Raw genomic sequence first — 43,803 nt, 5'->3', positions numbered from 1 at the left:
GGTGGGAGCCGTCCACAGCATCAATAGCCGATCTTACCTCCAGGGTTTCACAAAGTGGCTAGAGCAGCGCATCGTGCGGAAAACCGGGTCCACTTTTCCGCACGATGCGCTAGGCGCTTTCGCGTATGTGCCGGGAGGCTCAGGACGAAAGAAAAATGGGCTGCCTTGATCAGCAGCCCAGAGTCGGGAGAATTCTGTCTAAGGCACCTGCCCGCTAGTCGTTGCTTGCAGGCAGGCCAACGGGAATTTCCGTTCTCGCGCGCCTTTTGTTGGTGCCTGTTCGCTTCTCATTCGAAAAGCTTAAGGGTCACATCTGCGACCACGACGGAGCCCATGTAGGTCCCGAACATGACACAGATTGCAACGATAACGATCTTCCAGCCCGAGGTGCGGGCAATGTGGAATTCGTTCTGCGTCAGCGCCAGGCCGCCGTATGCGAGCGCAGGTGTCGCCAAAGCCAGGAAGTTCAGCTTTCCAACCTGTTCAACGATAAAGGCGGAGCCCGGCACACCGGGAATTGTTGCCAGGATCGCGACAAGCGAGATCCAGGCGACGCTGGGGAGATAGAAGGGCACGAACCTTGCCAGGAGGAGTCCCACGATCGAAATCGCATACAGAAGGGCCATCCCGGGCAGTGCTGCCATGGGGTCGACCTTCGTTGCGACCCAGTTGCTGATCAAGCCGAGGATGCAGGCGACCAGTAGGAGCAACGCGTGATGAGCGAAGTCGATTCGACGTTCATCTTCCACGTTCAGGATATCCGCCGATGCAGCGGTGTTCTTGATGGCTTCAGTGGTCATGACCGTGCCTCTCGCGAAATGTTGGACGTCCGCTCGCCGCGACTGATCCGGTACAGCCATTCGGTCAGCGGCAGTGCGATGAACACACCGGCATAGAGGCCGGTCGCATAGGTGAGGATGTTGCTCGCTGCGGCCAGAGCCAGAATCGTATCCTTGTCCGAGGGAGTCGCCGACACGAGCGCGCCCGTGCAGGCCGCCAGCATGCTGCCGGATCCCACTCCGCACGACATTGCGAGTGATCTGATATCGAAGATTCCGAGGCTGTGAATCAGGGGCGGCATGATTGCGAAGACGAAGGTGCCGATGATCGTTCCGGTCGCGTAGACGCCCATCGCCCCGGCGCCCTCGGGACTGTTGAGCCCATACTTGTCCGCGATCAGGGCCAGGTTCGGTTCACGGTCGATGGAATAGGTGGCCCCGATTGCCTCACGCCCCATCTTGAGCAGGAAGACGGCCACCGGGAAGGCAACGAGGATGGTGCCCAGATTACCGATCTCCTGGAGCACCAGGGCCGGGCCGGTCTCGATCACCTTTTGGATCTGCGGTCCGACCGTCGTCCCGAATTTTGCAATGAATGGCATGATCGAGATGGCGATCATGGTGCCGGCGACCTTGGTGGCGTTGCCGGACAGGACGCGCCTGGTGCCTTTCATGATATTCGGGTTCAGAATGATACCCATCGCGAAGGCGTAAAGGATTGGCAAAAGGATCACGGCAGCGGTGCCAATGGGGATACGGATCAGCCCAATGGCCTCGGCTACCACCACGATTCCCAAAACGAAGAGGTGTAGCCCGACCCCTCCGTATCTCTCCAACGTTGTCTGTGCCATATTTCTGGTTCCCTCGAGCACATGCGGCTGGGCCGCTTTTCGTCTCAGCCCCCTTATGAGGCGGCTACGAAGTATGAAGGCGACGGAACGGGCGAATAGACCACTTATTCGTAACGAGGTGTTGCCGATTGGGCAACGCCATGGCCCCGCTGGCGTGGAATCGCCGTGCTGGATCCATCTCCCTGCAGAATGGCGATCCAAGCTGCACAGGGTGCCACGATGCGCCTCCGATGGGGACGCGAGCCCACAAGGTAAGGGCCTTTTGCGACGGCAGACGGGACCAGGTTTGCCTGAATCCCGTCAACCGGATTGTCGGGTCTCAATCGACCGGGTGATAACCGAACGTGATTGCCGGATCCTCGGCCGTTTCAACCCACACGCTCTTCGTCTGGGTATAGGCCATGAGAGCCTCCCTGCCGCTGGAACGGCCGTAGCCGCTGCGGCCGAAGCCACCAAACGGAGACATCACACTGATGGTCTTGTATCCGTTGATCCAGAAAGTCCCGGCGCGCACGTTGGCTGCCACGCGATGTGCACGCCCGACATTTTCGGTCCAGACCGCTCCCGCAAGACCATAGGGAGTGCGATTGGCGATGGAAATCGCCTCGGCCTCGTCATCGAACGGCGTCACGGCCAGAACGGGTCCGAAGACCTCTTCTCGGGCAATCTCCATCGCCGGGTCAACCCGATCGAGGATGGTCGGGGAATAGTAGAATCCGCCCGTAGCCGCGAGATGTGCGGGCTTGCGTCCCCCAGTCGCGAGCCGGGCGCCGTCCGATATGCCCTGCCGGACCATCTCGTCGATCTTCTTCCACTGACGCTCGTTGTTGATCGGGCCGATCTGGGTCTGGTCGTCGAGAGGGGCCCCGACGGGAATCCTCTCGGAGGCCTTCGCGAGCTTCTCGACGAACTCGGCATGCACGGCGCGCTGGACGAGCAGGCGCGATCCGGCCACGCAGCTCTGCCCCGCGGACGCGAAGATGGCCGACTGGGCACCGACGACAGCCCGGTCGATGTCGCCATCGGCGAAGACGATGTTGGCCGACTTGCCGCCAAGTTCCAGGATGCAGGGCACGACATTGCGGGCCGCCGTTGCCGCGATGGCAGAACCGGCCGCTGCCGAGCCGACGAACACCACCAGGGCGGTCTTCGGATGTGCGACCGCGTACTGGCCGGACGTCCGGCCAACGCCCGCAATGACGTTCACGAGGCCTTTTGGAGCTCCGGCGCGCTCGCAGAGGGCGCCGAGGACGAGGGATGTCAGCGGGGTCAGTTCAGAAGGCTTGAGCACGACGGCATTGCCAGCACAGATGGCCGGAGCGATCTGCCAGCCCGCCGTGAACAAGGGCGCATTCCAGGGAGTGATCTGCACCACGACGCCATAGGGTTCGTGGCGGGTATAGTTGAGATGAGTGGTCGGTACGGGGATGACATCACCGTACATCTTGTCGGACCATCCGGCATAGTATTCGAACATCTCGGCAACCTTGCCGATCAGGCCACGCGTGTCGCGGATCGGCTGGCCTGCCGTCCGGCTTTCCAGTTCGGCGATGGCTGGTGCATTTTCGCGCAGGAGCCTGCCGATCTCCCAGATCACCCTGCCACGCGCCGATGCGGTCAGCGCCATCCAGCGGCCCTGCGCCTCCCGGGCAGCCTCCATCGCTGCATCGACCACGGCCGATCCGGCGTCGGCATAGGTCAGGAAGACCTTGCCGGTTGCAGGATCGACCAACTCGACGGCCTCTCCATTTCCGGGAAGGATCTGACCGGCGACAAGGCTTCCGATCTCCTTCGACGGCAGGAGATCCTTGAGGAGTTCGAGAACGCGTGCGCTGCTGTCAGCATTAACAAGGGGCATGTTCATGTCAGGCAACCTTCTTGCTGGAGGAGGTGTGAGCGGACGAAATGGCGCCCATGCGCGTGAAGTCGTCGCTATCGGCCAAGTGTTCGCTGTCCGATTCCCATTCCTGCGAAACGGCCTGGGCAATGGGGAGATCGATTCCAGCCCGCTCCGCCAGCTCCCTGGCAAGCCGCACGTCCTTGCGCATCAGCCCCATCGAGAACCCGCTGTCGAAACGCTCCGACATGATCCATTTCGGGAAGTGAATTTCGCTGAGCGCCGATCGTCCGGTGGCGGCGTTCACGACCCGCAGGGCCGAGTCGGGATCCACGCCGGCAGCAGCCGCAAGCCGCAATCCCTCACTGGTGGTCAGCATATGAGCCGCCACGAGCATGTTGTTGACGAGCTTCGCCACGTTTCCGGCCCCGATCGGGCCGACATGCAGGATCTTGGAGGCCATCGCCTCGATAACGGGGCGAGCCAAGGCAACGTCCTCCTCGCTGCCGCCGATCATCATCGTGAGATTGCCCGAGCTGGCCCCCAGGGGACCTCCGCTGACAGGTGCATCGATGAAGCCGTGCCCGGCGGTGGCCAGCTCCGCAGCGAGGGTCCGGCTGACATCCGGCTCCGAGGTCGACGTATCGATGATGATGACCCGCTTTGCCCCTTTGCGCTCCAGCAGCCCTCCCGGAGCTTTCACGACCGCTTCCACCTCACGCGCGGAGGGCAGCGAGAACACGACGAAGCTCGCGTCGGCGAAGACATCCTCGATTGTCCGGGCGCGCTCTATCCCTGCCGCGGCGGCGGCATCGCAGCGGGCATCCGAGACGTCGTAGCCCAGGGTCCGGAAACCCTTGCCTGCAAGCGTCTGCGCCATTCCCAGGCCCATGCTTCCAAGGCCAATAACCCCGACCGTTTCACGATCCTGTTCGCTCATTCGATGTTCCTTCCTCCAGATCGGCGCCTTCCGGGCGATCCGATGTTCGGGCAACAGTCAGGGACGGAGTTGTTGCCAGCAAGACGAAAGGAAAGAACAAGGTGTTGCCGGGTCGGCAACACGCCATTTCAGTAGGGATGCTTCACCCGGAATGCGACCATTTCGCGTGCGATGTGACCGACCAGTTGTTCAACTGAGACTGGGAGGCGCCGCCGCGCCCGTACGATGATGTGGGCGCTTGCCTCGACCAGCAGCGGATCCGTAAGCCCGACGACACCGACCTCGCCGCGGGCCAACTCCGTATCGACAGCAAACGGAGGGAGATACGTGATCCCGAGACTGGCGCGGACAAACTGGCGGAGAACGTCGATCGAAGGGGTCTCCAGTGCAGGCGACAAGGCAAGCCCGCAATCGGCCGCCACGCGGCCGACGAGTTGGCGGACGCCGTGGCCCGGAATGAGCAGCGCACAGGGATATGCGAGGCTTTCAGCCAAACTGATGCTCGGCCGCGTCAGGAGCGGGTGGCCCGGTGGGGTTATGACCGCAAGGGGCTGCCTCGCGATGGCGATCGACCGGATGCCGGTGTCGATCACGGGATTATAGACGAGACCGACATCGGCATCGCCATCTGAGACAGCCGCAAGTACGCCTGCGGTTCCGGCAAGCTGGATCGTGAACCGGATATTCGGATATATCTTGGCAAACGTCCTGAGTCCGTTCGCCATCAGGTCGGCGACGAACCCGTCTCCGCAGCTGATCCTGACGAGCCCCTGCTTGATGCCTTTCAGGCGACCGAGTTGCTCCCGCAGGAGTTCCTCGTCCTCGACCATGCGCTTGGCGTGCTCGGCCAGGAGTTCACCCGCCTCGGTGAGGACGACGCCCCTGGCTGACCGTTCGAAGATAGGCAGGCCAAGGCGGTGCTCGATGTCGGCGATCTGGCGGCTCACCGCCGAGGGCGCAATGCTGATATGGTCCGCGGCGGCCCTGATCGAGCCGGTTCGGACCACGGCCAGGAAGTGACGAAGCGCGCGGGTGTCTAACGCATCCAAGGACATGATGCACAGTCAGCATCGGCGCGTGTTTTCGGCAAGCCCCTATTTCGAAGCTGTGCTATAATTCGGCTTCATTGTTCGCCCCGTTTACGGCTTCGTCCGAGCAGGCTCGGACCGCAGTCATGCGGTGGCCCATCCAACTCCCCTTAGGAGGAGAGCTTCGTCTCGACCACCCTGCGCCAAAGGTCCACGCCGAAGGGAATGACCTCGTCATTGAAGTCGAAGTACGGGGAATGGAGGCCAGGGTTCGCCCCGCCACGACCGCTTCCAAGCCACAGGTAGCACCCCGGTCGGGCCTCCATCATGAAGGCAAAATCCTCGGCGGCCATACTCGGTGGGGTGTCTTCGACCCTGATATTTGTCTGGGCGCCGACTACGGAGCGGATAAATGCCGCCTCGGCGGCATGATTGATGGTCGGAGGATAGCGCCGCTCGTAGCGGATTGTGGCCTTGCATCCGAAGCCGTTCGCGACCGAGTTGGCAAGGTCGGTCAGACGGCTCTCGATATGGGCGCCAACGGCGTTGTCGAACCATCGTGTCGTGCCGCGGATGACACAACTGGGCGGAATGACATTCCAGGCTTCACCGGCGTGAATCTGCGTAATCGAAAGAACGGCAGGCTCAAGAGGCGACACGTTCCGACTGACGATCGTTTGCAGGGAGGTTCCGAGCGCGCAGGTGGCCACGATTGGGTCGGCTCCCTCGTGCGGCATGGCTCCGTGAGATCCGGCTCCATCGATCACGATCTCGAACGTGCCGAAGGCGGCCATCATCGCGCCATCTCGGGCGACGCATGACCCCAGGGGCATCCCCGGCCAGTTGTGGAGCGCGTAGACGGCGTCGCACGGGAACTCCGTGAACAATCCCTCTTCGACCATGCGCCGTGCGCCGCCTTCATTCTCCTCCGCCGGTTGGAAAATGAAATGGACGGTACCATCGAAGCGCCCGGACTGGGCGCAGGCGCGAGCGGCAGCGAGCAGCATGGCAACATGGCCATCATGGCCGCAGGCATGCATCTTGCCCGGCCTGAGCGACCTGTACGGGACTTGGCCGAGTTCTTCGATCGGCAGGGCATCCATGTCGGCCCTGATCCCAATGGATCGGCCGGAAGTGCCCCGCGACAGCGTTCCGACCACACCAGTGCCTGCGAGCCCCGTGGAGACCTTCAAGCCAAACGAGTCGAGCATGCGGGCAACGAAGGTCGAAGTCTCATGCTCCTCGAAGGCGAGCTCCGGGTTGCGATGCAAATGATGTCGCCATGAGATTGTCTCGGCGATTTCGTCTGATTTCATTGGCATCCCCTGTGATCGACAGAGTCAATGATTCAGAAGCTGCACGGAAGGCGCTAGTGTCGTTTCAGGACGGCTGCGTTGCTCTAATCAGAACACTCTTGGATCCATCATAGTGATCTCATGAATCGTTTCTTCGTTCTTCCAGGCCGGATCGGCCCTGAGGAAGGCACCTCTTTGAGGCACCCCAGAGCTGAAGCAGAATACTCGCGCAATGAGCTGGTGTCTGAAGAGGGCGGCTAGGGGCAAACTTGGAAGTCCCTGCCATTCGAACGTCCGGCATTCGCACCTTAGCGGACTCCGGTTTCCTTCCGAGAAGTGCCCTTTTCGGACTCTTGGGAATAAATGACATCTAAGCCGATCGTAGGACGAAGGGTCGATCGCAACGCCCCAACGCAATTCGTACCCAACAGAGGCACTCCAGATTTGCGAGGAACCGAAGGCCAGATGTCGGGCGTTGAAGCTGTGCCATTCCACGCGAGGGAGATCCGCATGATCCGCTTCGTGTTCACTGTCGTGGCGTCTGCGTGCATCATGGCATTCACGGGCCCCGCCCAGGCGCAGACTGTCGCCTCCCTCGGTGGAGGGCCTGCCAGCTTCTTTGAGCGGCTGTTTGGCGGACCGACCTCCCCGACCGTCCGTCGGCTGGTCTCTTGGCCCGGCGATCATCGGCCCGGTACGATCGTCATCTCTACCAGTCAGCGCCGGCTCTATTTCGTGCTCGGCAGCGGGCAGGCCATCCAATACGGCGTTGGAGTCGGGCGCCCGGGTTTCACCTGGACGGGGACCAAGACGGTCAGCATGAAACGGGAATGGCCTGCCTGGAGCCCGCCGGCCGCGATGCTGCGGCGACGCCCCGATCTGCCGCGTTACATGCCCGGCGGTTTGGGGAACCCGCTGGGTGCCCGAGCACTTTACCTCGGCTCTTCCATGTACCGGATTCACGGTTCCAATGAGCCGGAGACGATCGGTTATGCTGTCTCGTCCGGGTGCATTCGAATGACCAATGCTGACGTCATCGACCTCTACAACCGAACCCGGATCGGCACCAAGGTCGTGGTGTTGCGCTGACGTGCGCCGAACATTGGCTCGATGAGTCGTCAGGGCGAGCCGTAATGCTCTGGACCAGCCGGTGCGGCGGTTTTCTTTTTGGCTTCGAAGTCTCTCGGCAATGGTCGGGAATTTTCCGTAACCCTTTGATTCAACACAGTAGGCTTTCTCCTTAGTCGGAGAAAAAACTTTGTAATTTCAATGAAGCTGGACGGACTCTGACTCTGATAGTCCTGGCCCGAATCCAAGTCCCCGCCAATATAAATCCTTGAACTTACTGGCCTTTCCCTCAGTGGAATCACCTGCGTGGCTTCGTGTCACCGCCATATCACCAACTGGAGATCGATTCTCCACCGGATGGCCTGTGGCAGAAGGATGCGCTCGGACGTGCCGCCCACCTGGATGGTGAGTGCAGGCGAGATGGCCCACGTCGAACGGCCTCTCGCAGCACGGCACGTCGGCGTACGTCTCCGGCAAAGCCCAGTGCTCAAGCCAGTTAGCAACATCATGAGAACGGATTGATGTGCTCCAGTGGCTTGGAGACCAAGGACTCGCCCCTTCTAGAGAATAGCAATATGGATCATTCTCTTTTCGACACCCGGGCCTTGGCATTCAGTGCGAGAGGATCTGCCCCAGGAAGTTGCGCGTGCGCTCGTGCCTTGGATTAGTGAAGAAGGTGTCTGGTGTCCCCTCCTCCACAATCTCTCCGCGATCCATGAAGATGATTCGATCCGCAACCTGACGCGCGAAACCCATCTCGTGCGTCACGCAGATCATGGTCATGCCCTCTTCCGCGAGGTTCACCATAGTGTCGAGCACCTCCTTCACCATTTCGGGGTCAAGCGCGGAGGTCGGTTCGTCGAACAACATGATTTTCGGGTTCATGCAGAGAGCGCGGGCAATCGCCACACGCTGCTGCTGGCCGCCCGAGAGCTGGGCCGGATACTTATCCGCTTGCTCAGGAATACGCACCCGCTCAAGGTACTTGCGGGCGGTCGCTTCCGCTTCGGACTTCGACGTGCCACGAACCTTCATGGGCGCCAGCATACAGTTTTGCAGCACCGTGAGATGCGGGAACAGATTAAACTGTTGGAAGACCATACCGACCTCGCGCCGGATGGCATCGAGATTACGGCTGCTGGCTCCGAGTTCGATCCTGTCGACGACGATGCGACCTTCCTGGGCATGCTCAAGATGGTTGATGCACCGGATAAGAGTCGATTTGCCGGACCCTGAAGGTCCGCAGATCACGATCCGCTCGCCGGTGCGGACCTCCAGATTGATGTCCTTCAACACGTGAAAGGAACCATACCACTTCTGCACGTTCTCCATGCGGATGATGATCTCGTCCCGCACGTGCTGAGCCTGCAACGCCGTCGACATGTCTCGAGTCCTTCCGTCAGGGCTTTTTCATCTCGGGCGCGTCCGTGCCCAGCCACTTCTTGTACGTTGCGTTGAGGGCTCCGCTTGCCTTCTGCTCCGCAAGAAACGCGTTGACTGCGCCCAACAGCTCGTCTTGTCCTGGCCGAAGCGCAATCCCATGCACCTGTTCCCGCAACGTCATCTTGCTGTCGAACTGACCTGGCGCGACCTTCTCGATCTCGGCGACAACGTTTGTCGCCACGCCGATCAGGTCCACCTGTCCAGAGAGCAGCGCCTGTACCGCCGAAGCATCGTCGTCGAAGCGCCGGATTTGGGTACCCTGCGGAGCAACCGCAGTGACCGATACGTCCTGCGTGCTGGCGCGCGCGACGCCGATCGCGAAGTTCTTCAGATCGGCAGGCTCCTTCACGCTGACAGCCTTCTTGCCGTAAACCACGATTCGGATGCCTGCATAAGGATCGGAAAACGTCACCTGCTTGGCCCGCTCGGGGGTGATGGCCAAAGAGGCAACCAGCATGTCGACCTTGCCCGTCAGGAGAAACGGGATCCGGTTCGGGCCGGTGACCGGGACGATGTTCGCCTTGACACCGAGATGCTTGGCCAATGCCTTTGCGATATCGGCGTCGTAGCCATCGGGCTGGCCTTCGGCGTTCGTGATGCCGAATGGTGGAAAGTCCACCAGCATGCCGATCGTGACCTGCCCCTTCTTCTTGATCTCATCGAGGGACTGGGCGGCAGCTGGAACTGTCGCCGCAAGTCCAGCGATGAGAACCGCTCCGATGGCAAGAGCCCTGCGAAAGTATTGGAAGCATAATGGTCGGTACATGAAATCCTCCCTAGGACATGGCACAGGTCGAGTGTTGATGTCCGCTACCTTGTGGTTGCGGCTGCGAAGCGGCGTTCGAGCCGCATGCTCAGGTGCGACAGCGGCCAGCACAGGATGAAGTAGATGGCTGCCACGATGCCGAAGACGACGAAGGGTCTGAACGTTGCGTTGTTGATGATCTGGCCAGCGCGTGTCACTTCGGTGAAGCCAATGATTGCGGCGAGCGAGGTCGCCTTGATGAGCTGCACCAGGAACCCAACGGTCGGCGGCAAGGCGATCTTGAAGGCCTGTGGCAGGATGATGTAGCGCATCGTGGCTGGGTAATGCAGGCCCAGCGCCCCCGCGGCCTCCCATTGTCCCTTGGGCACGGCCTGGATACAACCACGCCAGATCTCGCCCAGGAACGCACTGGCATTCAGGGTTAGCGCCACGGCGGCGGCGATCCACGGATTGGTGTCGAACCCGAGCGTGGTCGCTCCGAAGAACACCAGGAACAATTGCATCAGCAGAGGTGTACCTTGGAACACCTGGATGAACCCGCCCGCCGTGAGGGAGAGTGCCTTCAGGGATGAGACCCGCGAGAGTGCCACAATCAATCCGCCGATGGCGCCGCCCGCGAAGGCAATCAGCGACAGCAGCACCGTCCAGCGGGCCGCGGTGAGAATGAACAGGAACTCGTTCGTGCCGAACTGACGAAGCATCCTTTTCCTCCTCAACGCCGATCAGGGTACGCAAAGGCGAGCCGGTGGATCGCCGAGAACACGGCCGAGAAGGCCAGGGACATGGCGAGGTACATGAGTGTCACGACGAGGTAGACCTCGAAGCTCGTGAACGTCAGGGACTGGATATTGTTGGCCATGGAGGTCAGATCGTCGGCTGAGATGGCCGACACGACGCTTGATGTCAGCATGAGCAGAATGAACTGACTCGTCAGAGCTGGGTACACGGTCCGCAGTGCCGGCTTCAGCACGATGTAGCGAAAAACCTGCAGAGGCTTGAGACCCAGCGCCAAGCCGGCCTCCACCTGCCCCTTGTGGATCGACTCGATGCCGGCTCGGATGATCTCGGTCGCGTAAGCTCCGACATTGATCACCATCGCCAGCAGCGCCGCAGCATTCGGCGAGAGTCTCAAGCCGGCCGCCGGAAGCCCGAAGAATATGAAGAAGATCTGCACCAGGAATGGCGTGTTCCGGATGATCTCGATGTAGCAGTCGACCACCCACCGTAGTGGCTTGGGCCCCGAGGTCTTGGCCCAAGCGCAGGCGATCGCAACGACAAGCCCGAGCAGCATCGCCGACGCGGAGAGCTGTAAGGTGAGCCAAGCCCCCGCCAGCAGATCCCTGTAGGCTTCCAGCACAGGACCGAATCTGAAGGTGTACGTCACGGCAGTCCCTATGAAGCAAGAGTCCTAGGCATAGCGGGGCGAGCAGATGCCGGCGAAAGGGGTGTCCTGCCCAGAATGTGATCCGCCGCCTTCTCGCCGATCATGATCGTTGGCGCGTTGGTATTGGAAGACGTCACATAGGGCATGATCGAAGCGTCACAGACCCGCAATCCCTCAAGACCATGGACCTTCAGGTCGGGATCGACGACGGCTGTCTCATCGGTGCCCATCTTGCAGGTGCCGCAGGGATGATGGTCGGTCTTGCACGTGGCGAATGCGTACTGAACAAGATCCTCCTCGGAGATCTTGTCCGGCCCCGGCATCCGCTCAGCCAGAATGAACGGCTTAAGGGCAGGCTGGCGCATGATTTCGCGGGTCATGCGCAGGCCTTCCAGAGACATGGCTCGGTCGTAGGGATCTTCCCAGTAGTTCGGATCGATCAGGGGCATCTCGGTGAAGTTGGCGGTCTTGAGCCGAACAGTCCCTCTTGACCGGGGCCTCAGGAACGCGGAGTTCAGCGTCACGCCAGCGTTGCGCAGCTTCTCAACGCCCGCCTCAATCCCCGATCCCAGACCCAGGTGAAACTGGATGTCCGGCGAAGGGGCTGACTTATCCGCATACCAGAAGCCCCCTGTCTCGAAGAGCGTCGAGGCCACCGGTCCGCGACTGAAGAGGATGTATTGCAGGCCCGCCCACACCGTCTTGTGGAGTTTCGCATAGGAGTCGTACGTGTAGTCCCCCGTACACTCGCAGATCGTATAGAGGTCGAGGTGGTCCTGGAGATTGGAGCCGACGCCGGGAAGATCATGAAGCACCTCGATGCCGACCGACCTCAAGTGATCGGCAGGACCGATGCCGGACAGCATCAGGAGCCGCGGCGACCCAATCGCGCCAGAGGATAACACGAGCTCGCGGTCGCAGCGGACCTCGGAACTAGCGCCATCCGCCGATGCCAACTCCACTCCAACAGCACGGCGCCCTTCGAGGATGATCCGCTTGACGGCCGCACCCGTTCGAACGGTGAGGTTCGTCCGATCCCGAATGGACTTGAGGTAAGCGGAGGCGGCAGAGGATCTGCGGGCATTGCGGACGGTCACCTGATAATGCCCGATGCCGTCCTGCATGGCTCCGTTGAAATCCGGATTGTACGGGATCCCGTATTCCTGCGCGGCCCGAATGAACGCTTCGCTGATCGGGAGCGGGTTCACCGGAACGGATACCCCGAGCGGTCCCCCGGTTCCATGATACTCGTCGGAAAAGCGCTGGTTGTCCTCCGCCCGCTTGAAGTACGGAAGGACGTCCGTGTAGCTCCAGCCCGCGCAGTTGCCCTGCTGAGCCCAGCGATCGTAATCGAGCCGGTTGCCCCGGGTGTAGACCTGGGCGTTGATCGACGATCCGCCGCCAATCACTTTGGCTTGGGTATATCGCAGCACGCGCCCGCCGAGATGCCGCTGCGGCACGGTCGACCAGCCCCAACTGGCGATGCCCTTCGTCATCTTCGCGAAGCCCGCCGGCATGTGGAACAGTGGGTTCCAGTCCTTGCCACCGGCCTCAATCAGGAGAACCTTGGTCGTCGGATCGGCCGAGAGGCGGTTGGCGAGCACGCATCCCGCTGGTCCCCCACCGACAATGATGTAATCGTACGTCATTGCAATCTTCCACTGTTCAACGGCGGCAACGACCGAATGCGCCTCGCCCCATGCCTGGAAGGGCTTTCGCGCACGGCCGTGTTAAAGCCGGGCAATGCTGAGCCCGCCATCCACGTCGATGACGCTCCCGGTCGAGAAGGCGAAAGCGCCCGATGCGAGCGACGCCACCACGTTCGCTACGTCCTCACCCTCGCCCCACCTGCGTGCGGGCACGAGGCCGTCGGCAATCAGCCGGTCGTATTTTTCAGATACGCCCGCAGTCATGTCGGTCCGGATGATGCCGGGACGGACATCGAAGACGCCAATACCGTCGGCGGCAAGCCTGAGGGCTAGTCCCTGGCTCCACATGGCGAGCCCGGCCTTCGAGATGCAGTAGTCGAGGCGTTCCGGCGAGGCATGAGAGGCACTGACGGAGGTCACGTTGACGATCGACCGTGGCCCGCCTTCACGAGGCTGCCTCAGCATCAGCTTGAGCACGGCTTGCGTCAGGAACATGGTGCCACGGAGATTCACCGCGATGACGCGATCGAAGTTCTCAGGCCGCAGGTCCAGGAAATCGCCGCGGACGACAGCCCCCATGCCGGCATTGTTCACCAGACAGTCGACCCGGCCAGCCTCTTCCTGGATCTGGTTGACCCATCTGTCGTGGACCTGAAGGTCGCTGATGTCGCCGGAAAGATAGAGGGCCTTCCCGCCATGCCGCCGGAGATCAGCCAATGCATCCTCGGGACCATTGCCGGCGGTGCCCGTGACAAAGAGATCGAAGCCGTCCATAGCGAGCTTTCGCGCGATCGCGACGCCGATGCCACGGCTGGAGCCGGTAACCAGAGCAACGGGGCGAGTGTTCATGCGGCAAACCTTGTCGTTTGGATGTAGTCGGCAACCCTCAGGGCTTGCGCCGCCACGGTCAGAGATGGATTGACCGCCGCCGACGACGGCATGAAGCTCGCGTCGACGACGAAGAGATTTGGGTGGTCGTGTGCACGGCAGAACGGATCGAGCGCGGACGCCGCGGGGTCACGCCCGAACCGGATCGTGCCGCATTGATGCGAGGGCGTCCGCTTATCGAAGGCTCGCGCGAGGACGATCGGGTAGCCGGCCGCACGGAAGACCTCCTTCATGCGGCGGATGAGGCCACGATGGGCCGTCATGTTCGTCCGCTTCCACGCGAGGACGATCGACTTGCCGTCGACCCTGACTTGGCTCTCGGGATCGGGCAGATCCTCGCTCATCAGGTACCAGTCAACACTGTGGCGGGCGAGCCGCTCGAGCACGAAATCGGGCGCCCATCGAAGGTTCGCCTTCAGCACGGGGGCCGAGATCCTCCCGAGGAGCTGGACGTTTCCGAGAGGCGGGCCGCCACGGCCGTCATCAAAGTAGAAGTCATTCAGACCGATGGTCTTTTGATAGACTGAGTCGTTTCTCTTCCGCGGATCGACCGTCAGCATGGCAGTCGCGTTGTGATTCATGAAGTGACGACCGACGACCCCGGATCGATTGGCGAGGCCGCCCGGATGGCGTTCCGTAGCCGACCTGAGAAGGATCGCGGCCGAATTGATCGCGCCCGCGGAAAGAACCACGATGTTGGCGCGGATCACGAACCGCTCGCCGTTCTTGACGTACTCCGCCCCGGCAATGCGACGGCCATCGCTTTCCAAGATCAGGCGCTGGACCATTGCGCCGGTGACTAGGCTGACGGACGGCTCCCTGAGTGCGACCGCCAGCGCAGCCGTCTCAGCGTCGAACTTCCCCGTCCGGGTGTCAGGATACGCATCCCATGGCGTCTTGGCATGGGAGAGCCACTGGTCGATATCGATGGCGAGCGGGAGAGAAAATGGATGCAGGCCTACCTTGCGCAGCCGTTCACGGGCTGAGGCGATGGCTGGTTCGTCCGGAACCGGCGGATGCGGATACGGCGCGGAATGCGCCGGCTCCGTCGGATCCTGCCCCAACGCACCGCGGACCTGGAAGAGTCGCTCCGCGGCGCAGTACCAAGACTCCAGGTCCTGGTAGTGGATCGGCCACGCCGGCGAGACTCCGTCGGCATGCTCGAGAGCCTCGAAATCCCGCTCCCGATACCGGAGCATCACGGCGCCGAAGAATTTGGAGTTCCCGCCGACGTAATAGTAATTGCCGGGGTTGAACTCCTTCCCTGCCGCGTCACGCCACATCTCTTTGGGGCGGTAGTGTTCCTCGACGAAGATCGAACGAGTGTTTCGCGCGTGGGGCGTATGCGGCAACTGCTCGCCGCGCTCGAGAATGACCACAGACGCGCCGCTTGTGCTGAGGCCCGCGGCCATGCAGGCCCCGCCGATCCCGGATCCGATAATCAAGATATCGGTACTTTGCTCACGCATCACGCCACCGATTTACAATAATCGCACCGAAGTGGATTACACGGTCGATCAAGCTGCTCATGCGGCACCTTCGATCAGAATATCGAAACCGTCTTTCATATCAGAGTCTCTGTCCCGTCGAGGGATCGAACAGAACGGCCTTGTCGAGGTTGAAAGCGAACGGCGTGGTCTGGCCAGGCTGGATGGAAGCGTCGGCCCTCATGCGTGCAACGACTTCCTTCCCGCCGAGAGTCGTGACCACGTAGGTATCAGCGCCCGCAGGCTCTACGACGTCGACGAAGCAATTGAGCATTTCAACGGCCGTTGCTCCGCGATCGGCGCCATCGGGGTCTGTAATTGCCTCGGGCCGGACGCCGAGGATCACCTCGCGCCCTTCCTGCCCGGCAATGACACCCAGTGCCCCGGAGAGAGGCAGCACGATGGGCTCGCCACCATGTCGGGATAAGGACAGCCCTTTGCTGTTTCCGCCGTTGACGACTTTCGCGCTGATCAGGTTCATGGCGGGCGAGCCCATGAAATCGGCCACGAACAGATTGGCTGGGCGGTTGTAGATCTCCGACGGCGTTCCGACCTGCTGCAACTCGCCATCCTTCAGGACGGCAATCTTGGTTGCCAACGTCATGGCCTCGATCTGGTCGTGGGTCACGTAGACGATCGTCGCGCCGGTCTTCTGGTGGAGACGCTTGATCTCTGTGCGCATGTCCACGCGCAGCTTTGCATCGAGATTGGACAGAGGCTCGTCGAACAGGAAGACCCTGGGATTGCGCACCAGGGCGCGTCCCATGGCGACGCGCTGGCGCTGGCCGCCCGAGAGCTGGCCCGGCTTGCGATTGAGAAGATGCTCGATCTGGAGCATCTTGGCGACCTCCGCCACAGCCTTGTCACGTTCGGGCTTCGGAACGCCCCTCATCTCCAATCCAAAGGCGATGTTCTGTGCCACGCTCATGTTGGGATAAAGCGCATAGGACTGGAACACCATCGCGATATCGCGCTTCGAAGGATGGCGGTCGTTCACGACCTCGCCGGCGATGCTGATCGTGCCCTCTGAGATGGTCTCAAGCCCGGCAATGGTGCTGAGCAGCGTCGACTTTCCGCAACCGGAGGGACCGACGAGAACAAGGAAACCGCCGCGGTCGAGGGTAAGATCAATCCCCTTGAGGATCTCGAGAGCGCCAAATCGTTTGCGGAGCCCGGTAATTTCAAGAAAGGCCATGAGATTATCCTTTCACGGCGCCGGCCATCAGGCCGCGCACGAAATAGCGTCCGGCAAGGACATAGACGATGAGTGTCGGGAGAGCCGCAATCATGGCGGCAGCCATATGCACGTTGTACTCGCGGACGCCCGTCGAGGTATTGACGAGATTGTTCAGCGCCACCGTCATCGGAGCGTTGGCACCCGACGTGAAGGAGGCGCCGAACAGGAAGTCGTTCCAGACATTGGTGAACTGGAAGATCACCGTCACGACGATGATCGGTCCTGATGAGGGCAGCAGGATGCGGCGGAAGATCTGGAAGAAGCTGGCTCCGTCCATCTGCGCTGCCCGGATCAGCTCGTTCGGGAAAGCCTCGTAGTAGTTGCGAAAGAACAGCGTCGTGAAGCCCAGGCCATAGACCACATGGACGAGGACGAGTCCCGGTATGGAATCCGCAAGGCCAATGAGTCCCAAGATACGTGCCATAGGGATCAGCACCGTCTGGAACGGAATGAAGCAGGCGAACAGCATCAGCCCGAACACCCACTTGTGGCCGGGAAAGCGCCACTTGGTGAGCACGTAGCCGTTGAGTGCGCCAAGAAGGGTCGAGATCGCCACGGCAGGAACAACCATGGAAATCGAGTTCCAGAAGTATCCCTTGATACCTGCACAGGTCAGCCCGACGCAGGCGCTGCCCCAAGCTGCAAGCCATGGCTCGACGGTCGGGTTGTGCGGCAGCGCCAGCATGTTCCCTTCGCGGATTTCATCGAGGGTCTTGAACGACGTGATCACCATCACGAACAGAGGCAGCAGGTAGAAGACCGCGAAGAGAGCCAACAATCCGTAGATCACGACCTTGGTGGTGATGGAGGACCCAGCCGGGCCGGAGGACGCAGCAACGGCGCTCATGAGTTCTTCTCCCTCAGTTCCGAATAGAGATACGGGACGATGATGGCGCAGATCGTCATGAGCATGATCACCGCGCTTGCCGCGCCCACTGCCATCTGGTTGCGGGTGAACGTGTAGGAGTACATGAAGGTCGAGGGCAGCTCGGTGGCGTTGCCCGGGCCTCCGCCCGTCAGCGCAATCACAAGGTCGTAGGACTTGATCGCCATGTGCGCGAGCACGATGAAGGCCGAGAGGAACACCGGCCGCAGCATCGGGATGACGATGCGTCGATAGAGAGCAATCGTGCTTGCCCCATCGATCTGGGCTGCCTTCAGGATTTCCCCGTCTATACCGCGCAGGCCCGCGAGAAACATCGCCATGCAGAAGCCGGACGCCTGCCAGACGCCTGCAATGACGACGGTGTAGATCGCCATATCGGGGTTGACGAGCCAATCGAGCTTGAACCACGCATAGCCCCAGTCGTGCATTGTCTTCTCGAGGCCGAGTCCTGGATTGAGAAACCACTTCCAGGCCGTTCCCGTGACGATGAACGAGAGTGCCATTGGGTAGAGGTAAATCGGCCGCAACACGCCCTCGCCCCGTATCTTCTGGTCGAGCAGGATTGCGAGGAAAAGACCGAGCGCGATGCAGACCCCGATATAGAGCCCGCCAAAGATCCCGAGGTTCGTGATCGCCACCCACCAGTTCGGCTGCGACCACAGCCGCTGATAGGCGTCGAATCCGGCGAGTTCATAGACGGGAAGCAGCCGCGAGCGCGTGAACGACAGATAAATCGTGAAAAGAATGAATCCGTAGACGAAGACCAGGATCGCCGCGAAGGACGGTGCAAGCACCAGCTTCGGGAGCGCTGCCTGCAGGCGCATCATGGTGCCCTCTTTAGGACGTGGATGCACCTCGACTGGCGTTGCAATCATGCTCATGGACGTCTTCCCCATTTTGATTGTTGGAAGACAGGCGGGGCACGGGGCCCCGCCTGTTCGTCACCTAAGACGCGCTCTTGACGGCAGCGGCGAGCTCCTTCGGAGCCTGTTCGGTCGACAACTGGCCATTGAAATGGCGGGTGATCACGTCATACATGGCGTTCTTCACCGCTGCGCGGTTGGCATGGCCATGCGCCATGGAGCCCATAAGCGTGCCCTTCTGCGCCGCTTCCTTGGCGTCCGCGATCGCCTTCTTGCCGCAAGCGTCGAAGGCCGTGTCGGGCACATCCGTGCGGGCAGGCACCGACCCCTTCACCACGTTGAAGGCGGATTGGAAGGCCGGATCCATCGTCGCGGCGGCGAGCGCGTTCTGCGCCTCCTGGCGCTCCTTGCTCACCTTGAACATGACGAACTGATCGGAGTTGAAGGTGACGTTCCCCTGCGTGCCGGGGAAACGGAAGCACACGAAGTCCTGCTCGGGCTTCTTGCCGGCATTGATGAACTCGCCCTTCGCCCAGTCACCCATGATCTGCATGGCGGCGTCGCCCTTGATCACCATCGCGGATGCAAGATTCCAGTCGCGACCGGAAAAGTTCGGGTCCACGTAGGTGCGCAGCTTGGCCATGCGCTCGAAGACCGTCTTCATGGTGTCGGAGGCCAGAGCGGACTGATCAAGGTCAATCATGGTCTTCTTGTAGAAGTCCGGACCGCCGGTCGTGAGAAGGACGGAGTCGAAGATCGTTGCATCCTGCCAGGCCTGGCCGCCATGGGCGAGCGGAGTGACGCCGGCAGCCTTGGCCTTGTCGAGAACGGCGATCAGTTCATCCCAGGTGGCCGGCTGCTTGGCGCCGATCTTGTCCAGAACGGCCTTGTTGGCCCAGATCCAGTTCGTGGAGTGCATGTTGACGGGGGCCGAGATCCACTTGCCCTCGTACTTCGAGAATTTCTGCAGCGCCTCCGGAACGACCTTGTCCCAGCCTTCCTTGGTTGCGACCGGCGTCAGGTCGCCGAGAACGCCCTGCTCGGCCCAGTCCTGAATGTCGAAGCCGAGCATCTGCACGGCGGTGGGGATGTTACCCGCAGTGACGCGGGCGCGCAGCACCGTCATGGCCTGAGTGCCGCCGCCGCCGGCAATGGGATTGTCCTTCCAGACGAAGCCCTGCTTTTGCAGGTTGTCCTTGAGCACGTTGAGAGCGGCCGCCTCACCTCCCGAGGTCCACCAGTGGACCATTTCGATTTCCTTAGTCTGCGCCTGGGCGCCAGTGGCACCGAGAGCGAAAACGCTCGCGAGTAAGATCTTCTTCAGGCTCATTGTTCTCCTCCCAGAGAAACTTGGCTCGGGACCACCCCGGCCAATTTGTTATCATCAGGCTTGGCCGGCGGGGTTGGTGACCCACCACGCCGTCCTGGGCCCGTGATGCATATGAAGCGTCTTCTCCTCCGTGTAGTCATCGACCGCCCTGCGGCCCAACTCACGGCCCAGACCAGATTGCTTGTATCCGCCGAAGGGAAGCTCGCTCGCGCCGTCCATGAAGGTGTTCATCCACACGGTTCCAGCATGGATGCCACGGCTGACGTTGAGGCAAGTGTTGAAGTCCCGGCTCCAGACGCCCGCCGAGAGCCCATAATCGGTGCCGTTGGCGATCACCACGGCCTCCTCGGCGGTTTCAAACGTGAGGACCGACAGCACCGGGCCGAAGACCTCTTCCCGGGCAATGGTCATCTGGGGCTTTACGCCGTCGACGATGGTCGGGGCCATGAACTGCCCGCTCTCGTAATCAAGCCGGGTCCCACCCACCTTGACCTCGGCGCCGGCTTCCTGGGCATCGGCAACGTAGCCCTCGATTTTAGCCAGATGTTCCGGCGTCACGATGGCGCCGACGCGCACATCCTCGTCCAATGGGTCGCCGACCTTGACATCCCGGACCTTCCGCTGAAGGTCTGCAACAAAGCTTTCAGCGATCGACCGCTGGATGATGAGACGGCTCCCGGCGTTGCAGCATTCGCCGGCGTTGAAGTAGGCGCCGAACACGGCGGCATCGAGGGCCGCCTCGAGGTCGGCATCGGCGAAGATGATCTGGGGGTTTTTCCCACCCAGCTCCATCGACACTTTCTTCAACGTCTGCGCCGCTGTGGCCATTGCGCTCTTTCCGACGCGCGTCGATCCCGTAAACGAGATCATATCAACACGAGGGTCCGACGTCATCACAGCACCAACATCCAGGCCCTTCCCGGAGAGGATGTTCACGACGCCGGCGGGGAGACCTGCTTCGAGTAGCAGCTTTCCAAGGTAAAGCGTCGACGCGGACGTCAATTCACTCGGCTTGACCACTGCCGTGCAACCCGCAGCCAATGCGAACGGCAACTTCTGGCTGACGATCAGGAACGGGAAATTCCACGGCGTGATGATGGAGACGACGCCGATGGGGTCCCGGACGACCACTCCCAACTTGTGAGGACCAATCGTGGAGAAGCTCTCGCCATGCAGGTCCCGAGTCAGAGCAGCCGCATAGCGCCAGATGTCGGCGGCGCCCGCAATCTCACCGCGGGCCTGCGCAATTGGCTTGCCGCTTTCCAGCGTATCCAGCATGGCGAGCAATTCGGCGTCACGCTCGATGAGTGACGCGACGTTGAGAAGGACCTTGGAGCGCTCGGACCCGCTCATACGCGGCCACGAACCACGGTCGAACGCGGCGCGCGCCGCTGAAATGGCCAGGTCGGCCTCGTGTTCCGATGCCTTGGAATAGGTCGAGACCGTAACGCCGTGAGCCGGGCTCACGCGCTCTATCGTTTCCCCGCTCCGTGCCTTGGTCCAACGTCCATCAATCAGCAGCTCGTAGGAGCGCGGCGTCATCGCCAGTGCCGCATCCAGCCGCGAACGATCGAGTCTGATGGGTGCATTCATGGGTCGTTCCTCAGGTGTTCGAATAGGTTGGGGTGCGCTTTTCCCGGAAGCTCGCGACCCCTTCTTTGAGGTCGGCGGTGTAGGAGACGAGCGCGCCAGCGATGCCCTCGACGGCGGCAGCGGTCTCCTCGCCCTCGGCTGAATTGATGAGTTCCTTGCTGATCGACACAGCGATCGGCCCGCGTTCGGCGACGCGCTTTGCGATTTCCAGCGCTCGCGCGAAGGCAGTGCCTTGAGGCACGATCTCATCGACGATACCCCGGTGCTGGGCCTCCTCACCGGACAGGAGCTCGCCCGTCAGCGACAGATGCCGGACGTTCTGGGAGCCGAAGCGTCGAACGAGGCGCTGCGTCCCCGACCAGCCGGGCACCATTCCAAGACCTGTTTCCGGAAGGCCGATCTTGATCTGGGGCTCCGCGACCCGGATATCGGCGGTAGCGGCGAGTTCCAAGCCTCCGCCGAGTGCATGGCCACTGAGGGCAGCGATCAGGGGCACTCTCAGCCGGGCCAGCCGATCGAAGGCGCGGTGTCCCAGCCGCGTCCACACTCGCCACATGTCGAGGGGCTCGAGAGCACCCCAACCTGCGATGTCCCCGCCCGCGCAGAAGGCTTTCCCCTCGCCCGTGATGATCGCACAGCGGATCTCACGGCTTCTCTCGATTGCATCCGCAGCCTCTACCAAGGCCTCGATCATGGGCATGTCGAGGGCATTGAGCTTTTCGGCGCGGGCTAGTGTGATGGTTGCGATCGGGCCTTCGACCTGAAAGCGGACATACGGTGTCGTCATGCCGCCCTCCTCTGCGTCTTTGGGCCGGATTCCCTTCTCGGAATTTGCAGGCCGAGCAGCTCCGGCTGGAAAAGAGCGGCATCCATCAGTTTGGGAGTGGACGGCACCAGCAGGGGGAACGCGGCATGGGCGAGAACATCACGTTCGAGATCGATGCCGGGCGCGATCTCAACGACCGCGATACCCTCTGGCGTCAGCTTCAGGACGCAGCGCTCGGTCACGTAGGTGATGTCCTGGCCCTGTTCGATCGCGCGCCGGCCTGAGAAGGAGACGTGCTCGACGGCCTCGACGAGCTTGTCTACCTTGCCCTCCTTCACGATCCTGAGCGTGCCGTCCACGATCTCGAACTTGGCTCCGGCCGTGTAGAATCCGGAGAAGACGATTCGCTTGGCGTGGCTCGAGATGTCGACGAATCCACCCGCGCCCGCGGTGACATGCGGCCGCGCGCTCAACTTGGAGACGTTTACCGATCCGTTGCGGTCGATCTGCAGAAAGGAAAGCAGCGACAGATCAAACCCACCACCTTGGAAATACGTGAAATTGTATGGCGATGGCATGATCGCCTCGGCATTCGACGAACAGCCGAACTTGAAATCAAGCAATGGAATGCCACCGACAGCACCGTGTTCGATCATCCAGGTGACGTCGCCGTGACATCCCTCCTCGATCAGGATCCTGGGGACGTTGGCCGAAATGCCGAAGCCGATGTTGACAGCATCTCCGTAGTTCAACTCCTGCGCGACGCGACGCGCGATGACTTTGGAGATATCAAACTCCGGAATCGTGAAGCTATCGATCGGCCGGAAGATCTCGCCGGAGATCGCAGGATCGTAGACGGTTTGGGTCGTCTGCATCTGGTCGGGCGCGACGACGATCACGTCCACGAGGATCCCGGGTACCAGTACGTCATGGGGCTTGAGCGTTCCGCTCTTGGCCAAGCGCTTCACCTGCGCGATGACGAGGCCGCCATTGTTGCGAGCGCTCAGTGCCTGCTCGATTGGACCGAGATAGGCGCCCTCGTGCTCATACGAGAGGTTGCCGCGTTCGTCCGCCGTCGTTGCGCGAATAATGGCGACATCCGGAACGATGCTCTTGAAGTAGAGCCAGTCGTCACCGTCGAAATTGACGGTATTCACAATCGGCTCCGCGGCCGCCTGCTCGTTCATCGCGCAGCCTTCGTGGGAGGGATCGACGAAAGTGTCCTTGCCCACCTTCGTGAGCACGCCGGGACGCATCGCCGCGGCCTCGCGGTGCATATCGAACAGGATACCTGACGGAATGTTGTAGGCCGGGATCTCGTTGTTCGTGATCATCTTCCAGATAGCCGGCGGCTCGGCCAAGGACGGGCCTGACGGGTAGGACCCTGCAATGATCCGAGCCAGCAATCCTGGCTTGGCGAGATGGTCGACACCCTTGATGCCCGACATATCGCCTGCCGCAATTGGATGAACTGTGGTCAGCGTGCGCGGATGGCCTGTCTCATCAAACCGCTTTCCGATGGCTGCCAGGATAGCGTCAGGGCAACCAAGTCCAGAGGCCGATGACACCGTCACCGTCGCGCCGTCCGGAATGAGAGCTGCGGCTTCTTCGGCCTGGAGGATACGGGGAAAAGTCATCATGAAACCTTCGAGCTGATGGATTGAAAAGGATCAATTTCGGTGACGCGGGACGTCTTCGCCGACTCGAGGGCTGCGGCGGCAACTGCAAGGGACCAGATTCCGTCCTCGCCTGTTGCTGCAGGCTCCCCCTCGCCGTTCACCGCTGCGGTGAAGCGTGCGACACCGCGCTCGTAGAGGTTGGTACGATCAATCGACAAAAGCTCTTCGCCTGCAGCCGTTCTCAGCAGAACATCGCCAACAGGCTTCTGTGTCATGCAATTGGTGCCAATGAGAGAGCCGTCTGTACCGTGGACCTCGAATCCCGTCTTGGCGTACGCCGTCGTGAAAGCGTCGTGGAACTGGGCCAGCAGGCCCGACTTGAAGCGGATCGCGCCCATGGCGCCATCCTCAACATTGCCCTGGGACATGCCCGCAGACTGGGTCAGCGCCGTGACCTCGACTGGGTCATCGGCCAGGACAAAGCGGAGCGTGTCCGCATCGTGCACGGTGATATCCAGGACCACGCCGGCGCCAGCATTCGGACTCGTCAGGCGCCAACCTTGCAGGTGAGCTGGAAGATAGACGGCATGAAACACGCGGGCGAACAGCGGGCGCCCGATCCGGCCTGCCGCGATGGCCTCGCGCATGGCGCGGTGCGTCCCGGCGTTGCGAAGATGGTGGTTGGTTCCCAGCACGACGCCTGCGGCGCGGCAGGCATCGACCATCTCGCGCGCCTCTCCGACGGTGAGGGCGAGCGGCTTCTCGCATAGGATGTGCCTGCCGGCGCGGGCAGAGCGAAGGACCTGATCGTGATGGAGCTCGTTGGTCGTCGAGATATAGACGGCGTCGACCTCCTCCAGCAGCGCATCCAGGCTGGTGGTCGCATGCGGGATGCCGTTGGCCTTTCCATAGGTGGTAGCGCGGTCCCGGTCACTGCTCATGACGGACGCAACCGTGCCGCCCGTCGAGCGGATGGCGTCAATCATCCACTCCCGGGCGATCGTGCTCGCTCCTATCAACCCCCAGCGAAGTGGTCTGCTCATGATACCTTCCTCTTTCTTGGTGGCGGGCAGCAGCTTTCGCGAACGACCAGCCGGGCCTCGCCGATGTAGGTTTCTGGGGTCCGGCTGCCGGACGCGATCTGGCGCAGGAGCATTTGCGCGGCGCGCTCACCGAGGTCACCCGCATCGACCGCAACCGTGGTGAGCGGTGGAGAAATCTGCCGAGCCTCCGCGGTATCGTCGAAGCCAGTGATCGCCATGTCCCGGCCCGCCACCGCTCCCTTGCGGCCCATGGCCAGCATGGCGCCGATCGCGACAACATCGTTGAAGCACACGACGGCGGTCGGCCACTCCGAACGGGTCAGCAGGTTGGACATCGCGGTGAAGCCTCCGTCCTTGCTCGGCATCGACTCCAGCATGAGCGCGGGATCAGCGTGCAGCCCGGCCTCCTCAAGCGCACGGGTGAAGCCGGCAACCCGATCCTTGCGCACGGCCATAGCTTCCATGCCGCCGAGGAAGGCGATCCTGCGGTGCCCGAGGGAAATCAGATGGGCAGCAACGCGGGCGGCGCCCGCCGCGTTGTCGGACGCCACGAGCGATGCTCGGGCACCGGGCACACGCCGGATAGCCAGGATGAGCGGCATGCCGAGATCGAGCAGGTCGTTGACTTCGCGACCCTCGGTCTCGAGCGCTGGACAAAGGATGATTCCCGACGCCCCATGCTCCCGCATCGAGCGCACGACTTCGGCCTGTCGGACGACACTCTCGGCCGTATTGGCGATAAACGGAATGTATCCCGACGTGCGCAGGACGCGCTCGATCCCAATGGCGAGCTCGGCAAAGAATGGGTTCGCAAGGTCATTGATGACCATGCCGACGATGCTCGACTGCGCACCCCGAAGGTTGGCGGCGCCGCGATTGTACACGTAGCCGAGCTTGGACATCGCCTTTGACACGCGGTCGCGGGTTTCTTCCGCCACAAGGGAACTGCCCTTGAGCACGAGCGACACTGTCGATTTGGAGACACCCGCCTCGCGAGCAATGTCAATGATCGTGACATTCGCCGAGGCCCGCCGCTTACCGGACATTGGGGCTGCCTTTCCATCCCTAAATTTATTGGAACGTTCCATATCATGCCTAAAACGGCGGTGTAAATACCTCTTTCACAGCAGATTCCCCTCGGTACTCCGAAAGAGAGTAGCAATCTAGGGCTTGTGGATTCTTTTGGAACGTTCTAAAAGACGCGGGCAGAAGGGCGCGGGGAGGCGGCCTATTCGGGAGGTATAAACGCCATGTCTCAGATTGATTTGCTACGTCTTGATGGCTCGCGTGAGGCCTATCGGGTCGGCGAAGCATCGCCCTACCCGCTCACGTACACGGGCCAGATGCCCCGGACCGTTTATGCCGCCGCCCATGTCGTGGCCGACTCCATCGCGCAGACGAAGCCATGGCAATCATCGAAAGTGGACTGGGACGCCACCTTGAAGTTCCGCCACCATCTGTGGGGGCTAGGGCTCAAGATCGCCGAGGCAATGGATACGTCTCAACGAGGCATGGGTCTCGATTGGCATGGCGCCAAGGAATTGATCAAGCGGTCGCTCCAGGAAGCGAAGACAGTTCCGGGGGCTGACTTGGCCTGCGGCGCCGGAACGGATCACCTGGACCCTGCGAACGTGCGGTCCCTCGATGACGTGGTTGCTGCCTATGAGGAACAGCTGGGCCATGTCGAAGCCTGCGGCGGACGCGCCATCCTGATGGCCAGCCGTGCCCTCTGCAAGGTTGCAAAGTCGAAGGATGATTATCTGTACGTCTACGACCGGATCATCAGCCAGGCGGCCGATAAAGTCATCCTGCACTGGCTCGGCGAGATGTTCGACCCGCATTTGGCAGGATACTGGGCGAGCAGCGACGTCGATGTCGCAATGGCAACTTGCATTGAGCTCATCAACGCCCATCCCGGAAAGATTGAAGGCATCAAGATTTCTCTCCTTGAGCGCTCGCATGAAGAGAAAATGCGGGCGCTTCTTCCAGCCGACGTGAAAATGTACACGGGTGACGACTTCAACTACGCAGACCTGATTGAGGGCGATGGCAAGCACCATTCGCATGCCCTTCTGGGTATTTTCGACCCGATCGCGCCAGCCGCCGCCGCGGCCATGGACTGTCTGGCTAAGGGTGACAGTGCAGGATACCACGCGATCCTCGATCCGACCGTGGAGCTGTCGCGCCGCATCTTCGAGGCGCCAACCCAGTACTACAAGGCAGGCGTCGTCTTCCTCGCTTGGCTGAACGGCTTCCAGAACCATTTCCGAATGGTCGGCGGCATGGAGTCGGCCCGTGGTATCCTCCACTATTCGGAAATCTTTCGGCTGGCCGATCGGGCGCGTCTCCTCGTCGACCCTGATCTTGCAGTCGAGCGGATGCGTCAGTTCAACGCCCTGAACGGCGTCTAGGCCGACCCGATGTTGCGGCGGGCCGGAGCTCGGCCTCTGGTCCCAGGGGAAACATACTACCTTCCCTGCTGACGTTAGAGGATGCAATGACAGGCTTGATGCCATTCGCAGGCTGTCCGGCTATCGTGTCCGCCCGCGACGGCGCGCCTGACGGAGAAGGTTGGGTCAATGGCTGAGGATGTCAGGATACTTCACTCCTTGTTCGAGGCGGCCTTGGCCGCGGCCCTGCCCGACGGCAAGTTCACTTCCAAGTTGCCGGCCCCTCCAGGGGGCCGGACGATCGTGGTCGGCGCCGGCAAGGCGTCCGCCCGGATGGCCCAGGCCTTCGAGGCCGCTTGGCCTCATCCCTGCGAGGGCCTCGTGGTGACCCGCTACGGTCATGCGGCGCCCACGCAGAGGATCGAGATCGTCGAGGCCTCACACCCTGTTCCGGACCAAGCAGGTGTCGACGCGGCAGAGAGAATCCTGGAGCTGGCGTCGGGCGCTGGGCCTGACGACCTGGTCGTCTGCCTCATCTCGGGAGGCGCGTCGGCCCTGCTTTCGCTGCCGGCGAAGGGCGTGACGCTGGCGGACAAGCAGGGTGTCACGCAAGCCCTCCTCAAGTCAGGGGCCCCCATCCACGAGATGAATAAGGTGCGCAAGGCGCTCTCCCGCATCAAGGGTGGCCGATTGGCCTTGGCGGCCATGCCGGCGCGGGTTGTGACCTACGTCATCTCCGACGTGCCCGGCGACGATCCTGCCAGCATCGGCTCGGGTCCCAGCATTCCCGAGCCGCAGGATGCCAACGACGCCTTCTCCATTCTTGACCGTTACGGAGTCGAGGTCTCGCCTTCCCTAAAGGATGCGATCCTCAAGAACTGCCAACGGACCCACGAGGCCACAGCAAGCGACGTCCGCGTCCTGGCAACGCCGATGATGGCCCTTGAGGCAGCGGCGTTGAAGGCCCAGGAGATGGGACTCAATCCGCTGATCCTCGGAGACGCGATCGAAGGCGAAGCACGCGAGGTTGCGAAAGCCTTTGCCGGCATCGCACGCTCGGTGAGCGATCACAACGTGCCGGCACCGAAGCCGTGCGTTCTCCTCTCAGGTGGAGAAACGACGGTCACTGTTCGCGGGAATGGCCGGGGAGGCCGGAACGCCGAGTTCCTTCTTGCGCTATACCTCGCACTGTCGCACCTGCCGAATGTTGCCGCCCTGGCCTGTGATACTGACGGCATCGATGGAGTTGAGGACAACGCAGGCGCGTGGTTCGAAAATGGCAGCCCGCCTTCTGGGGCCTCTGCCTCGGAGGCTCGCTCATTTCTCGCGAACAATGACGCCTACGGCTATTTCTACAAGCTGGATCAGCTTGTCGTGACAGGCCCTACGTTGACCAACGTCAACGATTTCAGGGCAATCCTGATCAGATAATTGAAGACTTGGACAATAGGCGGTAGGAGCCTCGGAGATCGATGATGAACGACAGCAATAGCCTTGATGCTCTCCTGGCTGAGGAGCAGGAGCTGCAGTTTCCATCGTTCAGCGCGGACGTCGCGTGGATGCTCGGCAGCCATATCTACCAGCGCGCAAGGGCTGATGCTCTTCCAATCGCGATCGAGATTTCGAGGAGCGGCCAGCGGCTATTCTTTGCGGCCTTACCCGGAGCAACGCCGGACAATGCCGAGTGGATTCGCCGCAAGCGGGCGGTCGTACAACGGTTCCACCATAGCTCCCTCTACATGTCGGTCGAGGCCGAGCAAAAGGGACGCCCATTTCTACAGCGTTATGGACTTTCCGAGCAGGATTATGCGGCGGCCGGAGGCGGGTTTCCGATATTCCTCAAGGATACGGGTTGTGTAGGCACCGTCGTCGTCAGCGGCCTCCCTCAACTCGAGGATCATCGCTTGGTCACGGAGTCGGTCCGAGCGGTCATTGCCCAGCTGGCAAAGTAATATCTCGGGGCTGAAGGTTGCTCGATGCACCTCGACGCGTTCAACTAAGGCATGGCCCTTGGTTGGCCAGCAACCTTCTCCTCTATCTCATCCCCAACGGGGGTGGCTTCCAAACGTGAGGGTGTGAGCATGGATCTGAACCGGCTCGTTGCGGACGCGATCCTCGCCGCCGCTGCCGACGCTGTGGTGGCGACGGATCGCGACGGGATCATTCGGGTGTGGAACCCGGGCGCCGAGCGGATCTTCGGCCATCGCCCCGACGAGGCGGTCGGTCAGTCGCTCGATCTCATCATTCCCGAGCGCCTGCGAGCCCGCCACTGGGAAGGATTCCGTCATGTTATGGCAACAGGCGAGAGCCATTATGGCGAGGGCGACCTCCTGTCGGTGCCGGGCCTGCGTCAGGACGGTCAGCGGATCTCGCTGGAGTTCACCATCGTGCCACTCAAGGACGAACAGGGGCAGATGCAAGGTATCGCCGCCGTCATGCGCGACGTGACAAGCCGGTTCGAAGAAATCAAAGGCCTCAGGCAGAAGCTGGCCGAGGCCGTCGCGCGCGCCAACGGTCGATGAAGGATCAAGCTGGTTCTCCGATGTTCAGTCCGCTGCCCGGTTTCTGATCCCTACAAAACGTAGCACCCTTGCCCCACTCTCGGAGGCACGCGATGTGTTGAATCAGATTCCTTCTGGTCCGCTAACGTTGTTTGGCACTCTCCTGGGCTTACTGCCGACGCGGGCCCAGACCGCCGTCGACACGACCCTCGTCATTGCGGTCGACATCTCTTACTCGATGGACCAGGACGAGCAGGAACTCCAGAGAGAAGGCTATCCGAGGCGTTCCGCTCACCTCTTGTCCAGGAGGCCCTTGCGAATGGCCTCCCGGGCCGGATTGCCGTCACGTCCATGGAATGGGCGGGGTTACGAACCAGCGGGTGGTGATTCCCTGGACAGCGCTCGGTAATACCGAAACCATCATGGCGTTCGCCGACAGGATTCCGGGCATTCGCCTGGAGCACGGGCAGTTGACCTCTGTGTCCGGCGCCATCCATGCGGCCATAGATCTATTCGACGGCAGTGGCTTCGGGGCAGTCTGAAAAGACTGCAAGTTCGAGTTCGCCTCAAGGTCGGTTCTGGGTCAAAGGCGACATGACGCGCGTCCATTGAAGGTCTGCTTATGAGCAGAGAGCGACCTTTTCGAGGAGCAGCCCAGTGCTCGGAGCCACGGTCTCACTGCGAATGAGACAAGCCTCGGCCCGCGCATTCCAATTGAGGGATATCCAAGCTGCAAAGCGGACCAAGACGTCGCTTCCGCTTTGTGCCAGTTGCGGATGTTCGATATAGAGCCTCGATACCGTCCCCCTCTATCCAGTCGCGTCCATGACGAGACCGCAGGTGCCTCAGCAAGAACTGCATCCACTTTCATGGTTGGACGATGGGTTGCGACAGGATCCAGAGGCTCATGACGGTATAGCCCACCATAAGGACCAACATGGGCCCCTGGCTCCGGCGTGCGGCCTTGGACGTCCGAAACACCGCAAGAGCCGTCTCGTGTGCGAGCCAAGTCGCAAGAATGTGGCCCGACACGATAGCTCCCACCGCCATGAACCAGACGAAGCGCGCGTCCACGATCCCGATGTTGATCCGATAGAGCACAGTCCCGAACAGATCCCATCCGAATCCAAAGGGATCTGAGGCAAGCGGGATCGCGAATTGTCCCGCCAGAAGCAGGAACGAGAGGTAATGCGCCAGATGATAAGCGATTGCGATGGGCACGAGTGACAGCACAAACCGTCCACTCAGCGTGCGTAATGAGTGTTCCGTTTCACCCGACGCCATCCGCATCATAGCGATCACTGAGATATAGGTGCCCCCTAAGACCAGCGGAGCCAGACAAAGCAGCAAGGTCGCGGGTAAGTCATACGAGATTGCCTGCATCGCTTCGGCGCCCTCAAATCTCTCGACGAATGTTGCCCAGGCGGGGGTTTCCAGCAGGCCGTCCACGGACACTGTCGCGAGCATCAGAAGTGTGAACGCGGTCAGCGAGGCCGACAGGGGGCGGGCGGACAGAAGCCCGACTGCATATGGTCGCAGCCACCAGCACCAGCGCAGGCCGGTTCCGGCGATCTTTAGCGGAGCGAACCGCCCGAGGATGGCAAAGGCCACGGAAAAAGCGTCTCCATTCCGCAGCCAGACGGATGGACCGAACAGGTGACACCCGATCCAAGTCAGACCAAGATAGGTCATGCCTCCCAGCGCGACGTTGCGCGGGATGTCCCGGCCCGATGCGATCAATTCGAGCCATGCCATCAGAAGAAAGAAGGCTCCGGCCGGCCATGCGCCGAGCCAGGCCGGGTATCTCCGGAAGCGTCCTCGTCCAAGTACCGAGTGCCGAGGCCAGCTTCTCACGCGCTGTCCCCACTCCCAAGCGATCACAGCTGGATTTACGAGCCGCCATGGGTTGACGACAAGGGCCGCCAGAAAGGTCATGCCCACCCACCAGATCACCCAGACGAACACCGGGGCGATGTTCTTGAACGGGTTCTGATTGCCGAGGAGACCTGCCGCCACGATCAGAAGGAACAGGCCTAGCGAGAGGCCCTGTAGGACGACAACAAGCCACCGGGGAAATCTGCCGCTGGTGAAGACCAGGGGGCGGTCCTTGATTGGTCGGGCTGACGTGCGGAAGAGTGTCAGGAATGCGAATGAGGCCACAACAGCCGCTCCGGCCCCCAGCAGATACAGCCAGAGCGGCAGGGGAAGGTCATAGCGGGCGCCCAGTCCATGGGCTTGAGCCTCACCGGGTAGGATGCTGCAAAGCACGGGTGTGGCACCGGTTCGGAGGAACGAGCCTCTGCCTGCCCTAGCGTGGATGTACTTCGACATAGACGAGAATCCGGTCGCGTCCCGCGCCACCATGGATCTCGACCGGGAACCGGCCGGTGGCATCGGCAGTAAAAGTCATGTGCTGCGGGCTGCCGGGGGCGGCCGTGATCTCGATGTCGTAGCCATGCAGGTGGAGCATGATCATCCGGTCCGTCGTCCAGAGGATATCCACCTGATCGCCCCGCACCACTTGGAGCACCCGTGGCTTGCCCGCCACCCGGCCATTCTCGAGGATCATGTCGAAGCGCTTTATCGTGCTGGCATCCTGCCCCATGGCCGGAAGAGTGCACGGCACGATCAGGAACATCGCTGCGAAGAGGTCCTGGCCAAGGCGGGTCAGGAAGGTATCTGCGGCTCGGGACATGATCCCCGCTCCCGCTTCTCATCAACATGTGACGAGTGTAGACTAAGCGCCTGTGTTCGTCAGGTCGGGCTTGATCTCGATATGGCGTAGGCGCGGATCAGCCTGGAAAGGCGCGACGGCCATCCTGACCAGCGTCAGCGTTCCCGCATTCTGCCGCTCCTTCCGAGGCGGGCGGATCGTACAGTCAAAGCTTACGCTCTTATCCAGCATCACAGGAGAACCCTATGTCACGCGCTTGCCTGATAGCGGGATTGACCGCAGCTCTTCTCGGCTCGGTGGGTGCTCGAGCCGAAATTCTCGCCATGGCCAACTATGAGAGCAAGCCGCCGGACGCCCTCAAGACTTTCAAGCACCCGGTTGCCGGCCAGACACGCCAGGAGGGGATTGCCGTCATCGACGTCGATCCCGCCTCGCCCAACTACAAGAAGATCGTTGAGACCATCCCGCTGCCGCCGGACCTTGTCGCCCATCACATCTTCTATAACCGGGACTCGACCAAGGCCTATGTGACCTCGCTCGGCAAGAGCGAGCTTGGCGTGATCGACACCACGAAGCGCCCCTTCGCCATCAAGCAGGTGGCCGTGCCCGACTGCAGGATCGGCGAGGACGTGGTGTTCTCCGCCGACAACAGGCGCTGGTTCCTGACCTGCCTCGGTTCGTCCAATGTGATCGCGGGCGATGCGCTCAAGGACGAACCGACCCAGACCATTGCCTTGCCGCATCCCTATGCGCACGGCATCAGCCTCCATGACGAGATCGACCGGATCCTCGTGACCAACACGGTTCGCGGGTCGGATCTTGGGGACGCCGGCGAGATGATCACGGCGATCGAGGCCAGCACCGGCAAGGTGCTGGAGAGCTACAAGGTCTCGAACAAGCCCTCGCCCTCGGGAGAGGCCCCGGTCGAGATCCTGTTCGTCCCGGGCGCAGACCCGCCCGTTGCCTACGTGACCAACATGTATGGTGGCACCCTTTGGACGGCGACCTGGGATGCGACGAAGAAGGGTTTCAATGTCGCGCAAGTCTTCGACTTCGGATCGGTCAAAGCCGGGGTGCCTCTCGAACTCTACGTGGTCAGCAAGGACGACCGGCCGGACCGGCTTCATGTCACGACGGCCAAGCCCGGCCACCTGCATGTGTTCGATATCAGCCACAATCCTGGACAGCCGAAACTGTTGAACTCGATCGCGGCGGCGGAAGGTGCCCACCACGTGGCCTACACGAAGGACGGGCGCTTCGCCTACGTGCAGAATTCGCTGCTCAACCTGCCTGGCATGAACGACGGCTCGATCACGCTGGTCGATCTGAACAAGGGCGAGGCGATCGACAGCATCGACACGCTGAAGGATCAGGGCTTTGCGCCCAACAGCATTGTGCTCCTGCCCGAGTGGAACGACATGGCAGGTCACTGACGAAGAGGAGTGGCCTGTGACTTCGGTTGCAGGCCAATCCCGGAGAGCTTTGCTGATGGGATCCTCCAGCCGAGCCCCGGCAGGGCCGGTCCGTACCTTCGTGCCAATGGCGATCCCTCGGCGCGGCCGCGTAAAGGTCAGCTTGCCGCTCGCAAGCTGACCAAGGCGCAACATCCGAAATGTGCCATCTGGACATTCCAGGCTCACAGCATCGCACACGCCGGATCCTTGACTGCTTACAGGTAGAACTTCGCAGAGGGCCGTTTCTGGAACAACGGACTGGGCTTGGTCGCGGGACGGCGGGCTCGTGGTGACCCGAAGGTCACACGTCACTGCCGGTGTTCCGGATGATCCGGGCAGCTAACCTACCGGACTACCAAGACGGGAACGGTGCTGTGCGCCAGCACCTCGGCCGCTTGGCTGCCCAACAGAACACGACCGAGGCCACGGCGTCCATGCGAGGACATGACGATTAGATCGCATCCCTGGCTCTGACAGGCGGTGATGATGCCTTCGGCTGGGTGCTGGTCCGCGACATGCAGTGTCTGAACATCCAGCCCCTGCTGTTCTTGCGCCAGATTGACGGCAGTATCCAGAATCCTGCGTGCGGCCGCCTTCGCGCGTTGTTCGTACTCATCGACCGGATTGTGCTCGCTCATTCGTGCTTCATGAGCCATGTCCCAGGCCGACCACATTTCCGTGACTGTCACGACGGTCACCGTAGCTCCTAGACCTTTTGCGAGCGCGAGGCCGTGCACCAGCCCCCTGGTCGCCAGTTCCGAACCATCAGTTGCAATCAGGACGTGATTGTACATGACCGCTACTCCGCTCGTTGCCGCTTGCAATTGGATATAGCGCAGCTGCTGCCGAAACCATGCCGCCATCAGCGCCGAGGGGTAGTCGCTCCGGTTCTGGCACATCGTCCCGTCCGACGACAAGCGCCGGGCGCGCCTCAACCTGATTGCGCACATGCTCAGCCGAATCCCCACGAGAGGGTCAAGGTCGAGTTGCCGAAAATGCCGAAGGCGGAACCAGACCCGGGAGCCGAGGACCGGCTGCCCGCAAGGCATATCGTGCCGACCCGATAAAGGCCTGAGCCCGGAGCAGCCGCCGGCGGCACCCGGACGAGTGAACCGGAAGCGCGGCGGCTACGTTCCTCCTGAAAGCGAGGTGAGACTCATGGTGCGCCCCGGAGTGGTGCTTGCAGCAATTGCGGTCCTGGGAGCCGGCCCGAGCTTGGCGCAGCCGGGGCCACCCCTGCCCCCGCCGCGACCGCAGGACGCGCCCTCGCCCGCACCGCCGCCCGCATCTCCTGTCGAGACGCCTCGGTCGACCCCGGCAGAGAAAGGGACGGCTCAGGCCGTGGCGGAGCCGGATCCATGCTTGGCCCGGCTCAGGGCTGGCGGGTTCGAGGTCGCGGCGGCCGATCAGCCCTCGACCTCGAACGAACTCTGCCGGATCGAAACCCCGCTGCGTCTGAAGGCTGTGCCCGTGCCGTCCAGGCCGGGGGCAATCGTCCGCCTCGACGACGAACCCATTCTGGCCTGCCGCTTTGCCGACGCCTTCGGCCGATGGGTGGGAGATCTGGTGGCGCCGGTGGTGGCGGGAGCGCTCAGGACGGAGTTGAAGAGCGTCCGGACCGGACCGGGTTTTGCGTGCCGCAACCGCAATCGGGCTGAAACCGGCAAGCTGTCGGCCCATGCCGAAGGGCTGGCCATCGACATCGCAGGCTTCGAGCTCGCGGACGGAACGACCCTGCGCATCAAGCCGGACGGCGACGCACCTCCCAACCCTGCCCTTGCTGCCCTGCGCACGGCTGCCTGCGGTTGGTTCACCACGGTCCTAGGACCGGGATCGGACGCGGCCCATGCCGACCACCTCCACGTGGACGTGCAGCAGCACGGGTCAAGCGACCGTTACCGAATCTGCCAATAGCCGGACCAGCACAGCGGTCCCGCGGACCACCGTGCAGACAACCCGGGAGCTGGCGCCGCCGTCTCTGCATATGGTTCAGGGAGGCACCCCGGCGCTTAGGTCGGAACGCCACGTCGGCGATGACGAACGTGAGCAGGATAGGGCTCTCATCTGAATGACCCGAAGTTCGGGGCGCTCTCGGCGACGAGCCAACCCGCTGCAACCCCGCCACAGGCCAGGAGCCTGCGGACGGACCTTTAAGCAGAGCCAGCGACTTCGCGAGATGATCGTGACTGGCAGAATACCATTGGGACCTGCCAAGCAGCAGATGACTTGCTACATCCTCCCCAGGAGGATAGGTAAGCTGCATGATTCATGCAAGCCATCCCGACATCATCGCCCGCCTGAAGCGGGCCCATGGTCACCTCGCCTCCGTCATCCAGATGATCGAGGCAGGCCGTCCCTGCGTCGATCTCGCCCAGCAACTTCACGCCGTCGAGAAGGCAATTGCGAATGCCAAGCGCGAACTGATCCAGGACCACATCGACCATTGTCTGGAAGACGCCACGGGCCAGGGAGGTCGTGAGGCTAAGGAGGCGCTGGCCGAGTTTAAGACCCTCACCAAGTACCTATGAGGCCCTGATGCCCGATATCGCTGAAATTCTTCGCGCCGGAGGCAATGGCTGGATCTATCTGCCAGTTGCTGTTCTGCTAGGGGCTCTGCACGGATTGGAGCCCGGGCACTCGAAGACCATGATGGCGGCCTACATCGTCGCGATCCGCGGCACCATCGGACAGGCGATCCTGCTGGGCGTCTGCGCCGCCCTCTCCCACTCGCTGATCGTCTGGATCGTCGCGATGCTCGGCCTGTCGCTCGGGCGCGAGATCCTGAACTCGCATTTCGAGGCCTGGCTGCTGATCGCCTCGGGCGTGATCATCCTCGGCATCGCCGCCTGGATGCTCTGGCGCACGGGCCAGAGCATCGGCTGGTTCCGGAGACACCAGCATGGGGATCATCACCATGGTCATGATCATGACGACCACCACCGTCGCGACGAGGTGAGAATCATCGACACGGGGCATGGTGTCGTGGAACTCTCGATCTTCGAGGATGGCGTACCGCCCCGCTGGCGTCTGCGCACGATCAGCGGCAACGCTTGGCGGGCCGGGGACGTGATGCTCTCGATCGAGCGCGGTAACGGCTCGGAGGAGCGATTCCGATTTGTCCAGCGTGACGGATATCTCGAATCCGCAGGCGAGATCCCGGAGCCACACGCGTTCACGGCCCGCCTACGGCTATCGCACGGTGATCATGCCCACACGTACAAGGTCGCCTTCGCCGAGCACCACCATGACTATGGGCACCATCACCATGGTCATGATCATGCCCATCAGGACGAGGACGCGCATGAGCGCGAGCATGCCGAGCAGATCGCGCGCCAACTCGCGGCCAACGGCGGGCAGGTCACGACAGGGCAGATTGCGCTCTTCGGCATCACCGGCGGCCTGATACCCTGCCCGGCTTCGATCACGGTGCTGCTGATCTGTCTCCAGCTTGGCCAGCTCACGCTCGGGGCTGCCACGGTGGCCGCCTTCAGCCTCGGCCTGGCGATCACCATGGTGTCCATCGGCGTCGCCGCCGCCTGGGGCGTGCATCACGCCTCGAAGCGGATCAACCTGTCGGATCGTATTCTGCGGCACCTGCCGCTGGCCTCGGCGGGCCTCGTGGCCACGCTCGGTATGATCATGCTGGTGCAGGGGGTCGTCGACCTGGCGGCACCGGCGACGGCCCTGTCATGACCGGTGGGCTGGGCGCAGATTCATCAGGGTAGTGCTACAGCCAGCGTCGTACGCGCGAGCGGTAGCCGCGGTAGACATCGCCGAACTTGCGCTCGAGATAGGCTTCCTCGCGGGCCACGACGCCGTAGCGGATGACGAGCGCGAAGGGCACCAGCATCAGCAGAAGCCAGAGATTGTCGAACGCAATGGCCAAGCCGATCAGCCCCAGGAACATGCCGAGGTAGATGGGATTGCGCGTGAAGCGGTACGGTCCGCTCTGGACGATGGTGGTCGTCGGCAGGTTGGTGGGGACGTTCGAACCGGCCCCGGTCATCGTCACGATGGCCCAGGCGAACAGCGCCAGCGCGAAGACAAACACCATCGCGCCGAGCCAGCCTGCAGGCAGATCGGCCGGCAGGATCGGCAAGGGCACGAGTCCGTCGAGCACAAACCCGGCAATGACGGCTAGCCCCCATGCAAGCGGCGGCCTGATCATGACCTGAGCGGTATCTGCCGTGTCAGCCATAGCGGGGCTATGAACCCGATGTCGTTGTCCAAGTCGCATGTAGACTACCATAAACTGCTGCCAAAGCTGACCCACAACTCTGGAGCATCTCATCCCTGGGCCTGCGTGAATGGGTACACCAGTTCTGATCAACGTGATTTGGGATCAGTCGGTGAGAACGGAGGCCATACCGAGTAGCCAGGCTGCGACAATGAACGCCGCGCCCAAAGCGGTCAGCCACAGCAGCCGCGTCGTGGAGGTGTTCATCACTCTCCCCGTAATACGACCAGAATGCCGGTCGTGATCGCGTCAGCGTTCCTCCGGTGGCTTGATGGCCGAGAACTGCCGCAGCAGGGTCAGGTCATAGGCCGCCTTCAGGGTGCCGGCGAGGACGAGCGGCCAGCCGAAGGGCGACACGGTCAGCAGCCATCCGGAAAGGAGGGGCGCGAGAGCCGAGGCGAGGCTGCGGGGCACGGCCGTGACGCTCGCGGCGGCAGGCCTCTCCTCCGGCCGGACCACAGCCATGACGTAGGACGACCTGGTCGGCACGTCCATCTGCGACAGCAAACTCCTCAGGATCAGAAGCCCGAACGCAATCCAGATCGTCGGCGCAAAGGCGGTCAGGATCAGGAAGACGCTTGAGGGCAGATGCGTAAACACCATCGTGTTGATCAGCCCGAACCGCTGAGCCAGCGGCACCGCCGCGAAGTATGAAGCCGCTGAGCACAGGCTGGTGACGAAGAAGATCGCCCCGATGGTGGCGACGCCGATGCCGAACCGCTCGCTGAGCCAGATCGTGAGCAACGCATTGATGACGAGCCCACCGCCAAACGCGTCGACCGAGAACAGGGCCGCCAGCCGGTAGACGATCTCACGCGACGGCCCGAGCGGTGCTGGCGGGGCGTCCGTGCCAGCCTCCACCCGAGCCGACAGATGCCGGTAGAGGAGGAACGTGAGCAGTCCGAGCGCACCGTAGAGCACAAAGAGAGCTGCGGTCGTCGTTGATGGCGCGACGACCTGTGCAAGCCAATCGACCACGCCGACCGAGAGCGCCCCAAGGGCACCGAAGAAGGCGCCGACGAAGCTGTAGCGGGCGAACACCGCTGTCCGGTCCTCGTCGGCGACGACGTGGGAGACGACGGTGTGCTCCAGAGGCAGGAAGACGCTGACGTCGCCGCCGGACGGATTGAGGGTTCCGACGAAGGCGATCACGAGCAACGGCCAGAACGCCTCGATCCCGGCGAACCCCAGACCGGTCGCAGCCATCAGGAGGCCAGCGGCCAGAAGGGCTTGACGCCGCGGGATCCGGTAGGCGACGAGCCCTAGGGCGAGCGTCAGCAGGGCGGAGCCCAACAGGGAGGCGGTCGAGACGAGACCGACACCGAAGGCATCGTAGCCGAGACGCGAGAGATGCACAGGCAGCAGGATCGCGATGTAGCCGTCGCCGAACGCCCGCAGGGAGCGGGCCCAGAGGACCCGCTTGATGTCCGGCGGCAGACCCTGGCTCGAGCGCATCCGGACACCCGCTTCGGAGCGGGTCTTGACTTCAATGGTTCTGGTTAATGGCATGCAGCGTCCCCTTTGGAAAACAGGACGCGATGCTTGGGCATGCCGCCTCGTGGGGAGATCGCGATCCCCATGGGCTCAGTAGATGTCCGCCGCAGGCCTCTGTCAACCACGTGAGCCTTCCTGTGTTCTTACGGTCACCTTCGGGTCAGACTGAGAAATCCCATGTCCTTTCAGTGTGTCCGGCATGAGCTGCTTGAGCGGACATCTGGCAAGATTGACCTGCCGTGGCAGCAATCATAGGGGATCTTCGGGACGAACAGCCAATCTGCCTGCTATCGTGTCGATTCGACTGAAGGCATTTGCATAGGACTGCCCCATGAAGAAGATTGGTTTTCTCTCGTTCGGGCACTGGTCACCCTCGCCGCAGTCACGGACGCGGTCGGCCCGTGATACCCTCCTCCAATCCATCGATCTTGCCGTGGCGGCAGAGGAACTTGGCGCGGACGGCGCTTACTTCCGCGTCCATCATTTCGCGCGCCAGCTCGCCTCGCCCTTCCCGCTGCTAGCGGCGATCGGCGCGAGGACGAGCCGCATTGAGATCGGCACCGCCGTCATCGACATGCGCTACGAGAACCCTCTCTACATGGCCGAGGATGCTGGCGCGGCCGATCTGATCAGCGGCGGGCGTCTCCAGCTCGGCATCAGTCGCGGCTCGCCTGAACAGGTGATCGATGGCTGGCGCTATTTCGGCTACGGGCCCGACGAAGGCCAAAGCGATGCCGACATGGCCCGCCATCATGCCGAAGTGCTCCTTAACGTTCTCAAGGGCGTGGGTTTTGCCGAGCCAAACCCACGCCCGATGTTTCCCAACCCGCCTGGCTTGCTGCGCATCGAGCCGCATTCGGAAGGCCTGCGCGAACGCATCTGGTGGGGGTCCGCCTCCGATGCGACTGCCGTATGGGCCGCGCAGCAGGGCATGAACCTCCAGAGTTCGACCCTGAAGGAGGACGAGACGGGCGAGCCCTTCCACGTCCAGCAGGCCAAGCAGATCCGACGCTACAGGGAAGCGTGGAAGGAGGCGGGGCATGCCCGCGAGCCCCGCGTCTCGGTCTCGCGCTCGATCTTCGCACTCGTGGACGACCGCGACCGCACCTATTTCGGGCACGGCAAGGACAGCGACCAGATCGGCATCATCGACAACATGCGCGCGATCTTCGGCCGCTCCTACGCCGCGGAGCCAGACAGGCTCGTGGAGGAACTCAAGGCAGACGAGGCGATTGCAGAGGCCGATACGCTGCTTCTGACCGTGCCGAACCAGCTCGGCGTCGATTACAACGTCCATGTCATCGAGGCCATCCTGAAGCATGTCGCTCCGGCGCTGGGCTGGCGATGATGATTGGGTCGTGGATCACGCTCGCAAACCGCCTCCTCATCGGGGCGGTTTTTTCGTTTGGGTAATCTGGGTACTGCGGCGAAGCCGTTGGTGGATCGTCACATAAAGACATTCACGCGCAAGTCCGAGACATGGAGGTCGACGCTCACGGCAACCTACGGGCGCTTGCTCAAACGACGCGGATCCGCCCCTGCCCATCCCCAGCCCACCCGTTGTGTTCACAAGAATCGAACCACAGCGCTACCGCAAGGTTTTCGGTGTTTCATCATTCCATCGCTGCCGGGACGAGGCCCGGACCTTCGCTCTTGCTGCCGGGTCAAGAAATGGTCCCGGGTGAGGTGAAAGGGCTCCATGCCTCGTCCGCTTGTGCCCGTCCATTCAACCTCGAGAGCAGACCCGCGACCCGATCCTCAGAAACGGCCCTGGAGAACAGGAATCCCTGCATCTCGCTGGCGCCCATGGCTGCGATCAGCCGCTTCTGCTCCTCCGTCTCCACGCCCTCCGCTGTCACCGTCAGGCCTAAGGCGCGCCCCAAGGTCACGATGGCCCGGAACACGGCGGCCGCATCAGTCCCGGTTGCACGGCCCAAGGGCTGAACGAATGAGCGGTCGATCTTGATCTTGTCAATCTCGAATTGCCGCAGATAGCTCAGGCTCGAATACCCAGTGCCGAAGTCATCAAGGGCGATCCTGAAGCCAGCCTCACGCAGGACGTGCAAGACGTCGCCGGCGCGTTCCCCGCTATCCAGCAGGATGCCCTCCGTGATCTCAAGCTCGATCCGGCGCGGATCGGCCCCGCAATCGCGCACGATTTCGATCACCCCCTCGGCAAATCCGCTCGCGCGGAACTGGACCGGCGACAGATTGATCGCGACGAACAGATCAGGCCACCGCCGTGAGGCCGCACAGGCCTGGCGCAGAACCCATTCGCTGAGCGGCATGATAAGCCCGGTTTCCTCAGCAATGGGGATGAACTGCTCAGGCGGAATCAGCCCCCGCGTTGGATGCTGCCAGCGCACCAGTGCCTCCAGTCCAATGACGGGCTGGCCTGCAGATGCAACCTCGGGCTGATAGAAGACCTGCAGGCCTTCGCCAGTAGCCAGTGCCGCCCGCAAGTCGTCCTCGATCTGGCGGCGCAGCTGCACCGTCTCATCCAGGACGGAGGTGAAATAGCGGTAGCAGTCCCGTCCCTCATCCTTTGCGTGATAGAGGGCAATATCCGCCTTGCGCAGCAGATCAATCCGCTCGTCGCCAGCCTCTGGAGCTAGAGCGACACCGATGCTGGTGCCCACAAAGACCTCGTGCCCGAAGAGATCGAAAGGCTGACGCACCGTCTTGAGAATGCGGGTGCACAACGCCTCTACGTCGGACCTGTCGGCGATCCCTACCTGCACGATGGCGAACTCATCGCCGCCCAGCCGGGCGAGCGTATCGCTGGTCCGCAACAGGCCTGACACGCGGCGGGCGAACTCCCGGATCAGCGCGTCACCAGCCTGGTGCCCCAGGGTGTCATTGACCGGCTTGAAGCGATCGAGATCAAGCGTCAGAACCGCCACCTTGTCCCCGCGTCGGGTGCGAGCGAGAGCCTGATCGAGACGGTCGTTGAAGAGTGCCCGGTTGGGCAGGCCGGTCAGGATGTCATGGAAGGCAAGGTGATGGGCGTGGGCCTCGCTGGCCTGCAACTCCAGGGTCGAGCGCCGGAGCGACCAAATGAGCAGTCCGACCACGAGGACGATGGCTCCACCCGTGAGCGCCGCCGCAGGTGCGAGGTCCCAGAGGGTGCGGCTGCCCGGCAGTTCGGGGCGCCAGATGAGGTAACCTGCGGGGTCCCCAAGGTCGGTCGTGAGCGGCAGGGCGACTTCATCGGCTGACGCCGTGTCGGTGCGCGACCAGCGTGGCGCCTTGAGCAGATGCCGCTGGGACAGCTCTTGGAGGAAGTCGCCGTCGAGGAAGCGGACGCTGACGAGGATGAACTCGCTGCCGGGCTGCTGCCTGACTGCGTCTGTCAGCGGCACGATCTTCGTCGCGCTCGCAGCAACTGGCCGCGCGAAGATTTCCAGCAGACGCCCACCGCCTGTAGCCTCCTCGGGTGACCGCCCAGCACGTCCTGACGGCCCATTGTCGTCCTCGTGTTCGGATCCGTCCGGCGGGTTACGCAGATGGTCGATGAGGGGCTGGAGCTCGCGCTGGACTGAATGAAAGCTGCTGGCCGACGTTCGTACCCCATGGAACATGGCATAGACCGGCTCATCGCGGGCGTTCAGGATGAAGACATGATCGTGCTCAAAATTCCGGTGCAGCCACTCGCCCATCCAGGTATCGACCCACTCCCAGTTCGGCGTGGCCCGGCTGAGCTGGACGACGGCCGGATCCCACATCGCGACTGCCTTCTGCTGACGTCCAAGCCTGTCGATACTGTTGTTGATGGCCCGACGGGCTGTCTCGACCTGGCGCTCGATCGAGATGGCGTCGCTTTCGCGAACGGCCTGTACCAGGGCAAGCCCGCAGAAGGCGAGAAGGAACAGGCTGACCAGCCCGACCGGAACCAGAACGCGGGTGGAAAAGCGCCACTGCGAGCGCGTTGCAGGCAAAATCAGACGGGACATGGGCCTTCGACCTCAGAAGTCTAGATTTCCGCAAAAGTGATCCTGGCCACCTAGCGGCTCAAAGATTGTGCCTGATGAAGCATCGCGGAGAACGGCTAATCCGCTTGGATTAACCGGCGTGAACCAAGCGGTCCATTCAGCCTGATGTCCTAGGTGTTGCGAGGTAAGGCCCATCCACCTGGCCTAGACCACCGGTCAATCGGAACACGATCACGAGTTGCAGCTGGTGAAGACGGGCTGAACTTTGTGGCGTAGCCGCTGCCGACACCGTCCGACCTGGGAAGCGAGACCCGGTTTCTTGAGCATGGAAGTAAGTCGATGGAATGTCTGCTAATGGGATGGACCGGC

The 43,803-nt window shown here is 62.2% G+C and carries 41 protein-coding genes; 12 read left to right on the top strand and 29 right to left on the bottom strand.

From position 1 onward, the window contains the following. Positions 1-287 precede the first annotated feature (287 nt). The 6 genes from AA309_RS28225 to AA309_RS28200 form a co-directional block, all read right to left on the bottom strand. Positions 288-800, bottom strand: coding sequence for a hypothetical protein (locus AA309_RS28225; protein WP_047192348.1), 513 nt, complete (start codon positions 798-800; stop codon positions 288-290). Beyond that, positions 797-1,630, bottom strand: coding sequence for a DUF3100 domain-containing protein (locus AA309_RS28220; protein ID WP_047192347.1), 834 nt, complete (start codon positions 1,628-1,630; stop codon positions 797-799). Before AA309_RS28220 ends, AA309_RS28225 begins: the two co-directional genes overlap by 4 nt. A 319-nt stretch (positions 1,631-1,949) precedes the next feature. Further along, positions 1,950-3,488 carry an aldehyde dehydrogenase family protein gene (locus tag AA309_RS28215; RefSeq protein WP_200902066.1) on the bottom strand — a complete coding sequence of 513 codons (1,539 nt, stop codon included), beginning with the start codon at positions 3,486-3,488 and terminating at the stop codon, positions 1,950-1,952. A gap of 7 nt (positions 3,489-3,495) precedes the next feature. Further along, positions 3,496-4,407 carry an NAD(P)-dependent oxidoreductase gene (locus tag AA309_RS28210; RefSeq protein WP_047192345.1) on the bottom strand — a complete coding sequence of 304 codons (912 nt, stop codon included), beginning with the start codon at positions 4,405-4,407 and terminating at the stop codon, positions 3,496-3,498. 128 nt (positions 4,408-4,535) lie between these two features. Further along, entirely contained in the window at positions 4,536-5,456 is a 921-nt protein-coding gene (locus AA309_RS28205; RefSeq protein ID WP_047192355.1) for a LysR family transcriptional regulator, read from the bottom strand. A gap of 149 nt (positions 5,457-5,605) precedes the next feature. Beyond that, a complete protein-coding gene (locus tag AA309_RS28200; RefSeq protein WP_047192344.1) occupies positions 5,606-6,757 on the bottom strand; it encodes a M20 aminoacylase family protein in 1,152 nt (383 codons plus the stop codon). Positions 6,758-7,240: 483 nt separating this feature from the next. On the opposite strand from AA309_RS28200, the gene AA309_RS28195 reads away from it, so the two are divergent. After that, positions 7,241-7,819: a L,D-transpeptidase gene (locus AA309_RS28195; RefSeq protein WP_047192354.1), complete on the top strand. Its 579-nt coding sequence runs from the start codon at positions 7,241-7,243 to the stop codon at positions 7,817-7,819. A gap of 591 nt (positions 7,820-8,410) precedes the next feature. On the opposite strand, the gene AA309_RS28190 is transcribed toward AA309_RS28195, so the two are convergent. The 16 genes from AA309_RS28190 to AA309_RS28115 all read right to left on the bottom strand — a co-directional run bounded on the left by AA309_RS28190 (position 8,411) and on the right by AA309_RS28115 (position 25,798). Next, positions 8,411-9,181 carry an amino acid ABC transporter ATP-binding protein gene (locus AA309_RS28190; protein ID WP_280136936.1) on the bottom strand — a complete coding sequence of 257 codons (771 nt, stop codon included), beginning with the start codon at positions 9,179-9,181 and terminating at the stop codon, positions 8,411-8,413. A 16-nt stretch (positions 9,182-9,197) separates the two neighbouring features. Beyond that, entirely contained in the window at positions 9,198-10,007 is an 810-nt protein-coding gene (locus AA309_RS28185) for a transporter substrate-binding domain-containing protein (protein ID WP_047192343.1), read from the bottom strand. Positions 10,008-10,051: 44 nt separating this feature from the next. Next, positions 10,052-10,708, bottom strand: coding sequence for an amino acid ABC transporter permease (locus AA309_RS28180; protein WP_047192342.1), 657 nt, complete (start codon positions 10,706-10,708; stop codon positions 10,052-10,054). A gap of 11 nt (positions 10,709-10,719) precedes the next feature. Beyond that, positions 10,720-11,391: an amino acid ABC transporter permease gene (locus tag AA309_RS28175; RefSeq protein ID WP_047192341.1), complete on the bottom strand. Its 672-nt coding sequence runs from the start codon at positions 11,389-11,391 to the stop codon at positions 10,720-10,722. Between the two features lie 8 nt (positions 11,392-11,399). After that, entirely contained in the window at positions 11,400-13,040 is a 1,641-nt protein-coding gene (locus AA309_RS28170; RefSeq protein ID WP_047192340.1) for a GMC family oxidoreductase, read from the bottom strand. An 81-nt stretch (positions 13,041-13,121) separates the two neighbouring features. Beyond that, positions 13,122-13,889 carry a 3-ketoacyl-ACP reductase gene (locus AA309_RS28165; RefSeq protein WP_047192339.1) on the bottom strand — a complete coding sequence of 256 codons (768 nt, stop codon included), beginning with the start codon at positions 13,887-13,889 and terminating at the stop codon, positions 13,122-13,124. After that, positions 13,886-15,397 (bottom strand): FAD-dependent oxidoreductase, encoded by a 1,512-nt coding sequence (locus tag AA309_RS28160; RefSeq protein ID WP_047192338.1) that lies wholly within the window; start codon positions 15,395-15,397, stop codon positions 13,886-13,888. The genes AA309_RS28165 and AA309_RS28160 overlap by 4 nt, the downstream gene beginning before the upstream one ends. Before the next feature lie 100 nt (positions 15,398-15,497). Next, the gene (locus tag AA309_RS28155; RefSeq protein WP_047192337.1) at positions 15,498-16,610 is read right to left on the bottom strand and encodes an ABC transporter ATP-binding protein; all 1,113 of its coding nucleotides are present in this window, start codon (positions 16,608-16,610) and stop codon (positions 15,498-15,500) included. Positions 16,611-16,614: 4 nt separating this feature from the next. Further along, positions 16,615-17,499, bottom strand: coding sequence for a carbohydrate ABC transporter permease (locus tag AA309_RS28150; protein WP_047192336.1), 885 nt, complete (start codon positions 17,497-17,499; stop codon positions 16,615-16,617). Beyond that, the gene (locus AA309_RS28145) at positions 17,496-18,419 is read right to left on the bottom strand and encodes a carbohydrate ABC transporter permease (protein WP_047192335.1); all 924 of its coding nucleotides are present in this window, start codon (positions 18,417-18,419) and stop codon (positions 17,496-17,498) included. The genes AA309_RS28150 and AA309_RS28145 overlap by 4 nt, the downstream gene beginning before the upstream one ends. Positions 18,420-18,483: 64 nt before the next feature. Beyond that, the gene (locus AA309_RS28140; RefSeq protein ID WP_047192334.1) at positions 18,484-19,731 is read right to left on the bottom strand and encodes an ABC transporter substrate-binding protein; all 1,248 of its coding nucleotides are present in this window, start codon (positions 19,729-19,731) and stop codon (positions 18,484-18,486) included. 54 nt (positions 19,732-19,785) lie between these two features. Further along, positions 19,786-21,273 (bottom strand): aldehyde dehydrogenase family protein, encoded by a 1,488-nt coding sequence (locus tag AA309_RS28135; RefSeq protein WP_425286913.1) that lies wholly within the window; start codon positions 21,271-21,273, stop codon positions 19,786-19,788. A gap of 61 nt (positions 21,274-21,334) precedes the next feature. Continuing rightward, the gene (locus AA309_RS28130) at positions 21,335-22,111 is read right to left on the bottom strand and encodes an enoyl-CoA hydratase/isomerase family protein (protein ID WP_047192332.1); all 777 of its coding nucleotides are present in this window, start codon (positions 22,109-22,111) and stop codon (positions 21,335-21,337) included. After that, positions 22,108-23,727, bottom strand: coding sequence for an acyl CoA:acetate/3-ketoacid CoA transferase (locus AA309_RS28125; protein ID WP_150117809.1), 1,620 nt, complete (start codon positions 23,725-23,727; stop codon positions 22,108-22,110). Before AA309_RS28125 ends, AA309_RS28130 begins: the two co-directional genes overlap by 4 nt. Then, positions 23,727-24,752, bottom strand: coding sequence for a Gfo/Idh/MocA family protein (locus AA309_RS28120; protein ID WP_047192330.1), 1,026 nt, complete (start codon positions 24,750-24,752; stop codon positions 23,727-23,729). The genes AA309_RS28125 and AA309_RS28120 overlap by 1 nt, the downstream gene beginning before the upstream one ends. Next, positions 24,749-25,798, bottom strand: a complete 1,050-nt coding sequence (locus AA309_RS28115) for a LacI family DNA-binding transcriptional regulator (RefSeq protein ID WP_047192329.1) — start codon at positions 25,796-25,798, stop codon at positions 24,749-24,751. The genes AA309_RS28120 and AA309_RS28115 overlap by 4 nt, the downstream gene beginning before the upstream one ends. Before the next feature lie 204 nt (positions 25,799-26,002). On the opposite strand from AA309_RS28115, the gene AA309_RS28110 reads away from it, so the two are divergent. The 6 genes from AA309_RS28110 to AA309_RS37915 all read left to right on the top strand — a co-directional run bounded on the left by AA309_RS28110 (position 26,003) and on the right by AA309_RS37915 (position 30,185). Further along, positions 26,003-27,163 carry a dihydrodipicolinate synthase family protein gene (locus AA309_RS28110; protein WP_047192328.1) on the top strand — a complete coding sequence of 387 codons (1,161 nt, stop codon included), beginning with the start codon at positions 26,003-26,005 and terminating at the stop codon, positions 27,161-27,163. A 168-nt stretch (positions 27,164-27,331) separates the two neighbouring features. Beyond that, positions 27,332-28,573 (top strand): glycerate kinase type-2 family protein, encoded by a 1,242-nt coding sequence (locus tag AA309_RS28105; RefSeq protein WP_047192327.1) that lies wholly within the window; start codon positions 27,332-27,334, stop codon positions 28,571-28,573. A gap of 41 nt (positions 28,574-28,614) precedes the next feature. Continuing rightward, a complete protein-coding gene (locus tag AA309_RS28100; protein ID WP_244470523.1) occupies positions 28,615-29,094 on the top strand; it encodes a heme-degrading domain-containing protein in 480 nt (159 codons plus the stop codon). Between the two features lie 129 nt (positions 29,095-29,223). Beyond that, positions 29,224-29,664 (top strand): PAS domain-containing protein, encoded by a 441-nt coding sequence (locus AA309_RS28095; RefSeq protein WP_047192326.1) that lies wholly within the window; start codon positions 29,224-29,226, stop codon positions 29,662-29,664. A gap of 94 nt (positions 29,665-29,758) precedes the next feature. Continuing rightward, positions 29,759-30,052 carry a DUF1194 domain-containing protein gene (locus tag AA309_RS37515; RefSeq protein ID WP_342027988.1) on the top strand — a complete coding sequence of 98 codons (294 nt, stop codon included), beginning with the start codon at positions 29,759-29,761 and terminating at the stop codon, positions 30,050-30,052. Further along, complete coding sequence (locus tag AA309_RS37915; protein ID WP_052955057.1) at positions 30,000-30,185, top strand: DUF1194 domain-containing protein; 186 nt, start codon at positions 30,000-30,002, stop codon at positions 30,183-30,185. Before AA309_RS37515 ends, AA309_RS37915 begins: the two co-directional genes overlap by 53 nt. Before the next feature lie 325 nt (positions 30,186-30,510). On the opposite strand, the gene AA309_RS28085 is transcribed toward AA309_RS37915, so the two are convergent. Genes AA309_RS28085 through AA309_RS35515 form a run of 3 tightly spaced genes read right to left on the bottom strand, consistent with a single transcriptional unit; the run spans position 30,511 to position 32,548 of the window. After that, positions 30,511-31,974 carry a hypothetical protein gene (locus tag AA309_RS28085; RefSeq protein ID WP_150117808.1) on the bottom strand — a complete coding sequence of 488 codons (1,464 nt, stop codon included), beginning with the start codon at positions 31,972-31,974 and terminating at the stop codon, positions 30,511-30,513. Further along, positions 31,952-32,338, bottom strand: coding sequence for a hypothetical protein (locus AA309_RS28080; protein WP_052955056.1), 387 nt, complete (start codon positions 32,336-32,338; stop codon positions 31,952-31,954). The genes AA309_RS28085 and AA309_RS28080 overlap by 23 nt, the downstream gene beginning before the upstream one ends. Positions 32,339-32,380: 42 nt before the next feature. Next, positions 32,381-32,548 (bottom strand): hypothetical protein, encoded by a 168-nt coding sequence (locus AA309_RS35515; protein WP_160310561.1) that lies wholly within the window; start codon positions 32,546-32,548, stop codon positions 32,381-32,383. A 14-nt stretch (positions 32,549-32,562) separates the two neighbouring features. On the opposite strand from AA309_RS35515, the gene AA309_RS28075 reads away from it, so the two are divergent. Then, complete coding sequence (locus AA309_RS28075; RefSeq protein ID WP_047192324.1) at positions 32,563-33,750, top strand: YncE family protein; 1,188 nt, start codon at positions 32,563-32,565, stop codon at positions 33,748-33,750. 365 nt (positions 33,751-34,115) lie between these two features. On the opposite strand, the gene AA309_RS28070 is transcribed toward AA309_RS28075, so the two are convergent. Then, on the bottom strand, positions 34,116-34,565 hold the full coding sequence (locus tag AA309_RS28070) for a universal stress protein (protein ID WP_047192350.1): 450 nt from the start codon (positions 34,563-34,565) through the stop codon (positions 34,116-34,118). 364 nt (positions 34,566-34,929) lie between these two features. Between AA309_RS28070 and AA309_RS28065 the strand changes: the two genes are divergently transcribed. The 3 genes from AA309_RS28065 (at position 34,930) to AA309_RS28055 (ending at position 37,464) form a co-directional block, all read left to right on the top strand. Further along, positions 34,930-35,685, top strand: a complete 756-nt coding sequence (locus tag AA309_RS28065) for an extensin-like domain-containing protein (RefSeq protein ID WP_160310560.1) — start codon at positions 34,930-34,932, stop codon at positions 35,683-35,685. 347 nt (positions 35,686-36,032) lie between these two features. Further along, positions 36,033-36,299, top strand: coding sequence for a metal-sensing transcriptional repressor (locus AA309_RS28060; protein WP_047192323.1), 267 nt, complete (start codon positions 36,033-36,035; stop codon positions 36,297-36,299). A 7-nt stretch (positions 36,300-36,306) separates the two neighbouring features. Next, positions 36,307-37,464 carry a HoxN/HupN/NixA family nickel/cobalt transporter gene (locus tag AA309_RS28055; protein ID WP_047192322.1) on the top strand — a complete coding sequence of 386 codons (1,158 nt, stop codon included), beginning with the start codon at positions 36,307-36,309 and terminating at the stop codon, positions 37,462-37,464. Between the two features lie 34 nt (positions 37,465-37,498). Here the strand turns inward: AA309_RS28055 and AA309_RS28050 are convergent, their stop codons facing one another. Next, a complete protein-coding gene (locus tag AA309_RS28050; RefSeq protein WP_047192321.1) occupies positions 37,499-37,969 on the bottom strand; it encodes a methyltransferase family protein in 471 nt (156 codons plus the stop codon). Between the two features lie 288 nt (positions 37,970-38,257). Further along, the gene (locus AA309_RS28045; RefSeq protein ID WP_047192320.1) at positions 38,258-39,463 is read right to left on the bottom strand and encodes an MFS transporter; all 1,206 of its coding nucleotides are present in this window, start codon (positions 39,461-39,463) and stop codon (positions 38,258-38,260) included. A gap of 370 nt (positions 39,464-39,833) precedes the next feature. On the opposite strand from AA309_RS28045, the gene AA309_RS28040 reads away from it, so the two are divergent. Further along, positions 39,834-40,850, top strand: a complete 1,017-nt coding sequence (locus tag AA309_RS28040) for an LLM class flavin-dependent oxidoreductase (RefSeq protein ID WP_047192319.1) — start codon at positions 39,834-39,836, stop codon at positions 40,848-40,850. 316 nt (positions 40,851-41,166) lie between these two features. Here the strand turns inward: AA309_RS28040 and AA309_RS28035 are convergent, their stop codons facing one another. Further along, a complete protein-coding gene (locus AA309_RS28035; RefSeq protein WP_047192318.1) occupies positions 41,167-43,455 on the bottom strand; it encodes a putative bifunctional diguanylate cyclase/phosphodiesterase in 2,289 nt (762 codons plus the stop codon). Positions 43,456-43,803: the final 348 nt, after the last annotated feature.

The organism is Microvirga vignae, assembly GCF_001017175.1.
Classification (GTDB): Bacteria; Pseudomonadota; Alphaproteobacteria; order Rhizobiales; family Beijerinckiaceae; genus Microvirga; species Microvirga vignae.
Note: the sequence above shows the minus strand (reverse complement) of the source record. Positions and strands in the feature narration are given on the sequence as shown.

What these genes read in the sequence shown, in the direction of transcription:
- AA309_RS28160 (WP_047192338.1), bottom strand. Translation starts at nt 15,397, where the DNA reads ATGCGTGAGCAAAGTACCGATATCTTGATTATCGGATCCGGGATCGGC.
- AA309_RS28065 (WP_160310560.1), top strand. Translation starts at nt 34,930, where the DNA reads ATGGTGCGCCCCGGAGTGGTGCTTGCAGCAATTGCGGTCCTGGGAGCC.
- AA309_RS28105 (WP_047192327.1), top strand. Translation starts at nt 27,332, where the DNA reads ATGGCTGAGGATGTCAGGATACTTCACTCCTTGTTCGAGGCGGCCTTG.
- AA309_RS28220 (WP_047192347.1), bottom strand. Translation starts at nt 1,630, where the DNA reads ATGGCACAGACAACGTTGGAGAGATACGGAGGGGTCGGGCTACACCTC.
- AA309_RS28190 (WP_280136936.1), bottom strand. Translation starts at nt 9,181, where the DNA reads ATGTCGACGGCGTTGCAGGCTCAGCACGTGCGGGACGAGATCATCATC.
- AA309_RS28210 (WP_047192345.1), bottom strand. Translation starts at nt 4,407, where the DNA reads ATGAGCGAACAGGATCGTGAAACGGTCGGGGTTATTGGCCTTGGAAGC.
- AA309_RS28200 (WP_047192344.1), bottom strand. Translation starts at nt 6,757, where the DNA reads ATGCCAATGAAATCAGACGAAATCGCCGAGACAATCTCATGGCGACAT.
- AA309_RS28165 (WP_047192339.1), bottom strand. Translation starts at nt 13,889, where the DNA reads ATGAACACTCGCCCCGTTGCTCTGGTTACCGGCTCCAGCCGTGGCATC.
- AA309_RS28120 (WP_047192330.1), bottom strand. Translation starts at nt 24,752, where the DNA reads ATGAGCAGACCACTTCGCTGGGGGTTGATAGGAGCGAGCACGATCGCC.
- AA309_RS28110 (WP_047192328.1), top strand. Translation starts at nt 26,003, where the DNA reads ATGTCTCAGATTGATTTGCTACGTCTTGATGGCTCGCGTGAGGCCTAT.
- AA309_RS28085 (WP_150117808.1), bottom strand. Translation starts at nt 31,974, where the DNA reads ATGTCGAAGTACATCCACGCTAGGGCAGGCAGAGGCTCGTTCCTCCGA.
- AA309_RS28080 (WP_052955056.1), bottom strand. Translation starts at nt 32,338, where the DNA reads ATGTCCCGAGCCGCAGATACCTTCCTGACCCGCCTTGGCCAGGACCTC.
- AA309_RS28050 (WP_047192321.1), bottom strand. Translation starts at nt 37,969, where the DNA reads ATGGCTGACACGGCAGATACCGCTCAGGTCATGATCAGGCCGCCGCTT.
- AA309_RS28215 (WP_200902066.1), bottom strand. Translation starts at nt 3,488, where the DNA reads ATGCCCCTTGTTAATGCTGACAGCAGCGCACGCGTTCTCGAACTCCTC.
- AA309_RS28115 (WP_047192329.1), bottom strand. Translation starts at nt 25,798, where the DNA reads ATGTCCGGTAAGCGGCGGGCCTCGGCGAATGTCACGATCATTGACATT.
- AA309_RS28155 (WP_047192337.1), bottom strand. Translation starts at nt 16,610, where the DNA reads ATGGCCTTTCTTGAAATTACCGGGCTCCGCAAACGATTTGGCGCTCTC.
- AA309_RS37915 (WP_052955057.1), top strand. Translation starts at nt 30,000, where the DNA reads ATGGGCGGGGTTACGAACCAGCGGGTGGTGATTCCCTGGACAGCGCTC.
- AA309_RS28225 (WP_047192348.1), bottom strand. Translation starts at nt 800, where the DNA reads ATGACCACTGAAGCCATCAAGAACACCGCTGCATCGGCGGATATCCTG.
- AA309_RS35515 (WP_160310561.1), bottom strand. Translation starts at nt 32,548, where the DNA reads ATGCTGGATAAGAGCGTAAGCTTTGACTGTACGATCCGCCCGCCTCGG.
- AA309_RS28125 (WP_150117809.1), bottom strand. Translation starts at nt 23,727, where the DNA reads ATGACTTTTCCCCGTATCCTCCAGGCCGAAGAAGCCGCAGCTCTCATT.
- AA309_RS28035 (WP_047192318.1), bottom strand. Translation starts at nt 43,455, where the DNA reads ATGTCCCGTCTGATTTTGCCTGCAACGCGCTCGCAGTGGCGCTTTTCC.
- AA309_RS28095 (WP_047192326.1), top strand. Translation starts at nt 29,224, where the DNA reads ATGGATCTGAACCGGCTCGTTGCGGACGCGATCCTCGCCGCCGCTGCC.
- AA309_RS28185 (WP_047192343.1), bottom strand. Translation starts at nt 10,007, where the DNA reads ATGTACCGACCATTATGCTTCCAATACTTTCGCAGGGCTCTTGCCATC.
- AA309_RS28040 (WP_047192319.1), top strand. Translation starts at nt 39,834, where the DNA reads ATGAAGAAGATTGGTTTTCTCTCGTTCGGGCACTGGTCACCCTCGCCG.
- AA309_RS28100 (WP_244470523.1), top strand. Translation starts at nt 28,615, where the DNA reads ATGATGAACGACAGCAATAGCCTTGATGCTCTCCTGGCTGAGGAGCAG.
- AA309_RS28060 (WP_047192323.1), top strand. Translation starts at nt 36,033, where the DNA reads ATGATTCATGCAAGCCATCCCGACATCATCGCCCGCCTGAAGCGGGCC.
- AA309_RS28130 (WP_047192332.1), bottom strand. Translation starts at nt 22,111, where the DNA reads ATGACGACACCGTATGTCCGCTTTCAGGTCGAAGGCCCGATCGCAACC.
- AA309_RS28045 (WP_047192320.1), bottom strand. Translation starts at nt 39,463, where the DNA reads ATGCGCTCGAGCCAGGGTCTGCCGCCGGACATCAAGCGGGTCCTCTGG.
- AA309_RS28140 (WP_047192334.1), bottom strand. Translation starts at nt 19,731, where the DNA reads ATGAGCCTGAAGAAGATCTTACTCGCGAGCGTTTTCGCTCTCGGTGCC.
- AA309_RS28070 (WP_047192350.1), bottom strand. Translation starts at nt 34,565, where the DNA reads ATGTACAATCACGTCCTGATTGCAACTGATGGTTCGGAACTGGCGACC.
- AA309_RS28075 (WP_047192324.1), top strand. Translation starts at nt 32,563, where the DNA reads ATGTCACGCGCTTGCCTGATAGCGGGATTGACCGCAGCTCTTCTCGGC.
- AA309_RS28195 (WP_047192354.1), top strand. Translation starts at nt 7,241, where the DNA reads ATGATCCGCTTCGTGTTCACTGTCGTGGCGTCTGCGTGCATCATGGCA.
- AA309_RS28055 (WP_047192322.1), top strand. Translation starts at nt 36,307, where the DNA reads ATGCCCGATATCGCTGAAATTCTTCGCGCCGGAGGCAATGGCTGGATC.
- AA309_RS28150 (WP_047192336.1), bottom strand. Translation starts at nt 17,499, where the DNA reads ATGAGCGCCGTTGCTGCGTCCTCCGGCCCGGCTGGGTCCTCCATCACC.
- AA309_RS28135 (WP_425286913.1), bottom strand. Translation starts at nt 21,273, where the DNA reads ATGACGCCGCGCTCCTACGAGCTGCTGATTGATGGACGTTGGACCAAG.
- AA309_RS28145 (WP_047192335.1), bottom strand. Translation starts at nt 18,419, where the DNA reads ATGAGCATGATTGCAACGCCAGTCGAGGTGCATCCACGTCCTAAAGAG.
- AA309_RS28180 (WP_047192342.1), bottom strand. Translation starts at nt 10,708, where the DNA reads ATGCTTCGTCAGTTCGGCACGAACGAGTTCCTGTTCATTCTCACCGCG.
- AA309_RS28170 (WP_047192340.1), bottom strand. Translation starts at nt 13,040, where the DNA reads ATGACGTACGATTACATCATTGTCGGTGGGGGACCAGCGGGATGCGTG.